General features: G+C 64.2%; 47 protein-coding genes and 1 tRNA gene (1 of these 48 running past the window's edge). 24 read left to right on the forward strand and 24 right to left on the reverse strand.

The window, feature by feature from the left end; all coding sequences use genetic code 11:
* The first annotated feature begins 218 nt into the window (after window positions 1-218).
* Window positions 219-971: a hypothetical protein gene (locus GA615_RS21020; RefSeq protein ID WP_152053298.1), complete on the forward strand. Its 753-nt coding sequence runs from the start codon at window positions 219-221 to the stop codon at window positions 969-971.
* A 267-nt stretch (window positions 972-1,238) separates the two neighbouring features.
* On the opposite strand, the gene GA615_RS21025 is transcribed toward GA615_RS21020, so the two are convergent.
* Together GA615_RS21025 and GA615_RS21030 are read right to left on the reverse strand one after the other, a co-directional pair.
* Window positions 1,239-1,571 carry a cupin domain-containing protein gene (locus tag GA615_RS21025; protein ID WP_152053299.1) on the reverse strand — a complete coding sequence of 111 codons (333 nt, stop codon included), beginning with the start codon at window positions 1,569-1,571 and terminating at the stop codon, window positions 1,239-1,241.
* A gap of 566 nt (window positions 1,572-2,137) precedes the next feature.
* A tRNA-Arg gene (locus tag GA615_RS21030) sits at window positions 2,138-2,211 on the reverse strand.
* Window positions 2,212-2,510: 299 nt separating this feature from the next.
* Here GA615_RS21030 and GA615_RS21035 point away from each other — a divergent pair.
* Window positions 2,511-5,222 carry a M14 metallopeptidase family protein gene (locus GA615_RS21035; RefSeq protein WP_161602467.1) on the forward strand — a complete coding sequence of 904 codons (2,712 nt, stop codon included), beginning with the start codon at window positions 2,511-2,513 and terminating at the stop codon, window positions 5,220-5,222.
* 49 nt (window positions 5,223-5,271) lie between these two features.
* On the opposite strand, the gene GA615_RS21040 is transcribed toward GA615_RS21035, so the two are convergent.
* The 5 genes from GA615_RS21040 to GA615_RS21060 form a co-directional block, all read right to left on the reverse strand.
* Complete coding sequence (locus GA615_RS21040; protein WP_152053301.1) at window positions 5,272-5,751, reverse strand: response regulator; 480 nt, start codon at window positions 5,749-5,751, stop codon at window positions 5,272-5,274.
* A gap of 282 nt (window positions 5,752-6,033) precedes the next feature.
* Complete coding sequence (locus tag GA615_RS21045) at window positions 6,034-6,384, reverse strand: response regulator (protein WP_161602468.1); 351 nt, start codon at window positions 6,382-6,384, stop codon at window positions 6,034-6,036.
* 358 nt (window positions 6,385-6,742) lie between these two features.
* Entirely contained in the window at window positions 6,743-8,704 is a 1,962-nt protein-coding gene (locus GA615_RS21050) for a mechanosensitive ion channel family protein (RefSeq protein ID WP_161602469.1), read from the reverse strand.
* Window positions 8,705-8,820: 116 nt separating this feature from the next.
* A complete protein-coding gene (locus GA615_RS21055; protein WP_152053304.1) occupies window positions 8,821-9,048 on the reverse strand; it encodes a hypothetical protein in 228 nt (75 codons plus the stop codon).
* 221 nt (window positions 9,049-9,269) lie between these two features.
* Window positions 9,270-10,247 (reverse strand): sialidase family protein, encoded by a 978-nt coding sequence (locus GA615_RS21060; protein WP_152053305.1) that lies wholly within the window; start codon window positions 10,245-10,247, stop codon window positions 9,270-9,272.
* Between the two features lie 332 nt (window positions 10,248-10,579).
* Here GA615_RS21060 and GA615_RS21065 point away from each other — a divergent pair, with 332 nt between their 5' ends.
* The 3 genes from GA615_RS21065 to GA615_RS21075 all read left to right on the forward strand — a co-directional run bounded on the left by GA615_RS21065 (window position 10,580) and on the right by GA615_RS21075 (window position 14,925).
* Entirely contained in the window at window positions 10,580-11,782 is a 1,203-nt protein-coding gene (locus GA615_RS21065; protein ID WP_235905593.1) for a glycosyltransferase, read from the forward strand.
* 81 nt (window positions 11,783-11,863) lie between these two features.
* Window positions 11,864-13,006 (forward strand): mechanosensitive ion channel family protein, encoded by a 1,143-nt coding sequence (locus GA615_RS21070; RefSeq protein WP_152053306.1) that lies wholly within the window; start codon window positions 11,864-11,866, stop codon window positions 13,004-13,006.
* A gap of 140 nt (window positions 13,007-13,146) precedes the next feature.
* On the forward strand, window positions 13,147-14,925 hold the full coding sequence (locus GA615_RS21075; protein ID WP_161602470.1) for a Na+/H+ antiporter NhaC family protein: 1,779 nt from the start codon (window positions 13,147-13,149) through the stop codon (window positions 14,923-14,925).
* Between the two features lie 2 nt (window positions 14,926-14,927).
* Here the strand turns inward: GA615_RS21075 and GA615_RS21080 are convergent, their stop codons facing one another.
* Together GA615_RS21080 and GA615_RS21085 are read right to left on the reverse strand one after the other, a co-directional pair.
* Window positions 14,928-15,452, reverse strand: coding sequence for a peptide chain release factor family protein (locus GA615_RS21080; protein WP_152053308.1), 525 nt, complete (start codon window positions 15,450-15,452; stop codon window positions 14,928-14,930).
* On the reverse strand, window positions 15,449-15,871 hold the full coding sequence (locus GA615_RS21085) for a secondary thiamine-phosphate synthase enzyme YjbQ (RefSeq protein WP_152053309.1): 423 nt from the start codon (window positions 15,869-15,871) through the stop codon (window positions 15,449-15,451). The genes GA615_RS21080 and GA615_RS21085 overlap by 4 nt, the downstream gene beginning before the upstream one ends.
* A 231-nt stretch (window positions 15,872-16,102) precedes the next feature.
* Between GA615_RS21085 and GA615_RS21090 the strand changes: the two genes are divergently transcribed.
* Both GA615_RS21090 and GA615_RS21095 read left to right on the forward strand, forming a co-directional pair.
* Window positions 16,103-19,345 (forward strand): PAS domain-containing protein, encoded by a 3,243-nt coding sequence (locus tag GA615_RS21090; RefSeq protein ID WP_152053310.1) that lies wholly within the window; start codon window positions 16,103-16,105, stop codon window positions 19,343-19,345.
* A 72-nt stretch (window positions 19,346-19,417) separates the two neighbouring features.
* Window positions 19,418-19,990: a hypothetical protein gene (locus GA615_RS21095; protein WP_152053311.1), complete on the forward strand. Its 573-nt coding sequence runs from the start codon at window positions 19,418-19,420 to the stop codon at window positions 19,988-19,990.
* Between the two features lie 26 nt (window positions 19,991-20,016).
* On the opposite strand, the gene GA615_RS21100 is transcribed toward GA615_RS21095, so the two are convergent.
* The 5 genes from GA615_RS21100 to GA615_RS21120 form a co-directional block, all read right to left on the reverse strand.
* Complete coding sequence (locus tag GA615_RS21100; protein ID WP_161602471.1) at window positions 20,017-21,111, reverse strand: SDR family oxidoreductase; 1,095 nt, start codon at window positions 21,109-21,111, stop codon at window positions 20,017-20,019.
* 86 nt (window positions 21,112-21,197) lie between these two features.
* Complete coding sequence (locus tag GA615_RS21105; RefSeq protein ID WP_152053313.1) at window positions 21,198-22,151, reverse strand: class I SAM-dependent methyltransferase; 954 nt, start codon at window positions 22,149-22,151, stop codon at window positions 21,198-21,200.
* Window positions 22,152-22,381: 230 nt separating this feature from the next.
* Window positions 22,382-22,930, reverse strand: coding sequence for a hypothetical protein (locus GA615_RS21110; protein ID WP_152053314.1), 549 nt, complete (start codon window positions 22,928-22,930; stop codon window positions 22,382-22,384).
* 46 nt (window positions 22,931-22,976) lie between these two features.
* A complete protein-coding gene (locus GA615_RS21115) occupies window positions 22,977-23,390 on the reverse strand; it encodes a hypothetical protein (RefSeq protein WP_152053315.1) in 414 nt (137 codons plus the stop codon).
* Window positions 23,391-23,515: 125 nt separating this feature from the next.
* On the reverse strand, window positions 23,516-25,999 hold the full coding sequence (locus GA615_RS21120) for a sodium-translocating pyrophosphatase (protein ID WP_201750269.1): 2,484 nt from the start codon (window positions 25,997-25,999) through the stop codon (window positions 23,516-23,518).
* A gap of 476 nt (window positions 26,000-26,475) precedes the next feature.
* On the opposite strand from GA615_RS21120, the gene GA615_RS21125 reads away from it, so the two are divergent.
* The gene (locus GA615_RS21125; protein WP_152053316.1) at window positions 26,476-27,402 is read left to right on the forward strand and encodes an alpha/beta hydrolase; all 927 of its coding nucleotides are present in this window, start codon (window positions 26,476-26,478) and stop codon (window positions 27,400-27,402) included.
* Between the two features lie 247 nt (window positions 27,403-27,649).
* On the opposite strand, the gene GA615_RS21130 is transcribed toward GA615_RS21125, so the two are convergent.
* On the reverse strand, window positions 27,650-31,159 hold the full coding sequence (locus GA615_RS21130; RefSeq protein WP_152053317.1) for a Calx-beta domain-containing protein: 3,510 nt from the start codon (window positions 31,157-31,159) through the stop codon (window positions 27,650-27,652).
* Window positions 31,160-32,361: 1,202 nt separating this feature from the next.
* Between GA615_RS21130 and GA615_RS21135 the strand changes: the two genes are divergently transcribed.
* Complete coding sequence (locus GA615_RS21135) at window positions 32,362-35,571, forward strand: DUF1553 domain-containing protein (protein ID WP_152053318.1); 3,210 nt, start codon at window positions 32,362-32,364, stop codon at window positions 35,569-35,571.
* 4 nt (window positions 35,572-35,575) lie between these two features.
* A complete protein-coding gene (locus tag GA615_RS21140; RefSeq protein ID WP_152053319.1) occupies window positions 35,576-37,042 on the forward strand; it encodes a DUF1501 domain-containing protein in 1,467 nt (488 codons plus the stop codon).
* 83 nt (window positions 37,043-37,125) lie between these two features.
* Here GA615_RS21140 and GA615_RS21145 read toward each other — a convergent pair whose 3' ends face one another.
* The gene (locus GA615_RS21145) at window positions 37,126-38,595 is read right to left on the reverse strand and encodes a hypothetical protein (RefSeq protein WP_152053320.1); all 1,470 of its coding nucleotides are present in this window, start codon (window positions 38,593-38,595) and stop codon (window positions 37,126-37,128) included.
* A 261-nt stretch (window positions 38,596-38,856) separates the two neighbouring features.
* Between GA615_RS21145 and GA615_RS21150 the strand changes: the two genes are divergently transcribed.
* Window positions 38,857-39,099 carry a hypothetical protein gene (locus GA615_RS21150; RefSeq protein ID WP_152053321.1) on the forward strand — a complete coding sequence of 81 codons (243 nt, stop codon included), beginning with the start codon at window positions 38,857-38,859 and terminating at the stop codon, window positions 39,097-39,099.
* Window positions 39,100-39,220: 121 nt separating this feature from the next.
* On the opposite strand, the gene GA615_RS21155 is transcribed toward GA615_RS21150, so the two are convergent.
* From GA615_RS21155 to rpmF, 3 genes are all read right to left on the reverse strand, one after another.
* A complete protein-coding gene (locus GA615_RS21155) occupies window positions 39,221-39,976 on the reverse strand; it encodes a hypothetical protein (protein ID WP_152053322.1) in 756 nt (251 codons plus the stop codon).
* A gap of 435 nt (window positions 39,977-40,411) precedes the next feature.
* Entirely contained in the window at window positions 40,412-40,732 is a 321-nt protein-coding gene (rpmB, locus tag GA615_RS21160) for a 50S ribosomal protein L28 (RefSeq protein WP_152053323.1), read from the reverse strand.
* Between the two features lie 47 nt (window positions 40,733-40,779).
* On the reverse strand, window positions 40,780-40,968 hold the full coding sequence (rpmF, locus tag GA615_RS21165) for a 50S ribosomal protein L32 (RefSeq protein WP_152053324.1): 189 nt from the start codon (window positions 40,966-40,968) through the stop codon (window positions 40,780-40,782).
* Window positions 40,969-41,242: 274 nt separating this feature from the next.
* Here rpmF and GA615_RS21170 point away from each other — a divergent pair, with 274 nt between their 5' ends.
* The 11 genes from GA615_RS21170 to GA615_RS21220 all read left to right on the forward strand — a co-directional run bounded on the left by GA615_RS21170 (window position 41,243) and on the right by GA615_RS21220 (window position 51,047).
* The gene (locus GA615_RS21170; RefSeq protein WP_161602472.1) at window positions 41,243-41,662 is read left to right on the forward strand and encodes a TadE/TadG family type IV pilus assembly protein; all 420 of its coding nucleotides are present in this window, start codon (window positions 41,243-41,245) and stop codon (window positions 41,660-41,662) included.
* A 31-nt stretch (window positions 41,663-41,693) separates the two neighbouring features.
* Complete coding sequence (locus GA615_RS21175; RefSeq protein ID WP_152053326.1) at window positions 41,694-42,881, forward strand: pilus assembly protein TadG-related protein; 1,188 nt, start codon at window positions 41,694-41,696, stop codon at window positions 42,879-42,881.
* 72 nt (window positions 42,882-42,953) lie between these two features.
* On the forward strand, window positions 42,954-43,607 hold the full coding sequence (locus GA615_RS21180; RefSeq protein WP_152053327.1) for a hypothetical protein: 654 nt from the start codon (window positions 42,954-42,956) through the stop codon (window positions 43,605-43,607).
* Window positions 43,608-43,871: 264 nt separating this feature from the next.
* Window positions 43,872-44,054: a Flp family type IVb pilin gene (locus tag GA615_RS21185; RefSeq protein WP_152053328.1), complete on the forward strand. Its 183-nt coding sequence runs from the start codon at window positions 43,872-43,874 to the stop codon at window positions 44,052-44,054.
* Window positions 44,055-44,241: 187 nt separating this feature from the next.
* On the forward strand, window positions 44,242-44,787 hold the full coding sequence (locus GA615_RS21190; protein WP_235905594.1) for an A24 family peptidase: 546 nt from the start codon (window positions 44,242-44,244) through the stop codon (window positions 44,785-44,787).
* Window positions 44,788-44,818: 31 nt separating this feature from the next.
* Window positions 44,819-45,802 (forward strand): Flp pilus assembly protein CpaB, encoded by a 984-nt coding sequence (gene cpaB / locus GA615_RS21195; RefSeq protein ID WP_152053329.1) that lies wholly within the window; start codon window positions 44,819-44,821, stop codon window positions 45,800-45,802.
* 61 nt (window positions 45,803-45,863) lie between these two features.
* Window positions 45,864-47,039 (forward strand): nucleotide-binding protein, encoded by a 1,176-nt coding sequence (locus tag GA615_RS21200; protein WP_152053330.1) that lies wholly within the window; start codon window positions 45,864-45,866, stop codon window positions 47,037-47,039.
* Window positions 47,040-47,112: 73 nt separating this feature from the next.
* Entirely contained in the window at window positions 47,113-48,603 is a 1,491-nt protein-coding gene (locus GA615_RS21205; RefSeq protein ID WP_201750270.1) for a CpaF family protein, read from the forward strand.
* A gap of 76 nt (window positions 48,604-48,679) precedes the next feature.
* On the forward strand, window positions 48,680-49,651 hold the full coding sequence (locus tag GA615_RS21210; protein WP_152053331.1) for a type II secretion system F family protein: 972 nt from the start codon (window positions 48,680-48,682) through the stop codon (window positions 49,649-49,651).
* A 41-nt stretch (window positions 49,652-49,692) separates the two neighbouring features.
* Window positions 49,693-50,655, forward strand: a complete 963-nt coding sequence (locus GA615_RS21215; protein ID WP_235905595.1) for a type II secretion system F family protein — start codon at window positions 49,693-49,695, stop codon at window positions 50,653-50,655.
* A 44-nt stretch (window positions 50,656-50,699) separates the two neighbouring features.
* Window positions 50,700-51,047 carry a hypothetical protein gene (locus GA615_RS21220; RefSeq protein ID WP_152053332.1) on the forward strand — a complete coding sequence of 116 codons (348 nt, stop codon included), beginning with the start codon at window positions 50,700-50,702 and terminating at the stop codon, window positions 51,045-51,047.
* Between the two features lie 25 nt (window positions 51,048-51,072).
* Here GA615_RS21220 and hemG read toward each other — a convergent pair whose 3' ends face one another.
* The 5 genes from hemG to GA615_RS21245 all read right to left on the reverse strand — a co-directional run bounded on the left by hemG (window position 51,073) and on the right by GA615_RS21245 (window position 56,596).
* Window positions 51,073-52,539 carry a protoporphyrinogen oxidase gene (gene hemG, locus GA615_RS21225; protein WP_235905596.1) on the reverse strand — a complete coding sequence of 489 codons (1,467 nt, stop codon included), beginning with the start codon at window positions 52,537-52,539 and terminating at the stop codon, window positions 51,073-51,075.
* Window positions 52,540-52,788: 249 nt separating this feature from the next.
* On the reverse strand, window positions 52,789-52,968 hold the full coding sequence (locus GA615_RS21230) for a hypothetical protein (RefSeq protein ID WP_152053333.1): 180 nt from the start codon (window positions 52,966-52,968) through the stop codon (window positions 52,789-52,791).
* A 58-nt stretch (window positions 52,969-53,026) separates the two neighbouring features.
* A complete protein-coding gene (locus GA615_RS21235; protein ID WP_152053334.1) occupies window positions 53,027-54,103 on the reverse strand; it encodes a DUF1559 domain-containing protein in 1,077 nt (358 codons plus the stop codon).
* Window positions 54,104-54,814: 711 nt separating this feature from the next.
* Window positions 54,815-55,849, reverse strand: coding sequence for a uroporphyrinogen decarboxylase (hemE, locus tag GA615_RS21240; RefSeq protein WP_152053335.1), 1,035 nt, complete (start codon window positions 55,847-55,849; stop codon window positions 54,815-54,817).
* Window positions 55,850-56,038: 189 nt separating this feature from the next.
* Window positions 56,039-56,596, reverse strand: a complete 558-nt coding sequence (locus GA615_RS21245; protein WP_152053336.1) for a DUF2617 family protein — start codon at window positions 56,594-56,596, stop codon at window positions 56,039-56,041.
* A 273-nt stretch (window positions 56,597-56,869) separates the two neighbouring features.
* On the opposite strand from GA615_RS21245, the gene GA615_RS21250 reads away from it, so the two are divergent.
* Entirely contained in the window at window positions 56,870-57,601 is a 732-nt protein-coding gene (locus GA615_RS21250) for a class I SAM-dependent methyltransferase (RefSeq protein WP_235905597.1), read from the forward strand.
* 48 nt (window positions 57,602-57,649) lie between these two features.
* Window positions 57,650-57,671, forward strand: partial view of a lipopolysaccharide biosynthesis protein gene (locus GA615_RS21255; protein WP_235905598.1) — the 5' portion only. 1,541 nt of this gene lie beyond the right edge of the window; the window shows 22 of its 1,563 coding nt (coding positions 1-22); it begins with the start codon at window positions 57,650-57,652; its stop codon lies beyond the right edge, outside the window.

Raw genomic sequence — 57,671 nt, forward strand, 5'->3', positions numbered from 1 at the left:
GTCGATCCCTCCTTGATTCTCGAAATCCAGCGAATTCGGCATCGTCGCCGCCGCGAGCAGTTCGCCCCCCTTGATCACGGGACCGGCCACCGACCTTTCGGGCGGGCATCATTCCCCTTGTGGGCAATCCCGCCATCGATTCCGCTTGCATGATGCCCGCCTGTGTGCTCGACCACGAACCCGGCCCGTCCCTGCGTTGTTCCCAGGAGATCGTTGCGATGCCCCGTTGGATGGATCACCCCCTTCGAGTCGCCAGCCTCGTCCTCGTCCCCTTCGTGATGTCAGCCCAGGCCGACGATCAGGAGGAACCACCTCGCTATCCCCCGACCTCGTGCTATGAGGTTCGGGACATCGAGGGCTGGACCGTGCTCGTCCACGAGGACTTCCTGGGCGACCATCCCGAACTGGCCGCCCGGACGCTGGAACTGCTCCGCGTCCAGCTTTATCAGATCATCCGTCGGGTGCCTGCCGAGGCTGTCGAGACGCTCCGGCTCATCCGCATCTGGGTCGAGGAGGACGAGCCGAACCACCCCTGCATGGCCTACCACCCCGACGCCCATTGGCTCCGCGAGCACGGCATGAACCCGGAGAAGGCCGGGTGCATCGAGGTGGCCAACGCCCGCAACTTCCTCGACTGGACGCTGGCCCAGCCCTGGATGGTGCTCCACGAACTGGCCCACGGCTACCACCACCGGTTCCTCGACGATGGCTTCGACAACGCCGCGATCAAGGGCGTCTTCGAGCGGGCCAGGCAGGAGGGGCGCTACGACTCGGTGCTCCACATCAACGGCAAGGACGAGCGGGCCTATGCCCTGGTCAACCCGATGGAATACTTCGCCGAGGCGACCGAGGCATTCTTCGGCACCAACGACTTCTACCCCTTCGTCCGGTCGGAATTGCAGCGGCACGATCCCGAAATGGATGAACTGCTCAGGAGCATTTGGATGGTGCCGGGACGCTCGACCCGATGAGGTGACCCGAGGGATCGGTCTTTGAAACGGATTCGGGCCGCGAGTCCTTCCCGGAGTCCGACCGCTTCCCGCCGCCTCGGCCGAGCCCTGATTCGTCGTCGAGCCGCACCGCGTCTTGAACGCCCTCACGGCCCGATTGCCCCCCGTCCTTGCATGATCTGCCTGGTTCGGCGGGCCGATGCCTCGTTGAGCGACCCCATTCCCTGCCCGTCGAGTAACCGGGTGCCCTCCCCGTCGGACTTGGAATCGAGGCATGCGGAGGGCAACTCAGCCCTTGCCCAGCACGATCGTCACCAGCAGCGAGGCGTCCTCGATCCCTCGCAGGGCGTGCGGCTCACCGGCCTCCAGGTGGAGCATCCGGCCCGCCTCCAGTTCCCGCTCCTCGCCCAGGGCTGAGAAGGCGACCCGGCCTTCGAGGCAATGGACGGTGATCGGGCCGGGGGCTCGGTGTTCCGCGATCGCCTTGCCCGCCGGGAGGACCAGCCGCAGCACCTCCAGGCGGTCGGCCTTGACCAGGGTCGTGGTCCGGGCGTCGGCCAGCGCCGAGCCCAGGGGCCGCACGTCGATCACCTCACCGGATTTCGCATGGTTCAGGGCCATCGGGAAGTCCTCCTCACGGCTTGGGTCGGGTCGGATAAATGTCGAGATGACGCCTCGGATTCGCGACCATTGAGCCGCTTCCCAGGATACCCGCCCAAAATCGGACACCAAAGTCCAATTTTCTGTCGAATCGATTCGCTCCTCCATGAAGGGAGACGCAAGGGGGCCGATCTTGGCCGCGAGAGAGGGCTCGATATCTTGGAGAAATGACCGACTCGGAGACGGAGCCAAGGCTCATCCCAATCAGGCAGATCACCTGTTTCTTGCCTAGGTCATTCCACGCTCGCTTCTGCTGAAGCGGGTTTGTCCCCTCGGTGCCGGGAAGTTGGTGCGGCTCCCGATATCCCAGACACGGCATTTTCAGTGAACATCCGCACAAAATCTGTTGAGTAATCTGTTGAGTAGACTCACTCATTCTGACTCCGGCTCACCCCGGCTCACGACCGGTGGTGAGTCGGAGATATCGCCGAAAGAGTCGGGATCGGTCTGACGCAAACCCTGATTTCCCAGGCAGATGGCAAAAAAGAAGCGAGCCGCCCCGAGAGGAAGCGGCTCGCTTCGATGAGTACACCCGACAGGATTCGAACCTGTAACCTTCGGTTCCGTAGACCGATGCTCTATCCAGTTGAGCTACGGGTGCGTGTGGTGTGTGGTGGCGATTGTGACATGATTCTAACGGCTGGGGTCGGGTTAGGGAAGTCTGTAGCAAGGGAGAAATTGAAGGAGGGGAGAAGTCGAGATCGGAAGGGAGGGGGAAGGCTGAAGGGGAGGACGCGCCAGGCGAGCGAAGGGCGCGGGGGGATCGGTGCGTCAGGTTGCTTGACGCGGTGGAGGTTCGGGCGGATAAGGGTGCGGAGCCAACGACGCGGTCTGATGGGGATCGCGGGGAAAGAACGGCCGCGGGGTCCAGTCAGGCAACCGGGAGTCTCTGGCGTGAGGATGTGGAACAGTTTCGGCCTCCCGAGCGTCATCGGGAGGGGGGTGATCGGGCTCTGCGTGGCGTGGGGCGGCGTCTCGGGAACGGCGGAGGGGCAGGATCGAAGCCGGCTCTTGCCGATGTCGGGCATCGAGGCCGACCCGGAAATCCCGACGCTCGAAGACGTGGTGGGGCATCCGTGGGGAGCGGAGATTTCCAGTCACTCCGACGCGATCCGATACCTGGAAGCGCTCGTCGAGGCGGCTCCCGATCGGGCAAAGCTGGAGCGTTATGGACAATCGTATGAAGGGCGTGATCTGGTGTCTCTCGTCATCACCTCGGCCGAGACGATGGAGCGGCTCGACGAGGCGAGGACGGAGAACCTGAAACTGGCCGACCCCCGGATGATCGCGCCCGACGAGATGGACGCCCTGATCGATCGAGCGCCGGCCGTCGTCTGGCTGGCCTATGCGGTGCATGGCGATGAAACCTCGTCGACCGACGCGGCCCTGCTCACCGCCTATACCTTGCTGGCCGATCAACGACCCGAGACGAAGCAATGGCTGGAGAATCTGATCGTCATCATCGACCCGCTCCAGAACCCGGATGGGCGGGAACGGTTCCTCGCCTCGTACCGAAGCGCTCGAGGCGTCTTCCCGCAGGCCTCGGCCGTCGCCAGCGAACGAATTCAACCGTGGCCGGGGGGGCGATTTAATCATTATCTCTTTGACATGAACCGAGATTGGTATCTTCATTCGCAAATCGAGACGAGGGCCAAGGTGGCGGCCTATCTCGACTGGCAACCCCAGGTGTATGTCGACGCTCATGAAATGGGAGCCGATTCGACCTACTACTTCGACCCCTCGTCCGACCCGCTCAACCCCCAGATTACCCCAAGGCAGGCCGACTGGGTCGCCCGGATCGGTCGGCGTCAGGCCGAGCTGTTTGATCGGTTCGGCTTCGCCTACACGACGCGGGAAATCTTCGACGCCTTCTATCCCGGCTATGGCTCAACCTGGCCGATGATGCACGGAGGGCTCGGGATTCTCTGGGAACAGGCAGGCGTTCGAGGCTTGCTCGTCGATCGAGACGACGAGACAACGCTACATTACCACGACGCCGTCCGCCATCATTACGTCAGCGGACTGGCGACGATCGAGGCGGCCTCGAACGGCCGGGCCGACCTTCTCAGGACCTTCACCGAAGGCCGGGCCGAGGCCATCGATCGCGGGCGATCGGGGGAAGCTCCCGAGGTCTTCCTGCTGCCCGGTGCCACGCCGAACCGGGCCGCCTCGCTCGCTCGCGTACTTCAGGCCAACGGCATCGAGGTCCATCGCCTGACCGAGCCGGTGGAGGTCGATCCGGGGGCAGGCGGCTTCCCCCAGCTCGCCCCGTCGGGAAGCTATTATGTTCCCGCGGCCCAGCCGGCGGGACGTCTCGCCGAGACCTTGCTGGCCGATCGACAGGAGATGGACGAGGACTTCATCGCCCGCCAGCTTGACCGAAAAGCCCATCGCCTCGGCGACGAGATTTACGACGTGACCGCCTGGTCCTTGCCCCTGACCTTCGGCATCGAAGCCCTCAGCGGTCGAACGGCTCAGGAACCGGTCGCCGAGCCGATCGACGCCGACGGAAGCCCCCCGGCCGGCACCGTTGAGGGACCGGATCGCCCAATCGTCGGCTATCTGGTCCCGACCGAAGATGAGACCGCGCTCGACGCCCTGTCCGAGTGGCTGCAACAGGGGTTTCGCGTTCATGCGGTCGATCAACCGTTCGTCATCGACGGTCAATCGTTCCACGCGGGGACGCTCCTGCTTCGGACGGCCGAGAATCCGGATCACCTGCACGACGCCGTCCGGCAAGCCGCCGAGCGCCACCACCTGACGATCACCGGCATCGACTCCAGCTTCGTCGACGAGGGGGCCGGTCTGGGAGGGCCGAATGTGACGTGGGTCAAGCCTCCTCAGGTCTTGCTCGCCGTCGATCGGCCGGTCAGCCCCTTCGTCGGCCATACCTGGTATCTGTTCGATCAGGTCTGGAAGTACCCGACCACGCGGGTCGCGGCCTCGTCGCTGGCCAATGCCATCGATCGGGACGACTTCAACGTCATCATCCTTCCCGATGGGAACTACGGCCCATCATCGGGCTTCGACGCCGACACCGCCGCTCGCTTGAAGCGATGGGTGACGGACGGCGGCACCTTGATTCTGGTCAACGGTGCGCTGCGGTGGGGCATCGAGGAGGAGATCGGCCTGGTCCCCACCCGTCGCCGGGAGGTCTCCGTCTCACCGATTCCCGGCGAAGGACTCGACCCGGTTGAACCTTCCGAACCATCGGTCACCGACGCCGATTCTGCCGGGGCGGAAGACGCACCGAAGGAGCCCCCCCGATCGGTTCCAGGGGCGATCTTGCGAGCGACCGTCTACGGCGATCACTGGGTGACGGTGGGCCTCCCCGAGTCGATTGACGTGCTGACCCAGACAAGTCTGATCGTCGATCCGCTCGATGCAACCGAAGGTCGGAATCTGGTGACGTTCGATCCCCAGGGCGAGCCGGTGAGCGGCTTTTGCTGGCCCGACACGCTCCAGGCCATCGTCCGATCGCCGCTGGTTCTCTCGCAATCCATCGGCCAGGGGCACATCATCGGGTTCACGGATGATCCAAACGCGCGGGTCCTTTCTCCGGTCACCCAGCGGTTGTTCCGCAACGCCGTGTTCTTCGGACCGGGTCATTGAGTTCGTCAATCAGTGGATCGCAGAACCCAATCAGAGGAGATGGGGCCGTTCACTCGCGTGACGACGGCCCGTCCTCCCTGGTGCCCGAATCACGCTCGGCGGTCGGAGACTTCGACCAGTCGATGCGGCGAATCAGTTCTTTCAGGGCCGCGAACTCGATCGGCTTGGCCAGAAGGTCCATGAACCCGGCATCAAGGCACTCCTGAAGATCGACCTCGGTACTGTAGCCCGAAACCGCAATGCCGGGAATCGACCTGAGCCGCCGTTTCAGTTCCAGACCGGAACCGTCGGGCAAGCTCAGGTCGCTGATCAACAAGTCAAACGGGCCAGACGTGGTCGCAATCTGCTCGGCACGGGCCATGCTCCCCGCCGTCGTCACGATATGCCCGGCCCGTGCCAGCAAGGTGGCGAGCACCCGGGCAATATCCGCATGATCTTCCACCAGCAAGATCCGAATTCCCTTGCCGGGCTCGTTTGAGGATTCAGGGCGAGACGATTCCACAGGCCCATTCGGGCTGGCCGGTTCCATTCAAGGCCCCTTCGCCGAGAGACCGGCATCATCCCACTCAGGTGTGGGTCACTGGCACACGATTCACAGACCAACGCTACGCGAATTGTCTTTCGCAATGAGTGGCCTGGCAAGCAGAAAGCGCGCCGGTCATCGCACCGATGGCCCAAAACGGACATCGTGTTGTGAAATCGCAACGGCCAGGGACCACGGACACGATCCCAACGATCGAGCCGCGCTCACAAGGGGAGCCCATCGCATTCTTCGCCGGCGATCGATCGCCGGCAACGGTGGCGTGCCCGGTCAGTTGACCTCGGCAAATCCTCCCTGCTGCCAGATGGCGGCCACATCGACCGGCTTCTGAAAGAGGGCTTCGGGGTGCAGGTCGATGAGCCGAGACAGGTCGTCCGATCCCGTCGTGACCGCCACTCGGGTCTTCAGCCCCAACTCCCGAATCTGCCTGAGGATCGCTTCGCCGCTGCCGTCGGGAAGTTCCAGATCCAGAATCAGATAGTCCGGCGCGGGCTCCAGATGCGCCAGCCCTTCGGCCAGTGTGGTGGCTGTCGAAACGTCCCAACCGCGTGTTGAGAAAATCGTTCTCCAGACCTCCAGCAGTGAGCGATCGTCTTCAACGATCAGAAGCTTCGGTTGCACAGGGCGCTCCTCGGCGTCATGCCGGTTTGGGCGTTCCATCTCAGGAAAAGGCGCGAGCGTCAGGACACCATTGCGACTCCGGCGCTCGATACACTCAATCATACACAGCAAGGCCCTTTTCGTCGAGTCGGAGCGGAAACGGCGAATTGTTTGATGCAACCTTCAGGCCGTTCTCAGGGGCTCTCCTGGTTATGGGCCCGAGCTCCCCTTCTGGAGCGGGACATTCCCTTCGATCAGACACCGCGGCCCCTCGCATCTCGCAGGGCGGCACCCGATCGCCAACCGAATCTCCTCGGAGATCGCTCCCAAAGGAATCCAGGGAGAGACACGTTCCCAGGCAGGAATCTCCGAAGAACGATCAGCCGTCCTTGGCCTCACCGTCGTTGCCGGGATCACCGCCCATGCGGTTCTGCTCGGCGGCCTGGGCTTCTCGTGTCCGGGCCTTTTTTCGAGACTTCCTCGAATCACGGCTGCCGCGCCCCTCGGATCGTGAGGGACGGCCCTTGCCCTTGGATCGCCCGGTTGAAGACTGGTCTTCCAAAAGCTGCGCTTGATCTTCACCCACCATTGCGATCCGGGTGCGCGGCAGATACGCCCCATCGTCAAGGTCTCGAAGGAAGGCAATGAGCTGCTCTCGGACCTGGCAATGAAGGTTCCAGGCGACCGACGGGTCTCTGGCCGAGCAGAGGGCCCGCAACTCGACGGTTTCCTCGGTGCAGTTGGTCACCTGAAGGATCGGGGGGACTTCTTCATCCCAGTCGTCGGATTGTCGAAGGATGCGTTCCAGCTCGTCTCGAACAGCGGCGAAATTGACACGATAGTCGGCATAAAGATACACCGGCTTCATCATGTTCTCGCCCCCCTTGGTCCAGTTCTCGACCGCGTTGTCCATCAACTGCGAGGTCGGCACGACCAGGCGTCGCATATCCCAGGTGCGAATCACCACATACGTCACGGCAATTTCTTCAATCCACCCCCATTCGCCATTGAAAATCACCGCATCGCCAACCCGAACCGGCTGGGTCAGCGCCAGTTGAACCCCGGCAAAGAGATTCCCGAGCGGTCGCTGCGCCGCCAGGCCCAAGACCAGAGCCGCAATCCCGGCCGAGGCCAGCAGGCTGTACCCCATCGCCTGGAACCACTCGAACTGCCAGAACGCCACCCCAAGGCCCACCAGCAACACCGCCACCGTGAAAAAATGCTTGGCAACCTTGATCCGGGTCAGCATTTCATGGGCGTTGCCGGCGTGATCTTCCCCTTCATACCGGTCGCTCAATCGGGCGGATGCAAAGTCGATCATTCGAGAGAGCAGCCAGGTGGTTGTCAGAACGATCAGGACGAACATCAACGGCTCGACCATCGCCATGACCGGCCCCGCCAGCCGAAGCAGCTGAGATGCCAGCAACTTGAAGACCACCAGGCCGACCACGACCGCAATCGGCCCATGAACCGAATCGGCCAGCGCCAGACTCAGGTCGATGACGCGCCCAGACTGTCGAGCACGTTGCGCACGGAGCAACCGCTCGACCACGCGTTGCACCACCAGACCCGTCACCAGGCTGATGAGCCCGAAGACCACCATGCCGATCCACTGCCAGAGCGCAATCCCCCAGAACTTGGTTTGCGTCAGCGACTCCGGGAGCCGTTGCTCCAGCTCGCTCGGACCGAAGGCCCGATAAAGCGCCGGAATCGCACTGACCGTCCTCCGAGAAAAGACCCAGACCGGCTGCGCGTCCGGAACCTTCACCCGCTCCAGATACACATCCACATCACGATGATCGAGCGAGATGGTTCCCAGATGATAGAACGTCTTGGGACGATTCGAGTCGTTCCCCTGCGCTTTCTCCAGGTTGTACCCGAATCGCTGGCCGTCGGGACGATCGGGAACGTCATCCCAGTCGATCCAGAGCTTTTGCTCCAGCACCTCGTGAAGCATCCGAGCGAGTTTCGGCCCGTCTTCGGACTGATCGAGCCAGGGCAGATCGTTCAGGTTCATCGAATACGCGGCGCGGCGGTAATCATCCGCCTCGCAGGCATCGACAAAGTTGGCGAGCGAGGCCTGCGGCGTCTCCCGATCCACCACCGGCTTGATCGGCGGCAGCCCCGTATTCAGCACAGGGCGATGCACATAGGCATCGCTCTGCATATCCATCGCGTTCTGACCGTTGCCGCTCTTACCCTCACCAGACGATTCCTCGGCCGAAGCAGACGAAGACGACTCCCCGCCGACCATCGCCCCGAGCGGACCTCCTGACTGAGCATTCGCACTGTGAAGGCCGCAGAGCCAGAGGCCCAGCAGCAGGGCCCCTGCTCTCACCATCCCTTGCCTCACCATCAAGACTCTGTTCGGCAAACCGCCGCCGACCTCCATTCCCTCAGTTCTCTTCCGTGCAATCCGATCCCATCCACCCCGGTCCACTTCCATCGCGGAAGCGCTCAGGTCCGGACCTTCGTGGGCAACTGCTCGACAACCTTCAAGCCGTACAGACCGAGCCGAGCCGCCGAGATCGCCACCGACTCCGTCAGCAACACCGCCTCCTGTCCGGCCGACCCACGCACCTCCAGCATGTCCGGAAGCCCGATCACCCGCCCTCGATGCACAACCACATCGTCCGGCGTCTCGATGATCGTCGCGGCCCCCCGATCAAAAATTCGAATGATCATGGCACCCTCCCTCCCTCCTGCGTCCGTGATGACGGCCGCCGACCCTGTCGGTACGGCAACAATTCCTGATCAGGCGATGCAGATCGCGTGCCATGATCATCGAAGAACGCACGCATTGCGCCCATCCCCAAGACCACCACGCTCCGAAACCATGATGAAATCAACGCTTACACCATTTCCTCGAAGCGTGACCGTCTTCCGAGCCGGGGGATCAGAATGGATCACCCAAGGGTCACCCGCGCCAGATAGATCGAGGTTCGCCCCTCGTGCGACGAGTAGTAGCTGATCCAGAGCTGGCCCTCGTGCCAGACCAAACCGGCATAACTCGTGTCGCCCCCCGAGGGCAATTCGAGCAATTCGGTCAGACTGCCCGATTCCGCATCAAGCTCGCAAACCGAGGTGCGCGCGCCGCCGTCGTAAAGACGAACCACCGCAATCAGGCGATCGTCGGGCAATCGGATGAAGTCTGGCCCTCCCACGCGAACGCCGAGATCGGTCCAGCTCCACTCGGTGAACGGCGCGGTCGATCGGCCCAGCTGGGCCGACGGCTCCGCCCCGTCTCGACGGAGTAGGCAGAGCGCCTCGCCACTGGGAAGAAATCGCAAGGTGGCTTCGCTCGGCTCTCCTCCTTCGAACAGGGTCTCCACCAGCGGCTCAAACTGATCGGCCGCGCCATCGACCCCTCGGTACAGTCGAGCCACCCGCGAGGTCCGCTCCGCTCCGGTCGAATACCCGACGCTGTACGGAACGCCCTCGTGCCAGGTCACCCGCCAGAGCCAGAAGCCTCGATCGCCGATCGGGTGCGGGCCGTCCCAGGTTTCGCCGTCGTCGGAAAACCAGGCCATCGTTTGATGGCGCGGCTTGTCACCCGGATTGTTATGCGCAGCGGCTCCGGTGAGCATCAGGCGACCATCAGGCGTCAGGCAAAGCTTCGGATCACGCAGGTCGGCCGTGTCGGAGGTGACCAGGGCGATCGATTTCCACTGCTCGCCGTCCTCCGAGGCAATGACGCGAAGCGCACCATCGGGAGAGACGTGCCCCTGCCCTTCTCGAAAGGTGCAGAGCCAACGATCCTTGAAGCGGATCAGGTCGGTGAAGGCGTTGTGTTCCCCTTCGTTCCAGATGCGGCGGACCTCAACCAGCTCGGCCTGATCGGCCGGCAAGGCGAGCGTGATCGTGAGCGAAAGTAGCAACGTCATGGGATCTGGATCCTCTGTTCTTTGAAACAAAAGGCCCGCATCATCGCGCCTGGCAACCCACTGGCCCGGACCGATCCGGGGTGGTGTCCCCAGCCAGCGACACAAGCCTCGAACGACGGTTCGGAACCGATCGTTGTATCAGACACATGCGTCCAATGCCCCCTCCCCCCTCCGGTTGATTGGGCAAGACAGGCCGTCGGCCGTGTTCGAGCCGCCCGCCCGCTCGACTCCCGGCATCGACCCGATCCGGGCGAGCCGAGGGCGCGTCGGCTACACTGAATTTCGACGAATCTCGATGGTGAGATCCCGACACCCCATCTCCGAGTCCGATCGTGCTGCAAACGCCCCTTGCCCGTCGCCTGGACGAGTCCCCGAACCTCCCCTGGCCCGATCGGCCGGTGCCGGTGGCGCTGGTCATTACCGAGCTGGACATCGGCGGAGCGGAACGGGCCCTGGTGGCGCTGGCGACCGGGCTCGATCGACGCCGATGGTCCCCTTTCGTGATCGCTCTGGGGCCGGAAGGGCCGCTCGCCCCGGCGATTCGATCGGCCGAGATTCCGGTGACCTGTCTCGACGTAAACCCCCGACGCCCGATCGCCGCCGTCGTCCGGCTTACCCGAGCCCTGCGGGCCGTCCAACCGCTCCTCGTCCAAAGCTTCCTCTTTCACGCCAACGTCGCCAGCCGCCTGGCCGCTCCGATGGCCGGTGCTCCCTGGGTCCTCGGCGGCCTCCGAGTGGCCGAACATCGCCAGTCGTGGCATGTGACGCTCGATCGACTCACCGCGCCGCTGGGCACCGGGTCGGTCTGCGTCTCGGAAGGGGTTCGCCGCTTCAGCATCAGCGTCGGCAAACTCAACCCCGACCGCCTGGTCGTCATCCCGAACGGGATCGACCCCGGCCCGATCGACGACGCAACTCCTGCCGATCGCTCGACCCTCGGGGTGTCCGACCACGCCTTGCTCGCGCTGTTCGTCGGACGCCTCGATGCGCAAAAAGACGTGCCGACGTTGCTCAATGCCGCCGATCGAGTCGTCCGGCAATGCCCCGACTGGCACCTGGCGATCGTCGGCGATGGCCCCGATCGTGCCGCGTTGATCGGGTCGGACGTGGCCGCTCGCCTTCCCGGCGATCGCATACACTGGCTCGGCCACCGATCCGACGTGCCGGGCCTGCTCAAAGCGGCCGATCTACTCGTCCTCCCCTCGCGTTGGGAGGGGATGCCCAACGTCGTCCTTGAGGCCATGACCGCCCGAAAGGCCGTCGTCGCCACGAAGGTCGAGGGGACCGAAGACCTCGTCCTTGCCGGAGAAACCGGCTGGCTCGTCCCTCCCGGAGATGCCGAGGCGCTCGCCTTAGCCCTGGTCGAGGCGGCCTCAGATCGGCCTCGCTTGCAGCGGTTCGGCCAGGCGGGTCGTGATCGGATCGAGCAGCACTTCACCATCGATCGGGTGATCCGAGCCTACGAGACCCTCTGGGCCTCGGTCCTCGGCCTGAAGCATTCGGAAGCGGACACGGGGTCGTGTGCGATCGATTGATCGACGAGCCGCGTCGTTGCGAGGGGTCCGTGATCGTGCTACCTTCGCTCCGAACCGATCCGGAGCAATCAGGAGTCGATCATGATGACACAAACCTGGGAACAAATGCGTATCGTCCTGAACGATCGAACCCTGCTTGGCATTTCGTTGGGATCGTGGGCGGTCTTTCTGGGCTTGCTCGTCGGGCTCGCCCTGCTCTTTCGCATTCTGATGGCCGTGGCAAAGGTCCGATCGCGTCGGCTGGCCGATCGCTCCGAGCTGCCCCTGCACGACTATCTCTGCCAGATTCTCGACCATACCTGGCCCATCAGCATCGTGGCCCTGGCGGCGTACCTCGCGCAAACATTGGTGGATTTCCGGGGGTCTATCGATCCCACCGCGGTCGCCGTGGGAGACACCATTCGCGCCCTCTCGTTGATCGTCCTGTTTCTGCAAGCCGGGCGCTGGGGGATGGGCCTGATTGACGAGGGGCTGACGCACGGCTTCCGGTTCGCCAACTTCAGCGAATCAGCGGCGAGGACCGCGCACGGAGTCGTCCGATTCTTCGCATTGGCCGGTCTCTGGGGAATCATCCTCATCCTGATCCTCGGCAGTTTCGGGGTCGAGATCACGCCGCTCCTGGCCGGTCTGGGGGTCGGCGGTATCGCCGTGGCGTTTGCCTTGCAACAAATCCTCGGAGACATTTTCTGCTCCGTGGCCATCGTGCTCGACAAGCCGTTCGAGGTCGGCGACTTTATCATCACAGGCGATCATATGGGTGTCGTCGAATTCATCGGCGTCAAGACGACCCGCGTCCGGAGCCTCGGCGGGGAACAGATTGTCTTCCCGAATTCCGACCTCATCGGCAGCCGAGTGCGCAACTACAAACGCATGGCCGAACGCCGGGTCACCTTCGGTTTCGGCGTGCGATACGACACTCCGGCCGACATCCTTCAACGCATTCCCGAGGAAGTCCGGGAAACGATCGAGAGCCTCGATCAGGTCCGATTCGATCGCGCCCACTTCGCCAAGTTCGGCGACAGCTCACTCGATTTTGAGGTCGTCTACTACGTCCTCAGCCCCGACTACAACCAGTACATGGATCTTCAGCAATCCATCAATCTCTCTCTGATGCGCCGGATGGAATCGCTCGGCGTTGAGTTCGCCTTCCCCTCTCGGTCTCTCTACGTCGAGCAAAGCGCCGGCCGCTCCCAGGTGAGTGGGTTCACCGGAACCTCCTCCTGAAATCAAACGCTTCCCGAGCCACCTCATCGCCCCGTTTCGAGGCCCTTCGGACCCCATTGCCACCCATGCCTACCTCGTCCGAACTCACCGAACCTCGCCCGATGCAACCTCGCCGACGACCGCGGCTGAGGTCCGTTGTGGTGAGTCTGAGCGTGCTGGTCCTCGGCGCAGTCCCGGTTCCAGAGGCCCACGCAAGGCAAGAGGCCACTGAAGCCATCGAGCGTCGGCTCGATCGCTTCTACGGTCGCCTTGATGACAATGCGGATGGCGTGTTGAATCGCCAGGAAGACGAGGTTCCCGACCAGGTCTGGACCCGGATCGAGGCCGGTGGGGTCGATGTCGGCGATGGCACGGTCGATCGCGTCGGGTTCGGCGAAGCTCTGGTCGATCACGTCCGATGGTTCGGCATCGCATCGCTTGTGCCGGCGGTCGTCGCCCTGGGCCTGGCCTTCTGGACGCGAGATGTCTTGCTCTCGCTCTTTGCCGGAATCGTGAGCGGCTCCGTGGTAAAGTTCTTCCAGGCAAGATTCGCGGTGGGACTCTGGGTTCCGAAAGAGCTGGACTTCATCAGCGATTTCTTCCTCAAGGCGCTCGGCACCGAATCATATGCCACGATTTTACTTGTGTACCTCTGGTTCCTTGGCGGAATTCTCGGCGTCTGGGGACGAACCGGAGCGGCAAAGCATTTTGCGGAGGTCGTGGGGGCGAAAGTCGTTCGCGGCCCGAACACCGCGCGGTTCTTTGCCTGGATCGTCGGCATGGTCTTCCACCAGGGGGGGACCGTCAGCACGGTGCTTGCCGGATCAACCATCCGGCCGGTGAGCGACCGAAACCGGGTGAGTCATGAAGAACTGTCGTATCTGGTCGACTCGACTGCCTCTCCCGCGGCGACGGTGCTTCCGTTCAATGCCTGGCCGCTCTATGTCGGTGGCCTGATTGCCGGCGCCACAACCGCCGCCATCGGCAACTTCGTCCTGGTGCCGAATTCAAGGGTCGGCAGCGACTGGTTCTTCTGGTCGGTCCCGTTCAACTTCTACGGCATTCTTGCCGTCTTCTCGACCCTCCTGTTCAGCTTCGGCCTGCTCCCCTGGTACGGCTCGAAAATGCGACGGGCCATCGAACGATCGCGCAGCACCGGCGAGCTTGACGCCCCCGAGGCCCGTCCTCTGGTCGACCTTGAGGCGATGGAAGGCAGCCCCGAGGAAGGCTACCCGGTCAGCCTCATCGACTTCCTCGTACCGCTCGGAATCCTCCTGTTCCTGGCGATCGTCCCGCTCGCGGTGCTGAAAACGAACATGATCAATCACGCATTCTTCTTCAGCACGGCCTCGGCCATCCTCATCGCCGTCCTCAAGGGCATGCCTGTGAAAACGGCCATGAACGGCTTCCTCGACGGTTGCCGGAACATGACGGTCGGGGCCATCATCCTCGGCCTGGCGGTCACGCTCGGCCAGGTGTCGAAGGACCTGGACACGGCCGGCTTTGTCGTTTCCATCTTCGGAAGCTGGCTCCCGGCCGCCCTCTTGCCGGCAATGTTGATGCTCAGTTGCATGATCATCGCCTTCTCAATCGGTTCCTCATGGGGCACGTATGCGGTGATCTTCCCGATCACCGTTCCCCTGGCCCTGACCCTTGCCGCCACCCGCCTGGGGATCGACCCGATGACCCTCGGCCAGGTCGCCGCGGCCGGAGGAGCCGACTGGGCTTCCATTCAGTTCTTCGTGCAGGTCTGCTTCGGCGCGGTGATTGGAGGAGCCGTCTTTGGCGATCAGTGCTCCCCCATCTCCGACACCACGGTGCTTTCCAGCATGTTCACGGGTTGCGACCTGATGGACCACGTCACCACTCAGGCGCCGCTTGCCCTGGCCGTGGCGGGCGTTGGGGCCTTGCTCTCAACGGCCCTGGTCCTGATCTTCTGAGCTCACTTGAGCGGCCGGAGCCCCACCGCCACGCGCTGGTAGTTCACCCGCTTCATGGCCCTCGGCTCCAGCTTCAGCAGCTTGACCAGTTGCGAGGCCGAACAGCCAAGGGCCTCGGCCGCGGCCTTCACGTCGGCATCAGAGGCGGAAATGGCATCGATCGCCTCGGCCAGCAGGGCGGGGAAGTCGTCGTGCGACGGACTGACCTCGATTCGACCTCCCTTCAAACGCGAGCGCCACAAGGCGCTCGGCCCGGCCTCCGAGTCGACCGGGCGGCGCACCTCCAGCGCCAGGAGAACCCGCAACCTCATCAGCGCGACCGCCCGATTCTCCCCCTGCGATCGCCGCTCGTTGGCCTCAGCCGAGAGGCCGGTCGGCCGGTGGGTCAAGATCGCCGCCGTCTCCACCTTGTTGCGGTTCTGCCCCCCTGGTCCCGATCGCCGAGCAAATTTCACCTCGCAGTCGGCCAGGAGCCGATCCAGCGGCTCGGCCGAGGGGTGGGGGCCCTGGTCTGATGGCGTGTTCATTCGCCAATCACCTTGATCAAGACCCGCTTCGGTCGATTCCCGTCAAATTCGCCGTAAAAGATCTGTTCCCAGGGCCCGAAGTCGAGCTTCCCCCTGGTAATCGCCACCACCACTTCCCGCCCCATGACCTGACGCTTCAGGTGAGCATCGGCATTGTCCTCCCCTGTTCGATTGTGTCGATACCGCTGCGGAGACGCATCAAACGGCGCCAGCCCTTCGAGCCACTGCTTGTAATCGGAATGCAACCCCGATTCATCATCATTGATAAACACCGATGCCGTAATATGCATGGCATTCACCAGCACAAGCCCTTCCTGCACGCCGCTCGATCGAACCGCCTCCTCCACCCGAGACGTGATGTTCAGAAAATCCATCCGGGCCGGAACGGTGAACGTCAGGTATTCGGTATGCGACTTCATCCCACGGACCTCCGATTGCGTCCTCACTTCGTCACGGGAACGTCCCGAGCATTGTCCCGTCTGCACGTCTGCCGAACCCCTCGGAATCCCACCCCCAGACTCGTCGAGAGGGGGAGATTCTGTCATCGACATTGAGTAAGATAGCAACCTGTCCAGCGCAATCCGCCTCGGAGTTGCCCCCAAGAGGATTTCGTGGAGACGCCTTCATCTCTGCCGTCGAGTCTCCCGGTCATGCATCGTCACCCTCGACCTGTCATTGTTGATTACGTGTTCGCAATGGCCGCGGTCGGTCTGTCGATCGGCCTCCGCGTTCTCCTCGACCCGTCACTCGGGACTCGGCAGCCGTATGTGACCTTCTATCCCGCCATTTTGTTCGCGGCGCTGTACCTCGGCACCTTGCCTGCGATTCTGGCGATCGCCGTGTCTCTGGTCGCCGGCGCAGCCCTGTTCGTGGTTCCCGAGTTAGAACCGCTGGTCCCAGGGGCGGCCGATGTCACGGCAATCACCACGTTTCTGCTGACCAGCCTGGTCATCGTCTGGCTCTGCGAATCGTACCATCGAGCCCAGCGGCGCAACGAGTCGGAATCGCGCGAACGCCTCCGAGCCGAAGCCTCCGAACGCCAACAGCGAGAACGGCTTGAGGCCATTCTTTCGAGCCTCGGCGAGGGGGTCATCGTCGCCGGCGAGGATGGCCTGGTCGTGAAGCTGAACCCCATCGCCGAGCACCTCACCGGCTGGACCGCCTCCGAGGCCATCGGGCAGCCTCTGGAAACCGTCTTCCACACCCGAGACCCACGGACCACCAAGACCGCCGAGCTTCCGGTGGCCGAGATCCTGCGCGGCGGCATCGTCCACCGCACCGGAGAGCCCGCCCTGCTCCACCGTCGAGACGGTTCGGAACTCCCCATCGAGGCCACTTCGGCGGCGATTCAAGACGACGGCCAGGGCCAGGGCGGCCTGGTCGTCGTGCTCCGCGACGTTTCCGAACGCCTCCGCATCGAAAACGCCGAACGCGCCGACCGCGAACGCCTGCGGCTCGCCATGGAGGCCGGACGCCTCGGCACCTGGGACTGGGACATCCGCGCCGGAACCGTCAAATCGGCCGAGAATCACCTCGCCAGCTTCGGAGTTCCCTCCGGACGCTTTCAGGGCACCTTCGACAGTTTCCGATCACTGGTCCACCCCGAGGATCTGCCCAGGCTGGATCAATGCCTTCGCCAGGCGCTCAACCAGGGCAATTCGTACGAGTCGGAGTTCCGGCTGCAACGCCCCGACGGCTCGATCGTCTGGCTCTCCGATCGCGGCGTCGTGATCCGCGATCACGAGAACGTCCCCATCCGTATGATCGGCGTCTGCGCAGACATCACCGCCCGCAAGCAAGATGAGGCCGCGCTGCGCGCCTCCGAACGCCATTTCCGCCTGCTCGCCGATGCGGTGCCCCAGATCGTCTGGACCGCCGATCCCGACGGTGACCTCCTTTCCCTGAACCGTCGCTGGTACGACTATGTGGGAATGGCCCCCGACGATCCCGGTGTCCTCGATCGCTGGCGAGAGGCCATCCACCCCGACGACCTCCCGGGCATTTTCGAGCGATGGCACCAGTCTTACCAGTCCGGCGAGGTGTTCGAGGGGGAATATCGCATCCGAGACCGCTTCGGGAACTACCGCTGGCACCTCGGGCGTGGCGTCCCGGTCCGAGATGCTCACGGAACCATCAAGCGATGGATCGGTTCGGGGACCGACATTGACGACCGCAAACGCGCCGAACGCACGCTCCATCTCCTGGCCGACGCCGGGATCCTCCTCTCAAACCCGACCGATCTGGAAGGCACCCTCAGGCGAGTCCCTCGGCTGGTCATTCCCGGCCTGGCCGATTCCTGCGTCGTCTACCTGACCGAGCCCGACGGAACCATCCGGCGAGCGGCAATCGCCCACCACGACCCCGGCATCGAGCAGGTGATGGTCGATGTCCTCGGCTCCTCCCGCATCGACCCCAACGGCTCGTCTCCGGTCGCCGAGGTGCTTCGAACCGGAGTGCCCGACCTGCGGGCCGAGATCGACTCGGAAACGCTCGCCAGCCTGATCCCCGACCCCGACCGTCGGGAACGCTTTCGCCCCGCCTGGCCGGTCTCTCATCTGATCGTCCCCATGATGGTCGCCGGGAAAACCATCGGCGCCTTCGGGCTGGCCATGACCAGCACCGATCGCCGCTTCTCGTCCGACGACCTTCCCGTGGTCGAGGATCTCGCCCGCCGCGCCGCCATCGCCCTTGAAAACGCCCGGCTCTACCTCGAACTCCGAGAAACCGACCGGCGCAAGACCGAGTTCCTGGCCGTGCTCGCCCACGAGCTGCGCAACCCCCTGGCCCCGATCCGCACCGCCCTCGAACTGCTTAAACTTCCCGAATCCGCTCGAAAGCAAGACCCCGAAGCCGCCGACCGCGAAGCCATGCGAGCGATGGCCAGCAGTCAGGTCGCGCACATGGCCCGTCTCATCGAAGACCTGATGGACGTCACCCGAATCAGCCGGGGCACCATCGAGCTGCGTCGGGAATCGATCGACCTCGTCTCGGTCGCCCGTCGCGTCGTCTCGGCCGTGGGAACCCAGGTGGCCGAGATTGGCCAGGCCCTCTCGGTCGATTTTCCGTCCGAACCGATCTGGATTCAGGCCGATCCTGCCCGGATCGAGCAGATTCTCTGGAACATCCTGACCAACGCCTCCAAATACTCCGATGCTGGAGGTCGCATCACGCTGACGATTGCCCCAGACGACGATGAGACGATGATCCAGGTCAAGGACACCGGCATCGGCATCGCCCCGGAGGCCCTGGCTCAGATCTTCGAGCTGTTCGTCCAGGCCGATCAGGGGCCGGGCCGACATCGAGGGGGCCTCGGAATCGGTCTGAGCCTCGTTCGAATGCTCGTCGAGCTGCACGGTGGAACCATCCGGGCTCACAGCAACGGCCTGGGTCAGGGAAGCGAGTTCGTGGTCCGCTTGCCGAGAATCACCACCCCCGAATTGCTCCCCGCCGCGGCCGATCACCCTTCCTTCGACGATCGGATCGCTCGGCCCACCCTGGAGACTCCCCTTCGGCTCCTGATCGTCGACGACAACCGCGATGCGGCCATCACGATGGGCACGCTTCTGGGCAAGCTCGCCGGGCACGACGTTCGGCTCGCCCACAACGGCCCTCAGGCGCTCCAGGCCGCCGAAGCCTTCAAGCCCGAGGTGGTCTTGCTCGACATCGGCCTGCCTGGCATGGATGGCTACGAGGTCGCCCGAAGGCTCCGCGCCTCCGCGTCCAGCGCCAACGCCCTGCTGATTGCCCTGACCGGCTGGGGGCAGAAGGAAGATCATCGCCGATCGCAAGCCGCCGGCTTCGATCACCACCTGGTCAAGCCGGTGGACTCGGAGGTGATCGAGGAGCTGATCGCCGCGTCGCGACTGGCAACCCGATCCGGCCCGAATCCTTGATCTTTCCCTTGCAATCGCGCCGATAAGGACAACTGGACGATCCGACAAGGTTTCCAAAGGAGCAAGGTCCGGATGAATCGGTTCCCGATCCCCCCGCTGCTCCTGCTTGGACTTGGCGGTTGTCTGTCTCCCCTGACCGACCGGCTCGATCAGGTCAACGCGCAGCTCTCGGTGACCAACCAGTACCTCGCTTCGGTCGATCAACGGATCGGCGGGCTGAACGACCGGCTCGATGAGGTTCGAAGCAACCTCGGCGACCTGAATACGACGCTCGGGGAAACCCGAGACGAGGTTGCCTCGGTCCACGACGGGGTCGCCACGCTCGAAACGAAACTCCATCAGACCAACGCGACGATCGCCGAGCTTGGCATCGAGCTGACCGAGGTCAACCGCGACATCACCACTGTGGCCGATCGACTCTCCCAGACCAACGGACAGCTTGAGACGGCCAACGATCGCCTCAACCTGGCCAATGCCCAGCTTCAAACCACCAACGGCACCCTCGGCAGCGTCGATGGTCGGCTGGTCGAAACCAACGAGAAGCTCGACGGCATCAGCAGCCCGATCGGGTCGATCAACCGTCGGGTGGAGACGATCGTTGAGACCCTCGGCCAGGTTCCGGGCCTGAGCCCCCGGAACCGCTGAGCCGAGCCGCCTTTAATCCGATCCCCTCAGGCGATCAGATACTTCCGATCCACCGCGTACTGCAAGATCCGCTTGAGGAACTCGTAATCGGTTTCCGGGAACGCGATTCCCGAGCCGTCGAGCGCGGCCCGAGCGTTCGACGTGTCAAAGGTCAACTGACAGCGCAGATAGCCCAGGTAAGGCTCGATAAATCGCCGCACCTTGTTCACAACAAACGAGTGCGTGCCCCGGTCGAACTCTTCCGGATCGACCAGCGTCACCGGGGGCATTTTCGGGAATTCGATGTCCTTGACGCGCAGCAAGGTGCCGATCGACGGCGGCCGCTCGGAGGTCAGGTGGTACGTCTTGCCCACCGAGTCCGGCCGCGAGGCAATTGCCCGAACTGCTCGTGTCACGAAGTCGATCGGCACGATGTTGAACGTCTCGTCGGCCCGAGCGGGCAAGACGTTCAAAATCCCATGAACATACAGCTTGAAGAACGGATAAATGACATTGAACTCGGTCACTTCCCCCGTGGCCGAATCGCCAACGACGATGCTCGGCCGGAAGATCGTCACCGGCAGGCCGGCATCCATCGCACTGCGAACCAGCCGCTCTCCCTCGTACTTGCTCGCCTCATAATGGTTCGCATGCGCCGGCTCGGGAGCCATCTCGTCTTCGAGCGACCGATAGGGGCGAAGGCTCCCCGGCACGTAGGCGGTACTGAAGTGGAAGTGGCGTTCGAGCCGGCCGTTTTCAAGCAGGTCCCAGGCCAGCCGCAGCGCCTCGGTCGTGCCGCCGATGTTGATGCGGTCGCACTGGTCCTTGCTGCCGTTCAGCTCGGTCAGGGCCGCGATGTGGAAGAACTCGACCACCTCGCGGCGCAACCGGTCGCGGTCGGCCGGATCGAGGCCAAGCCCCGGCTGGGTCACGTCTCCCTCGACCGCCCTGACCCGAGAACCGACCAGGGCATCGAGCCCGAGCGGGGCCAGGAGCTTGCGGGCTCGATCCTGCGTCGAGAGCCGCCCTTTGCGGCGGATCAGCAGATAGAGCGTCCGGTCCGTGGTGTCAAGTAACTCGTGAATCAGGCGGCGACCCAGCGCGCCGGTCGCTCCGGTGATAAAAAGGGGCCGGTCACTCATCTGTTGGCTCAATTCCTCGATCTCGGGACACCGTTGAAGCTCGACCCTGGCAGTCATCGTTGAATCGAATCGAGGCGATCGCCTCGTCAGGCGCCGGCGGACACACCGCCAGAGGCTTCGGGCTTGCGAAGCACGAATCTCCAATACACCCATTCCCCCGAGGCGAACGACTGGAACGACTCGGTCCCCGCCATCCCGGCGAAGCATCGGAACATCGGGCGAAAGACCCGGGGTACCTCTCGGTGAATCAGCGTGCTCTTGCGATCGTTATCCAGTTCCAGGGCCCGGAGCACGTTTCGGGTGATCTCCTGCTCCTCAACGATCTCGAAGCCGGCCGAGCGGAACGACTCGAAGACCGAGCCGATCACCTCGCGGTGCCTCATGTCGGCAAAGAGCAAGTGCCCACCGGGCCGAAGCACCCGATACGCTTCCTGAACAAACCGATCCATGTGCGGATAGCAATGCGACGACTCGACGTTCAAGATCACGTCAAACGACTCATCGGGCCAGGGCATCTGCTCGGCATCTCCCGAAGCAAAACTCAGGCCATCCTCGTGATAGGTTCGTCGGCAGAACTTCACGGCCCGATCGGCGTAGTCCATGCCGGTCATCGAGCCCGGATTCAGATACCGGCACACGAACGAGGCGCCTCCTCCTCGTCCCGAACCGACCTCCAGCACCGACTTCCCGCGCAAATCAATCGCGCTGGCAACCTTGTGATAAAGCTGGATGAAGTAGCGGTACTTGCCGTCTTCCGGCTCCAGGGCAACCGTCGGTTCATCCCCGTCGAGGGTTGCGTAACCGTAGTTCATGAACATCAGGTGAACCCGACGGTCCATGAAGCTCAGAAACTCGTACCAGCTGCGGGTCAGGCGTTTTCGGAGCGTGGTGCCGCCGCCGGTCGAACGCTGAAAGGGCAGCATTCCAAACCATCGGAGCACCAGCGGATAAAACCCGCTCGTCCCCCCGGAATTGGCCCCCTCGAACGCGGCCGCCATGCCGATCCCTGTTCCAGCCCGATCATTATCCGGAGTGTGCATGAGTCCTCGCCGCTGACCAAGACCATCGGATCGCTACCCATCCCTGTCTCTTGCCGCCCCGAATCGAATCGGGGTCAAGCCCCGGCGAACGATGATCGCGGTTCGGCAAGGTCGCTACTCCCGATTCCTGGGCCGCGCGACGTTCGGGAAACGTGTGGCTTTGCAAGTGGAGCGACCATTGTAGGCAGCCGACGCCTGAATGCCTAGCACCCGCGGGTCCTCCCCCGCGATCATACCGGGTCGTCCTCGGGCGGATTCCCCTGTTCCGACCCGCTCAAAGACGCCGCCAGCAGGCAACCGGCCCCCTCGATGGCCAGCAACGGCCAGCACAGGCCGGCCAGCACTTCCAGACGCTCGCCGACGCCGGGAGCCCCCGGCGCGATCAATTCCAGCAGCATCCCGAGCCCCAGCAGCCCGATCAGCACGGAACCGACCAGACAAAACCCCGCGAGGGCCGCCCAACGGCCCACCGTCCCCCACCCCACGATCGCCAGCGTCGGCGGCATCGCCAGGGGCACCAGACCGTAGCCGATCAGCACTGGCATGGGCAGCCGAGCCGCGGCAATCCAGGCGACCAACAAATCGGGCCGGAATGCCTCGACGGCCCACCGAGGCATCGCGTCGGCCTGCTCGACCGAGAGGTTCGCAAACACGGCCGACAGCGGCACCAGGACCAGCGGAATCAGCACCACCGCCCCCGCCGCCACCACCGCTCCTCGTCGCGATGCCCCAGGCAATCGAACCCTGCCCCCCTCGGAAATCGACGCTCGACGACTCATCGGATCGGTCTCCTCGGTGAACGTTCGATGTCGTGGCCCCTGGTCGTCATCCGATCCTGTCCGGCCTGCCACCGCCCGCGCCGGGCTCGACCTCAATCCCCCTCGTGGCCCGGTACGCCACCAGAAACAAAACCCCGAGGACCAGATCCACCAACCCCGGACCGAGCACCGATCCCCCAACCCGGCCCTGCACAAACAAGACCACCGCGGCCCCTCCGAAGGCCGCTTTCTCCAGGACCCCTACGAGCATCAACGGCCGATACCGGATCGGATCGCTCGCAATCACCAGGAAGACCACCTGCCAGGCCGCCGCAAGCCCCACGAATCCATAAAAATATTCCGGATGCGTGATCTCCGGCGGATACTGCCGATTGATCCACCCTTCGAGCGCATACTGCGGCACAATCGCCAGCAGACCGATCAGACCGGCCACCAGAAACAGCCAACGAGCCAACCGCATCCTCGCTCCATCATTTGATGTGTCGTCGTGGTGGGGACACACGCACTCGCCCGGCACTCCGGCGAAGAACCTGGCCCTACTGGGAGCCTTCGCCGAAGAGCCGGGCTGTGCCAGGCAAATCAACGTCAGTTGATTCCGAGGTAATCACCGATCAGCGGGGCGTACTTCACAATCACCCCCGCAAAGACCACAGCCACCATGCTCATCAGCTTGATGAGAATGTTCAGGCTCGGTCCCGAGGTGTCCTTGAACGGGTCGCCGACCGTGTCGCCGACGACGGCCGCCTTGTGCGGGTCCGACCCCTTGCCGCCCATCGCTCCGGCCTCGATGTACTTCTTGGCGTTATCCCAGGCACCTCCCGAGTTGGCCATGAAAATGGCCATCGCAAAGCCCGCGGTCAACGCTCCGGCCAGCAGGCCCATCAGGCCGCTCACGTCGAGGACCATCCCCACGACCAGGGGAGCCGAGACGGCCAGGATCGCCGGAACGATCATCTCGCGCTGGGCACCTCGGGTGGCGATGGTCACGCACTCGGCGTAGTCGGCCTTGGCGTTCGGATCGGTCAAGAGGTTCAGCTCGCGGAACTGGCGGCGGACCTCCTCGACCATCCGACCGGCGGCCCGTCCCACGGCCTTCATCGTCAGGCCGCAGAAGACAAAGACCATCAAGACCCCCGCGAAGACCCCGACCAGCAGCTTCGGGTTCATCAGGTTGACGCCGTAATACTCCATGAAATTGGAGAGGGTGGCCGTCCGAACCCGAACCAGGTTGATGATCGGCGTGGCCGCTGCGATCTCGGGCTTGTAGTGTTCGACGATCTGGGTATCGCTGGCCTGCACCAGAACACCGTCGGCCTCGACAAACGGAGCCCCGCCGCTGGACTCGAAATAGGTCGGATAGAAACCGGTCTCCGGATCGACCGACTCGGACAGCTCAACGTACTTTCCGCTGCCGATCGGGTAGATCCGGCCCTGCTCCAGCTCTCCTTGATGCTCCTCGACGTACGAGAGCCCTTCCCGCTGGATGCCGATGCGAACCTCCTCCACAAAGGCCGCCAGCAAGGCCAGGGCCGTCAACGCGGCCGAGCCGATGGCAAACCCCTTGCCCGTCGCGGCCGTCGTGTTGCCGAGCGAGTCGAGTGCATCGGTTCGCTGACGGACCTCCGGCGGCTGGTGGGTCATCTCGGCGTTGCCGCCCGCGTTGTCGGCGATCGGACCGTAGGCGTCGGTCGCCAGGGTCACTCCCAGGGTCGAGAGCATCCCGACCGCCGCGAAGCCCACCCCGTACAGGCCCAGCGTCGCGTTGGTCGCCCCCCCGGCGATGAAGTACGCCAGGATCGTTCCCAGCCCGACAATGGCGATCGACGCCCAGGTGCTGAGCATCCCCTGCGCCATCCCGGCAATGATCGTCGTCGCCGGTCCGGTCACGCTCTGGTCGGCGATCCACTTCGTCGGCGTGAAGTCGGCCGACGTGTAGTACTCCGTGAAGTAACCGATCAAGATTCCGACAATCAAACCGACCGTAATCGCCAGGAAGACCCCAAGCCAGATGTCGGGCGGCAGGACCAACCAGCAGACCAGCAAGGCCGCCACCACAATGAACGCGCTGGAGCCGTAAATCCCGCGCCGCAACGCCCACAGGAGGCTCAGCTGGCTGGCCCCTTCCTCCGTCTTGACCAGGAAGACGCCGAGGATTGACAGCAGAATGCCGATGCCTGCCAGGATCATCGGCGCCGCCACCAGCTGGGCCTGCGCGTAGATCATCTCCTCAGAGCTCAACGCCTCTCCGCTGGCGGCCCGAAGCCCCAGGGCCGCGGCCGCGCCCAGGGCGGCGGTGGCGAGAATCGAACCGCAATAGCTTTCGTACAGGTCAGCCCCCATGCCCGCCACGTCGCCGACATTGTCACCGACGTTGTCGGCAATCACCGCCGGGTTCCGCGGGTCGTCCTCGGGAATCCCCGCCTCGACCTTGCCGACGAGGTCGGCCCCCACGTCGGCCGCCTTTGTGAAGATCCCGCCGCCGACGCGGGCAAACAGGGCCTGAGTCGAGGCTCCCATGCCGAAGGTCAGCATCACCACGGTGATCTGCTCCAACGACATGTGGAAGCCGTCGATCGTTCGGGGCAAGAGCCAGGCCAGGAGCCAGAACCAGGCGCTGATGTCGAGCAATCCCAGCCCGACGACCACCAGGCCCATCACCGCCCCGGCCCGGAAGGCGACCTGCAAGCCTCGGTTGAGCGATTCCTTGGCCCCTTGCGTCGTCCGGTTCGAGGCCAACGTGGCGGTATTCATGCCGATGAACCCGCTCAGGCCGCTGAAGAACCCACCGGTCAGAAACGCAAACGGCACCAGGTTATGTTGCTGCTTCAAGACGAACGACTGCAAAGCCAGCAAGATCACCAGGAACACAAACGCCAGCCCCACCACCAGATACTGCCGCTTCAGGTAGGCGTAGGCCCCCTCCCGAACATATCCGGCAATTTCCTGCATTCGCTCGTCGCCGGGAGACGCCGCGAGCAACTGGCGATAGAAGCCGAAGGCGGACACCAGGGCGGCAATCGCCCCGATCGGAGCCACCCACCACCAGATCGGAATCGGAATCTCGGACATCGTGTTCTGATGCTCCCTGGGTCGCTCGAAACCGGAGGACAATGGCCGGCCGATCGCCGCTCGTCGCCGTTCCCACCCCGGCCGCTCGGGTGGCAACCACACGCCCGCCGAACCCTCGCCGTTGGCCGTCGGAACGGGCCGCTCGGCCCTGGTCTGGGCTGGGAAGGGCTTCAAGGTAATCACTCGTTGTCAAGCTGCCAACGGCGCTATCTCCAGAAACTTCAGACAATCCCGTCCGAGACGAGCCACCGGCGAGCCTGCGGTTTTCCCCGTCCCTCCAGATTGCTACCCTTGGGACTTCGGAAGCCGATCCGCCGGCAACCCCTGGACCCGAGCAACAGATTCCGCGAGCGAGCAGCGCTCCTCCCTTGCCCTCTGCCCCACGAACGGCCGGGAGCCGCAGGCCGGGCAACGGGGGCTGTGTCCGGCTCGCAAAGGCGTTGCCTTCTGGCCCTGCCCCCCCTCGGAGGTGCTCAATGCCGCTCGACCCGTACGCTCAGGCCCTGCTCGATCTGCAGCAAATGACCGGCTTTCGCGGCTTCGACACCCTGCCCGTGGCCGAAGCCCGCGCCATGATGACCGCCCGCATGGCCGACGTCCCCCGCGAACCGGTCCCCCGCGTCGAGAACCTCTCCACCGATACCGGAATCCCGATTCGGCTCTACTGGCCCCACGCCGAACCAGACAGCTCCTCCCTCCGACCGGCCCTCGTCTTCTCCCACGGCGGCGGCTGGATTTTGGGCGATTGCGACATGGTTGACGGCACCTGCCGAAGCCTGGCGAACGCTTCCGAATGCGTCGTTGCCTCGGTCGATTACCGCCTCGCCCCCGAACATCGCTTCCCCACCGCGGCCGAAGACGCCTACCACGCCTTCCGGTGGGTCCGCGCCCAGGCCGATCGACTCGGCATTGATCCGCATCGCGTCGCCGTCGGCGGCGACAGCGCGGGGGGGAACCTGGCGATCGTCTCCTGCCTGATGGCCCGGGATCGCGGCGAGCCGGCCCCCGCCTTCCAGCTCTTGATCTACCCCGTCGCCGACTCGGCCTGCAACACCCCCTCCTACTCCGAGTGCGCCACCGGCTTCGGCCTCACCCGAAACGCCATGCAGTATTACTGGCAGCAGTACCTCGCCGACCCCGCCGACGGTACCCACCCCTACGCCTCTCCTCTCCGTGCCGACCTGACCGGACTACCCCCTGCCTTCGTCCTGACGGCCGAGTACGACCCCCTCCGCGACGAAGGCGAAGCCCTTGCCCAGCGCCTGACCGAGGCCGGCGTTGCGACCCGCCACCGCCGCTTCGACGGCCAGATTCACGGCTTCTTCCACCTCGGCCACATCATGCCCCAGGGGAAAGATGCCGTCGCCGAGGCCGCCCAGGCCCTCCGCCAGGCCCTCGCCTGACCGCCCCCTCCCCCTTCGCATCACATCGCGCAAGGGACTGAGACGCGAACCATCCACCTCCTCGCTCAAAGGGCATTCAGGAACAACGGCCCAGGTTTGGGGTGGCCCCGGTTGCTCGCCAACCGGGGTCGCGCAGCGACGAGCGGTCTCGGTGCGGCCTCTCGCAACCTCTTGCGGCTGCGCCGCCCTGGTTGTTCGCCAACCGGGGCCCTCGACTGAAGCACGGAGATTGTACCTGGATGCCCGCTTAACCCAACCGGCCTCCCCGGAACATCCAGGCCGGGCGCTGGAAGGGGGGCCAGGGGCGAGGCACAGGGGTCGGCCTCGGGCTTCGGAAGACGGTCGAGAAGGTCCCGCCGGGGCGACCGTCGCCGTCACCGTCGAGCAAGACGCCGTTCTCGTCTGCCACGCCGACCCCCGCGCCCGGAATTCCCGTCACCTGATTGATCAGGATTTGCACCGGCGTTCCCGGCCGCACCGGCTTGAGGGTCCGCAGGGTGACGGTTCGGGTCGCCGGGTCGTACACCGGAGGCCCAAGCGGCACCAACAGGTCTTCCCTCGTGCCAATCCGGCGGTTATGCCCCGGCACTTGCACGCTGTAGCCGTAGTTGCGCAGATCCTCGGCCCTCGGGCCGTTCATGTCGCGGTCGAAACCGATCGCAATCGTCAGGAACCCTCGCCGATCCGATTGCGGCACCACGCTCGCAACCCTCGGCACCTCCAGGTTCGTGATCGTCAAGACCGCCGATGAGGGCACTCCCAGGCTCGCTCCTCCCATCGGGTCATCCAGGAAGAGCCCCAGCATTGGCGACCCTTGCGACCCCGGATTGAACAGAATCGGCACCGTGAAGGTCTGCACCAGTTGCCCCGGCCCGAACGTCAACGTCCCCGAAACCGGCAGATAATCGACCCCCGGCACCGCCGTTCCGGCCCTCGTGTCGTACTCGATCGACACCGAGCCTCCCCCGGCGCTCCGGACAACCGTAATCGTGGCCTCGCCCGTTTCCTCCGAAACCACGAAGGTCGGGCTGGCGAAGGCAATCGTCCCCGGCTGGTCGTTGTCGACGATGCGCAAGATGGCCGTCGAGGGGTCGCCCAGGTCCGCCGCCCCAGCCGGGCTCGACAGCACCAGCCCCACCGTCTCGACCGCCTCGGCCAGGTCGTCGTCGAGGATCGGCACCGTGAAGGTCTGCTGATTCACGCCGATGTCAAAGGTCAAGGTTCCCGAAACGGGCGAGTAGTCCACGCCCGGCACGGCCGACCCTCCCATCGTCGCGTACGCAACGGTCGCCTGACCTCCGCTCCCTCCGGTCCGGGTGACGGCGATCACCGCCTCGCCGCTCGACTCGTCCACCTCGTACACCGCCATCGCAAACTGAACGGTCCCGAGCAACTCGGCCACGCCGGCCGAGAACTCCGAGGTGTTCCCCGCCGCGTCGGTCGCCGTGGCCGTCACGAACTCGCCCGGCAAGACCGCTCCCGGCACGTCGGCCGAGTAAACCGCCACCCCCGCGCCGTTCGTCGTCACCACCGTCTCGCCCAGATATCGCTTCCCCTCGCCGTTGCCCGACGGGTCCAGCGTTTCGTTGGCGAAGAACTGGATCACGAACGCCGTGTTCGGAACGCTCGTCAACGACCCTTCGATGTTGGCGAAATCGGTCGAGGTCCGCACCCGATCAATCACCGGAGCCGGCCGCAACAGGTTCGGACCCGTCGCCAGCATCAACGGCTCGACCAGATTGATCCCCAGTCCGGCGTTGTCGAAGATGCTGTTCGTCAGGATGCGGTTCTCGATGCTCGGCCCTTCCACCCGCACCCCGTCGCGTCGGCTAAACGCGATCACGTTCCCCGCCTCAACCGTCGTTCCGCCGATCAGGTTGTTCGAGGCCCCGTCCCGAATCCGAACGCCGTCCACCTCGTTGCTCAGTGCGAGCGTCCCCGAGAGGTCGGTGCCGATCAGGTTCCCCTGCACCACCGTGTTCACGGTCCCGGCGCCGACCAGATCCACCCCCCAGTGGTTCGACGAGATCAGGTTCCTCGCCTCGGTCGTTGTGCCGCCGATCGTGTTCCCCGGCGCGTTCTCGATCAACACCCCCTGCAGCGAGTTGTTCAGCTCCAGAAGGCCCGTCGGATCGGTCCCGATGAAGCTTCCCGCCACCAGGTTCCCGGTCGCCGTCGGCCCCAGAATGGCCACGCCCACATTATTCCCAGAAATGATCTGCGAGCCGTCCCCATCGCCGATCACCCGCGTATCCGGGGCTCCGTCGATCCGAACCCCCTCCTTCGCGTTCCCGAGGTCCCCCTGACCCGATCCGCTGCTGCCGATCCGGTTATTGGCGATCACCGTGTTCCGGGTCGTCGCCCCCACCACCGCAACGCCACGCAGGTTCGCCGAGATCACATTGCCTTCGCCAATCGTGTTCCCCGATGCCGACAGCTCGACCCGAACCCCTTCCCTCGCGTTGCCGAGCGCCGCGTTGCCATCGGAGGTCGTGCCGATGAAGTTCCCCGCCACCAGGTTCCCGAACGCCATCGGCCCCGACAGGCGCACCCCGGCTCCGCCGTTCGCCGCAATCGTGTTCCGGCGGCCGTCTTCATTCGCGCCGATCCGGTTCGACGGCGCATTGTCGACGAACACGCCGTCTCCCGCGTTCCCCGGATTCCCGGCACCGAACCGATACCCGCCACCGGGAGCCGCGCCAATGTAATTCCCCTCGATCCGGTTCCGCGTCGCCCCCGGACCATCCAGCCAGACCCCGTGGCTCCCATTGGCCGAGATCACATTGCCCGACCCCGGCTCCGGCCCGCCAATCGCATTGCTGGAGGCCAGTTGATCGTCCGACGACTCAATCAGAATGCCTTCCAGGTCGTTCCCCGCCTGCACGTACACCCCGTTTCGGGTCGGCCCGATCACCCCGATCTGGTTTCCGAAAACCTGGTTCCCCTCGGCCCCCGGCTGAATCCAGATCCCCCGGCCCCCGGCCAGCGTGATCGTATTATTTTCCTGCGCATTGAAGCCGCCGATCGTCGTGTTCGTCCCCGCGACGACGATCGCGTCTCCCGAGATCCCGGCCCCCTGGAAGCTCACATCCCCCGGAGCCGGCAAGGGGTCTCCCGTCTGGAGATCGACCCGAAAGAGGAAATGCCCCCCGATGCTGTTGCCTTGAATCCGGTTGCCGACGTGCGAGCGATCCGGCACCCGGACCCCGATGTCGAACCCGTCAATAATCAAACCGCGCAGATTGCTGTTCTTCGTGGCAAGCTCGAAGCCAACCACCTCGGGATAAACGTTCCGGTCAATCCCGCTGCCGTCCACGATCACCCGAAGCGCGGCGTTGTTCCCGTTCAAGGCCGCCACCGAGTTCGGCTCAGACTGAATGGTGGTCGGCTCGTCGATGTCGTCCGGGTAAAAGAAGGCAACCGGCACATCGGCCTGAGAAAGCCCGTCGATCGTCACCGGATCGGTCAGCACTGGCAAGGGTGATTCCAGCTCGATCCGCCAGGTCTGCGTGCCCAGGTCAAACCCCGGCACCGGCACATTCAGCCCCGGAGCCGTCGAGGTCGGAATGGCGAACTCGATATGATCCGCCCCCGGGTTCGCGTTGGCGGCCTGCATTGCCGCCCGAAGCGAGCCGGCCCCCGCGTCTTCCGTGTTGATGACGAAGAAGGTCGCCAGCAAGCACCGAGGTTCGACCCGTTCCACCCCGGCTCGGAAGCGACGCCGACGCCCCCTTCCGACGACAGCGTGCCCAGTCATGCCGCCCCTCCGTCCCTTTGGTCGGTCGATCCACCCCACGCTCGAACGCCGCTCGACACGCGGAACTGACCTCTCAGCTTCCCAAATCCCCTTGGAAGTCAGTTTAACCCCGCGAACTGCCCGTGGATGATCCTCGCCTTTTCTGCCCCGCGCACTCGCGCCGATTCTACCGAAATCTCCTAATCCAACGCCTTTCCCCCCGGCCTCCTTTTCGTTCCAAATCACCCCGCTCCCCGTCCCCGCGATTCTGGTTCCAGAACGATGGCGACCTCCTGAACCGGCCTTCTTTGTGTCGCACGCGTCCCCGCTTCGACAACGCCCTCCCAGGGGCCGTTGCCATCGTTGGGGTCTCTCATTTTTCTGGATCAGGTGACTGAATTTCCTCAATTCCCCGATGATAAAGCATGGCGGTTCGCTTCCCCGACGCTTGAATCCCTCTGGCGACCGTCTCACCCTTCCTTCGCGCGGCTCTCTTTTTTTTCTTTGGCAACCTGGCTGTTCCCCACCCAAACCACTCCCGAGGCGAGCCTGACTCGCCGGCCTGACTCGCCGAGTTGGGGCGTTTGCTCGCCTCCCGATCCCTTCGTGACGAGCGAGCCGAAGGAGCCCGAGCCGCAATCGCCACGAGGGCCATTCCGTTCATGTCGCGAGACTCCGGCGCGAAACAAAGCCAATTCCGCGCCGTCCGTTTCTCGAAACGAACGGCACCACGCGACGTAAATCAATGACGGATATCCCTTTTCGACCTATCCCCCAGGCGCACCCAGGAGCGCACCGGAGGGCGCACCCGAACCTCCGGCCCTTCGATTCGATCCCTGGCACCCCATCTCCCGCCCGCTCGCGATTCGACGCCGATCCTTCGTGACGAAACGAACCCATTCCCCCCGGTCGCGGCGACGAAACGAACGGCGATTTGCGTCACAAGTCCTTATCAGAAAGGAAACTTCGCAAAACCTCTCAGGCGCACCCAGGGGCGCACCGACGGGCGCACCCGACGCCGTTCGGCTTCCTTCGGGTCGGCTCCTCCGGTCGAAACGCATCCCTGAGCGTTCGCGCCGTCCCGGAAAAGAAGTCCTCGAAACCCAGGCGTCATCACCTTATGATGAGAAAGGAATTCCACCCCTTTGCTTGAGCACTGCGTCTCGCACTCGGTCGTGCTCGGGATCGTGGATCCCCAATCGCCAGCCCCCGGTGATGATCGCATGAGCTTCCCACCGCTTCGACTCGGCTCCGTCGGCCTGGTTCCCCTGATCGGCCTGCTCCTCGGCCTCGGTGGTCCTACCCCATCCGCGATGGCCGAGGCCCCGGACGCCCCGGATCGGGTCGATTTCGGCCGCCAGATCCGGCCGATCCTCTCCGACCGTTGCTTCCATTGCCACGGTCCCGACGAGGCCGACCGTAAAGGGGGGCTCCGGCTCGACACCCAGGAGGGAGCCCTGGCCAAAACCCCTTCGGGAGCCCATGCCGTCGTTCCCGGCGACCTCGACGCGAGCGAACTGATCTGGCGGATCACCTCCGACGACGACCTCGACCGCATGCCCCCGCCCGACTCGGGCCGCACCCTCTCCGACGCCGAGATCGACCTGCTCCGCCGCTGGGTCGAGCAAGGGGCCGATTGGGAGCAGCACTGGTCGTTCAATCCGATCAGCGCGGTTCCCATTCCGGAGGTCAGCGACCCCTCCTGGCCGTCCAACCCGATCGACCGCTTCGTCCTCGCCCGCCTCGACGCCGAAGGGCTTGCGCCCGCCCCCGAGGCCGACCGCGATCGTCTGATCCGCCGTCTCTCGCTCGACCTGACCGGCCTGCCCCCCTCGGTCGCCGAGATCGACGCCTTCCTCGCTGACGACCGACCCGACGCCTACGAACGCCTGGTCGATCGCCTGCTCGACTCCCCCCGCTTCGGCGAGCACCAGGCCGTCGGCTGGCTCGACCTGGCCCGCTATGCCGACACCTACGGCTATCAGGCCGACGTTGAGCGGGCCGTCTGGCCCTGGCGCGACTGGGTCATCCGATCCTTCAACACGAACATGCCCTTCGATCAGTTCCTCACCTGGCAGATCGCAGGCGACCTGATCCCCCCCGACGAGCTTGACCCCGACGACGGCTACGACCCGATCCTCGCCACCGCCTTCAACCGCCTCCACCGGATGACCAACGAAGGCGGCAGCATCGAGGAAGAATTCCGTGCCGAGTACGTCGCCGACCGCACCGACACCCTCGGCACCGCCATCCTCGGCCTGACCATCGGCTGTGCCCGCTGTCACGATCACAAATATGATCCGATCAGCCAGCGCAACTATTACGAACTCTCCAGCTTCTTCGACAACATCGACGAATCCGGCCTCTACTCCCACTTCACCAACGCCACCCCCACCCCGACCCTGCTGTTGACCCAGGGCGACCAGGATCAACAGATCGAATCCTTTGAATCCCAGATCCAGGAGGCCGAGGCCGCCCTCGCCCACCTGGCCGACCAGCGCCGCGAGGCGTTCGACGCCTGGCTCGACCAGTCCGACCACGAGCCGACGGTCACCGGCCTGATCGGCGACTTCCCGCTCGACGAGATTGCCAGCGACAGCCAGACGACCCCGAACCTGGCCAACCCCGACGCCCCCGGTCGCCTCGTCGATGCCCCCCAGCCGATCGACGGCCAGGTCGGCGGCGGCCTCCTGCTCAGCGGCGAAAATAGCCTTGTGCTGCCGATGGGCAACTTCACCCGAGACGACCCCTTCACCGTCGCTCTCTGGGCCAGGACTCCCGACACCAAGGACCGTGCCGTCCTGTTCCACCGCTCCCGAGCCTGGACCGACGCCGGGAGCCGAGGCTATCAGCTCCTGATCGAGGACGGACGCCTCAGCGCCTCACTCGTCCACTTCTGGCCCGGCAACGCCATCGGCATCCAGGCCATCGACCCCATGCCCCCCGAGACCTGGGTCCACCTCGCCGTAACCTACGACGGATCAAGCCGAGCCGATGGGATCACCCTTTACGTCAACGGCCGACCCGCCCCCGTCGAGGTCGTCCGCGATCACCTGGTCAAGGACATCACCGGCGGCGGCGGCGACGAGCTGACCTTCGGCCAGCGCTTCCGCGACCGCGGCTTCATCGGCGGCATGATCGACGAGGTCAAGATCGCTGACCGCCGCCTCACCCCGCTCGAAGTCGCCCACCTGCACGACGGAACCTCACTTGCCGATGCGTTCACCTCTCCCGAGGGCGAGCGCCGCGACCTGCTGTTCGCCTACTACCTGGAGAACCACGACCCCGAGTACCGAGCCCGCCTGGCCGCCCTCCGCGACCTGCGCCGCCAGCGATCGAGCCTGGTCGAGTCGATCCCCGAGCTGATGGTCATGCGAGAGATGCCCGAGCCTCGCCAGACCTTCCTGCTCGCCCGTGGGGCCTACGACGCCCCCCGCGATCTGGTCGAGTCGAACACCCCCGAGTCCCTCTCCCCCTTCCCGAGCAATCAGCCCCGCAACCGGCTCGGCCTCGCCCGGTGGCTGACCGACCCCGAGCACCCGCTCACCGCTCGCGTCGCCGTCAACCGCCACTGGAAGGACCTGTTCGGCCGAGGGCTCGTCGCCACCCCCGAGGACTTTGGCAGCCAGGGAGCCGCCCCCACCCACCCCGAACTGCTCGACTGGCTTGCCCGGACCTTCATCGACTCCGGCTGGAACGTGAAACAGTTGATCCGAACCATCGTCACCTCCTCCACCTACCGGCAAGATTCGACCGTCGATCCGGAGGTCCGGGCCCGCGACCCCGAGAACCTCTTGCTCGCCCGAGGCCCCGCCCAGCGCCTTCGCGGCGAGACGATCCGCGACGCCGCCCTGGCCGCCAGCGGGCTGCTGGTCGAGCGCATCGGTGGAAGACCGGTCAAACCGTATCAGCCCGCCGGTATCTGGGAGGAGAACTCCGGCCAGACCTACATCCGAGACGAAGGCCCCGGCAGCCATCGCCGCAGCCTCTACACCTTCTGGAAGCGAACCGCGCCGCCGCCGTCGATGATCACCCTCGACGCCTCCGCCCGAGAGGTCTGCACCGTCCTGCGGCCGACGACCATGACCCCGATGCAGGCCCTCTTGCTCCTGAACGACCCTCAGTATGTCGAAGCCGCCCGTGCCCTCGCCGTGCGGTCCATCCGCGAGGGAGGCGAGACGCTCGACGCCCGGATCACCTTCGCCTTCCGATCCGCCATCGGTCGCCCCCCAACCCCCGAGGAATCCGAGATTCTGGCCGAGCTGTACCACGAACAGATCGACGAGTTCAGGGATGATCGCTCCCGCGCCGAGGCCTTTCTCGCCATCGGCGACGAGCCACCCGACCCGGACCTCGATCAGGTCGAGCAGGCCGCCTTTGCCGTCCTCGTGCAAGTGATCTTGAACCACGACGAATGTCACATGAAACGGTGAGCCGATGCGATTCGAACCCACTCCCCCCGATCATCTCGGCCTGCAACTCAACCGCCGCCACTTCTTCGCGAAGACGGGGCTCGGCATCGGCACCGCGGCGCTGGCTCATCTGCTTGGCGGCGAGGGGCGTTTCGCATCGGCCGCAACCGATACGAACGACTCCGGTCTGCCCGGCCTGCCGCACTTCGCACCCAAGGCGAAGCGGATCATCTCTCTGTTCATGAGCGGCGGCCCGTCGCAACTGGAGACGTTCGACTACAAGCCGACCCTCAACGACCGCAACGGCGAGGACCTGCCCGAGTCCGTCCGAGGCGGCCAGCGCCTGACCGGCATGTCGGCCAACCAGGCGACCTTGCCGCTGGCCGGTTCGCTGTTCAAGTTCGCCCAGCACGGCGAGTCGGGCGCGTGGGTCAGCGAGCTGTTGCCGTACACGGCCAAGATCGCGGATGAGCTGTGCATCGTCAAGTCGATGTATACCGAGGCGATCAACCACGACCCGGCGATCACCTTCCTCCAGACCGGGGCTCAGATTGCCGGACGGCCGTCGATCGGCTCATGGCTTAGCTACGGGCTCGGGTCGGACAACGAGGACTTGCCGGCCTTCTGCGTACTAATCACCAAGGGCAAAGGGGGTCAGCCGCTCTATTCTCGGCTCTGGGGAAACGGGTTCTTGCCATCGGCTCATCAAGGCATCTTGTTTCGAGCGGGGGCCGAGCCGGTCCTGTACCTTCAGAATCCCGAAGGCGTGACCGACGCCGGCCGCCGCAAGATGCTCGATCGGCTCAGGGAACTGCACCAGATCGAGCATGAGGAAACGCTCGACCCGGTGCTCGACGCTCGGATCGCCCAGTATGAGATGGCGTACCGGATGCAGGCATCGGTGCCCGAAGTCGCCGATGTCTCCGACGAGCCCGAGTCCACCTTCGAGCTCTATGGAGAGGACGCCCGCACCCCCGGCACGTTTGCCTCCAACTGCCTCCTCGCCCGCCGCCTGGCCGAGCGAGGCGTGCGCTGCATCCAGCTCTTTCACCAGGACTGGGACCACCACGGCGGCCTTCCCGGCGGCATGCGACGCGAATGCGGTCAGACCGACCAGGCGAGCGCCGCCCTGGTGATCGACCTGAAGCGGCGAGGGTTGCTCGACGAGACCCTCGTGGTCTGGGGCGGCGAGTTCGGCCGCACCAATTACAGCCAGGGCAAGCTGACCGCCACCGACTACGGCCGCGACCATCACCCCCGCTGCTTCTCGATCTGGATGGCCGGCGGCGGCATCAAGCCCGGCCTCTCCTACGGTTCCACCGATGAATTCGGCTACAACATCGCCGAGAACCCCGTCCATGTGCACGACCTGCACGCGACGATCCTGCACCTGCTCGGAATCGATCACGAGCGGCTCACCTTTAAATATCAAGGGCGCTACTTCCGCCTGACCGACGTGCACGGCCGGGTGCTTCAAGACCTGATCGCATGAAAGCCTGAAGAGGGGCTCTGATTCATCCCTCGGCCCGCGAAGGTCGGGGGATGAACCAGGCCATCGTGACGCTCCCCGTTGCATCAGGGAGCGGGGTACTGAGGAATCAGGGCATTGAGGTTACCCAGCGGGATCACGCGGGTGTAGGTGATGGTGGTACCGAAGTCGAGGCCCGTGCCGAACCCGGCGGCGGCCCCCAGGGTGACAAGCTCTCGGGGACCGATCGGAGTCCGCGAGGCGGTAATCTCTCCGGAGATGACCGAGCCAAGGTAGGTTCCTTCCTCGATCCGCAGGCCGTTCAGCTCGGTGATCGCCTGGGCGTTACTGAGCTGGACGCGGAGATCACCGCCGACGGTGTCGGTGGAGAAGCCGGCGGGAGCGTCTTGCATCGGGCCTCGGGCCGAGAGGACCAGGCCATAGTCGCCATTGGCCGCGATGATGATGCCGGAGTCGATCCGGCCGGGAAAGTTCAGACCGAACAGTTGCAGGCCGGTCTGACTCGGGGCGACGTTCACCAGGTCGCGGACGGCTCCCGAGGTGATCTGGATGGTGTTCCCCAGCCGAGCGCCGCCGAGCATGTTCGCGGGGGTCGCGGGCGGAACGACCGGCGTGAAGGCTCCCGAGGCGGAAAGCTGCTGCACGTCGAAGAGGAAGGATTCCAACTCGTCGGTAATCCGCTGGGATTGCTCGGGAGAGGTGTCGAAGGCGTTGCGCTCGACGGCCACGCGGAGCAATCGGAGGTAGTTGGCCTGCGTTCCAGGGGGAATCAGGCGAGGATCGCCGAGCGATCGGGCCAGCCGAAGGCCGCGGACCACCGGCGGCGTGTTCAGGCCCCGAAAGGGTCGGCCGGTGCGGAGAGCCTCGGTCATAAGAGGGCCGGTCTGGCGGTAGACCGAGGAGAGTGCGCCGGTGCCGATCGTCTCGGAAGGGGGCAGAACCCCTTCACCGGGGATCTGATCGACGGGCACGGCGACCTGGTAGAACCCTTCGCCGAGGAATTGCAGATTGCCGATCGGAACCGTCACCGTGAAGGCCGCTCGGCCCTCGGCGGGAGGAATCTGGATCGTGGCCTCGGTCGGTCCGAGGAACAGGAGGTTCGATTCCGGCACGAGGAACTGGACCGGTTCTTGCTCCTCTGGCGGGGCTTCCGGCGCGGCCGAGAAGCCGACCAGGGCCTGCGCCGCAGGTGAGTTGAGCAAGGTATAGGTATCGACCGAGCCCAACATGGCGTTCACGAACGGCTGGGCGAGCACGGCCTGATGCAGCATGGAACGGCCCGCCACGCCCCGAGCCGCCGCCTGGGCTCGGATCGGTTCCATGGCATCGGGGCCGAGCAGTTGCACCAGGTACTGGTTGACCGCCGGTGAGGCGTCGACGCGCACCGGAGCCTGCTGAATGCGGGGCCGGATCGCTCCGGGAGCAATGAACGGCCCGAGCTTTCCGCCGACGGGCGTCACTCCCGAGAGAAGCAACCGGCCGTCGAGCGCCTCGAAGCTCGGCTGTCTCCTGCGGCGAGGACCGCGGTCTGGCCGAGAACCCTGCGCTCTTCGCATTGTGGTCGCCTCCATGCCCAATCGATCAGGAACGCGTGGTCCAGTCTCCTGGGAGTGGTTATCGGACGAGCGTCGCGTCGGCCTTGACCCTCCAGACGCTTAAAACCGTCGCAATCGGCACAGGAGATGAAGATCCGGGGCGGCCCGTCGAATCTCTTTCTGAGAACAATTCCCCAGAACGAACCGTAGTAGTAGGACAGAACGGCACGGCCGTTCACCATGAGGTCTCATCATCGTGACTGGCACGTCAGGGAGGTCAAGATGGTTAAGAAGCTCAACGAAACAGCCCTCTGGCAGCGGAACCTGGCCTCCTTGATCCGATCGGGTCTGTTTGATCGGGCCGAGGTGGTCGAATCTCGAGGCTTGCATGTGGTGGTCGGGATTTACGGAGATGGAACCCCATCGGCTCCGCTGGCCAAATATGCCGACCGGCGACGGGCGGAAGATGCCCTGGAACTGGTCGAACGGCTGAATGATCACGCCGTTCCGGCAGAAGCGAACTGACGGCATCCGCGGTCGCACGGCCATGCGTGATCGCTTGATTCGGGGGCGGAAGACGGAGCCGAGGCTCTCGTCTCCCGCCCCCGAAGTTCTGCGCAGAAAAGGATTTGCAACCGATCGCCGATTACGGAGCAGGTCGCCGACCCGGGGGGGAGGAGCGGCGGCGGAGCCCTCCGATCGCCTCTCGGCAGAAGGCGAGCAGGTTGGTTTCGATCAATTCGCGTTCCAGGAGTTCGAAGGGAGGATTCTCGGGAAGGGTGGCGATCACCTCCTCAAGGAGCATCCGGGAGAACTGCGCATGGGCCCGGCGCAAGAGTCGCTGCGTGCCGGCAGTGGAGATGGGACGATCGAGGGCCAGGGCGATGCGATCGGCCAGTTCGGGAGTGGAGAGCCCCGGTGCCTCAGATCGCTGGCGAAAGGCGAGGAAGAAGGGCTGACCGGATTCTTCCTCAAGGAGCTTAAGCCGTTGCCAGGTGCGTTCGAGCAGGACGGTTCTCCAGATTGTGTCGAAGCGAGCCTCCTCGATTGAGACGTCGAGCGGGGCCAGGGGAACGGGGCAGCGATCCGACTGCTGAAGCTCGGCGAGCCATTGGATCAAGGCGCTCCGAAAGACAAGCCGGGAACGCTTGTGCTGGGAAACGATGGTGTGCTGAGCCTCCCGCTGTAGACCGGGCACGAACCGCTGGTAGAGGACGTCGGCCTCGTCTCGATCGACGATGAGCCGAATCAGGTAGCGGTGGACGGCGGGGAGATCGAACGGGGGAGCCTCTTGCTCGATGCCGGGATCGTCCGTCGAACGAGGGCGGTCGCTTGAACCCGGAACCTCGTCGTCAGGCGGTCGCCGGCCTGAACGGTTGCTCCTGAGCAACTCCTCGTCCATGGTTGAAGCGCCTCGCTCGCTCGTCCGACTCGGCGGGGGGGAAGTCTTCCGAGCGCGGCGAGGTTACAGCAAACCCAGCCGAAGGTCGGAAGCTGACGGCCGAAAACGAAGCCCCGGATCGTCGGAAACCGAGCGCCGGGGAGAGCGCTGACCGTTGTTTGATTGAACCCGAATCGGAGGGCTCGGTGAAGAGGGCACCGCCGATCGCTGGAGCAGGATCGGGAGCACGATTGGGGAGGGAAAGACGGCAGACGATCGAGGATCGGCTGATTCTTCGAGCGGATTGGCGGGATTTAGGAAGGATTGAGCCTGGTCATTGCAACGGGATGCAACAACTCAGGACATCTTGGGGGAAGAGCGTCCCGATCCACGGGGAGGCCGTGAAGAGGGGGCTCTCCCCGAGATTGGGCAAACAAATCATTGGGGGCTCAGAACTCAGAGCGGGAAGAGATTACCGAGCTTTTCCCGGGCCTGACGGCTTCCCTTGGAGGCCTTGATCAGGGGGAAGGTCTGCATCTTTCCGTCGACTTCGAGCGTCAGCTTCCCTTCGCGGATGACCGAGGTGGCCACGCGAACGCGGCGGGTGGTGCCGTTGGGAAGCCAGACCTTGATCGTCTGGAGATTGGGCTTGAACTTCCGTCGGCTGATGCCGGTGATCTTGGTGCCGACACCGCCGAGGTACTTGGCTTTGCCGCGTGTGGTGACGTGGTTGCCGAATGAGGTCTTCTTGCCGCTAACTTCGCACTGCCGTCCCATCGGACTGACTCCTGATCATGGCCAGCACAGAGGCGATCTGGCCCGGCTCACTCCTCGTCACCGATCTTCAATACCTGTCGACCGCGATAGGTCCCGCAATCCGGGCAGACCGTATGGCGAGGCTTCAGGGTGCCGCACTGTTCGCAGCTGATCAGAATGACGTTGAACTGAAGGGCGTCATGGCTACGCCGCATTCCCTTCTTGGACTTCGATGTACGCCGCTTCGGTACGGCCACGGCACACGCTCCGGCGAACTGCCTGGGTCAAAGTGTGGTTTGGGAAAAGGGTGAATTGTATCGAGGGACCGGTGGTGCTGACAAGGCGAACTGAAATGATGCCAGAAGGAAACAGCGCCTTGCCCGCCATTTTGCAAGCGGCGGAAAGGGTGAACTAGGGTTCTCAAGGAAGGTTTGCAGTCCTGGAGATCCGGGGCTGTGGAGGCATCGGCGCGTGCATTCCAGGCGTGGGGAGGGCATGGCGTTCGATGAGAGACGAAGGAGGTCCCCTGAAATGCGCGTCTCGTGTTCGCGCCGTTACAAGCGATCCGGGGCGGCCGCGGTGGAGATGGCGATCATCTTACCGCTGTTTCTCGCGTTGATTCTGGGCACGATCGAAGCGTCTCGCCTGGGAATGGTGTCGCAACTCTTGCATGTGGCGGCGCGTGAAGGCTGCCGGACGGCGGTGTTGCCGGGTCAGAGCGAGGCGGCCGTGCAGGCCCGGATCAATGCGGCCCTGGCCGGCACGGGGATTACGCCTTCGGTGCAGATCAGCAGTCCGAACGGATCGTGGCTCAACGTGGAGGCACCGGCACCGATCACCGTTCGGCTGAGCGTGCCGTTCAAGGACGTGAGCTGGCTGGGAGATCCGTTCGCGTTCGAGGAAACGACGGTCGTGGCCTCGGCAACCATGTGTAGTGAAAAGAACCCGTGACGCGACGGCCCCGTCGCAGGAGGATCCGTTCATGAGACGACACGCCGATGCGGCCGAAGGGCGCCGCGGGGCGACCCTGGTGCTCTCGGCTGTAATGATGACCGCGATCCTCGGCTTCGTGGCGTTGGCCGTCGATACGACGGTGCTGGCCGTGGCGCGGCACCAACTGGGCATCTCGGCCGATGCCGGAGCACTGGCCGGGGCCTCGGCCCTGGCCGACGAGCGACGGCTGAACCCGAACATGTCGCTGACGACGATCTTCACCTCGGCTCAGAGTCGAGCGCAGCAGTTCGTCGAACAGAATGAGGTCCTCGGTCAGCCGCCGGTGATCGTAAGCAACCCGTTCAACGCCCCGAACGGGGATGTGGTGCTGGGATACATTGCCGATCCGATGAACCCGGCCAGCCCGTTTCTCAGTGACGCGTCGCTGGCGGCGAACTTCAACTCGGTTCAGGTGCGCGCGGCCCGATCGGAGGAGCGGGGAGGCATTGTTCCGGCCTTCTTCGCACGGGCGATCGGGATTGACGGGGCGTCCGTCCGGGTGCGCGGCACGGCCACTGCGATGAACTACAGCATTGCCGGGTTCAGTTCCGAATCGAGCCAGAACGCCGACCTTTTGCCGATCGTTTTGGACCAGGAGGCTTACGAGCGGATGATCAGCCCGACCTCAAGCAACGGCGACAAGTACCGCTACGACACGGACACGGGTCAGGTTGCCTCCGGAACGGACGGGATTCCGGAATCGGTCCTGTACCCGGTCAAGTCCGGCTCTCCCGGCAACTGGGGAACCGTCAACATCGGGACCACCAACAACAGTACCAGCACGCTGGGAGCGCAGATCCGATACGGGGTCACTCCGCAGCAACTGTCGAGGTATCCGGGAGGGAAGCTCACACTCAGCCAGTCCGACAGCGACGGCCCTTACGTGATGCTCGAAGGTGATCCCGGCATCAGCGCGGGGATTAAAGACGACCTGACAGCGATCATCGGCAAGCCGCGGACGATTCCCATCTATTCGGAGAATTCCGGCAACGGCAACAACGCCCAGTACAAGGTGGTTGATTTTGCGGCGGTCCGGGTGTTGTCCGTGAATTTCAAGGGGAACCCGAAGTACGTAATCGTGCAGCCGGCGCTCACGCGTGATCCGACCGCAATCCCCGGCGAGGTCCAGACGAACTGGACGGCGGGCGGATTGATCCGGCTGAACCTGTCGCGTTAACCGAAGCTCCGCGCGGCCCGTGCTGCGCGCGACGACCGTTCCATTTTTTTTGCAACAACGGGAGCAGAACGCATGAACCGACCACGGATCGTCCAGGCGGTCGGGCCGCTGCTGGCCGTCGCGTGGATTGCCACGGCCGGGGCGTGGACCGCCATGGCGCAGAGTACACCACCGCCCTTCGATCGCGTCGAGGAAGACTGGGAGCTGGTCATCATTGCCCCAGACTCGGTTGCCGAAGGGCCCCAGATCACCACGTCAATGAGCCCGCTTGACAGCCAGGCGGGGCAGTTCATTGCGTTTAACCTGAACTATCGAAGCCAGCCATCCTTTCGGTCGGGAGGGTTGGAGGTCATCGCGTACAACGCCGATGTCGCGCAGGCCACATCGACCCAGCACACGGCGAAGTTGTCGACGACCAATGAGACGATTACCTGGACGCAGTCGTTGGGACTCGTCGGCGGGGTAATGTCGTACCAGATCATCGGGGGCAAATCGACCAGTTGGGGCCAGTTCGGCCAGGGCTCGGGGGCGAACCTGGGGGTCTCGGTGACGTCGGCGCTGTCGTCGATGTCAGGCTATCACCCCGAGACGTCGGTCGAGTTCTCCGGAGTGGGCTGGCAGGCCAACCGGGTCGCGTCGATGCGGCTGCTTCAGGTGCGTTATTACGACGGGAACACGCTCGTTGCGATCGACGAGACAGTTCGGGACGTGAACCTCATGAAATGACGGGGCCTGAGTCCTGGGCTGCGTCGTTTCCTCGCAACATTTTCCGAAGGCAGGGCCACCTCGCTTCAAAATCTGACCTAAGGTTCTGATAGCCCCGCGGACAAGACGCCACGGGACATGATCAGACGAAGACGCCAGCATCAGTCGATTGAAGGGTGTCGCGGCCCGATCGTCGATCAGGAGCGACGCAAGATTCGGACGAACGGAACCGGAGCCAGTCTCGAGCACGATCGAGCAAAAGGCCCCCAGAGTCAGGAACCACCCATGAGCACGCTCATCAAACGAGTTCGCGGTTTCATCAAGAGTGAAGACGGCCCGACGGCGGTCGAATATGCCGTAATGGTCGCCCTGATCGCCGTGGCGATTATCGTCAGTGTTCGAGCCCTGGGCACGAGCCTGAACACAACCTTCGGCAACGTTGACACGGCCATCCAGGGCGTCAATTGATGCCAAGGCGGTCTGGCCGCCACTTGTGACGCAGACTGAGGGGCCTCCGGCGATGCGGCTCAAAAAGCCGGTTGCCGAGAGGCCCTTCGGTCATTCATGTCCTAGGCTTCTTTCACACGAGAACGCCTGCATGACGGTTCGAGGGGGTCGGGCCAACAGGCGGTTGCACGAGGGAGGATTGCGAACGATGCCATACACCTTGCCGATGGGAGCCGCCTGGCTGGTCTCGGCCCTGATGGTGGAAGCGGCGATCATCGACGGTCGCCAGCTCCGGGTGCCGAACTGGCTGACGTTTCACCTGGCCGCCGGTGGCCTGGCCTACTGGGGCTGGACGGCAGGTTGGGGAGGGCTGGGCTGGTCGGTGGCCGGAATGGTCGTTGGCTTCGTCCCCTTGATGATCGTCTGTGCCATCGGCGGCATGGGGGCGGGCGACGTGAAGATGTTTGCAGGATTTGGTGCCTGGGTCGGACCGCTGATGGCGGCCGAGGCGCTGGCGGTCTCGGCGATCGTGGGAGGGATCATCGCCCTGGGGATGATCGCCTGGAGCGGTCAGTGGCGGCGCCACTGGACGATGGGCAAGCGAATCGCGGAAGAGATCGTCACGGTGAAACATCCCGACAAACTTGCCGAGCGGGCGGCCGAGCGAAAGCCGACGATGCGGCTCTTGCCTTATGGCATTCCGCTGGCCATTGGTTCGATCGGCTACATGGCATTCCACGGTCTTTTGATGTGAGCGAGTCGCCCCAAACGGGCAGAGGAGCACCATGATGAACGGCAGGGCACCCGTGCTGCTCGGACTCGCCGCGCTATGCGGTCTGGCGGCCATGTGGGGCGTCCGATCACTGCTGAACCGCGAACCCTCGACCGAAATTCCGAAGACTCTGGTTCTGGTTGCGAACCGCGAAATTCGGGTCGAGGAGACGCTAACGCCAGAGATGATCGAGCCCAAGGAAATCCCGACGGCGATGGTTCCCAGCGGCGCCTTGACCGACATGAAGCAGGCGGTCGATCGCTGGGCGATGATCCGGATGCTTCCAGGTGATGTGATTCTCGACGGCAAGCTCGCCCAGAAAGGGACGCCGACGGGGATGATCGCGCGGATCACCCCGGGCATGAGAGCCTTTGCGGTACCGGTGGACGAACAGACGGGGGTTTCGGGCTTCATCCTGCCGGATTACCGCGTCGATGTGCTGCAGCCGAGGGCCGATATGCCGGGTCGGGCCAAGGTTGTGCTGGAGAACATCCGCGTGCTGGCCTCGGGGACCGTCTTCGAAAGCCCCGAGGACCGCTCGATCGAGGCCCGAACGGTGACGCTGGAAGTCACGCCGGATCAAGTGCAAACCCTGGCCAGTGCGATGCAAGAGGGCCCTCTGACGCTGTCGCTTCGGGGCCTCAATGATACCACGATCACAGCGGTCGAACCGGAACCGGAACCAGAGCCCGAACCGGAACCCCTGCCGGAACCGGAAGCTCAACCGGTGCCAGTGCCGGTGCCGAATCTCCCACCGGAGCCGCCGCCGGTCATGACCGAGATGGTCGAACCTGCTCCGGCGAACGAGGCTCCGCGTCGGCTGATGATTTTCGCCGGCCTTCGAGCCCCTCGCATGCACCTGGTAGGCCCGAAGCCGGAACCGACCCCGGAACCACCCCCGCAGGCGGCAGAGACTCTGGAAGCCCGCCGCCCGTTCCGCCTCGATGGCCTGATGCCCGCTATCGACGCCAACGCCATTCCTTCCCCTCCCGGGTGACGCTGCTCCCGCAATCGGGACGCCAGCAGACCCGCCCGACGCCGAGACACCGGTCGAGCTCATGGACACTGCGCGACGACTACTCCTGGTCGACCCGAACCCCGCCTCGCAAGCGGCGGTGAAGGCCGCGTTGACAAATCTGGGAACCGTCCAGATTGTGGACACGTGCTCGGATTACAACGCGACCCTGCGCCAGATCGAGGCGTCGTCTTGCGAGTTGGTGGTGATCGTTCTGGACGCCGATCCGGAACGAGCCCTCGTCACGATCCGAGAGATCAAGGACCGCGCCGCTCGGGTCGCGGTCTTGCCAGCCAGCCAGTTGCGTGACGGCGAGACGATTCTGCGGACCTTGCGAGCCGGGGCCTCGGAATTCCTGCCGTTGCCGGTCGAGGCCGAGGAGGCCCGCACGGCGATCGCTCGCCTCTTGCCCGATGCCACGTTGCCACCCGAAGGTCGGGGGACGATGGTGACGGTGATCGGCTCGGCCGGAGGGGTCGGATGCACGACGCTGGCGGTCAACCTGGCCGTGGCCCTGACCAAGGCCCCCGGGGCGAGCGTGGCGCTGGTGGACCTCGACCTGCTGCTCGGCTGTGTCGATACGCTGCTCGACGTCATGCCCGAACTGACGATTTCCGATGTGGTCTCGGACATTGACCGGTATGACAAATCGCTGTTGCATCGAGCGCTGACCCAGCATGAATCAGGTGTTTACGTGTTGCCTGCGCCGGCGGCGATGGAAGATGCCGTGAAGGTGGATCTTGAAGGGCTACGACGGTTGATGGACCTGTTGCTCAGCGCCTTTCGCTACGTGGTGGTTGATGCGAGCAAGGGATTCCAGGAAACCGACTTCGTCGCCCTGGAGCGTTCCGAGGCGGTGCTGCTCGTCACGCAGCTCGATGTGTGCGGGCTGCGAAACGGGGCGCGCCTGATGCAGATTTTCCGGGAGATCGATGGGTTGGCCGATCGGGTGCGCGTGGTGGTCAATCGGGTGGGGTCGGACATTACGACGATCGGCTTAAAGAAGGCCGAGGAAACTCTCGGGGCTCCCATCGGCTGGCAGATTCCGAACGTCTCGGAGATCGTCGGGGCTGCCCGAACCAAGGGAGTTCCGCTGGAAACCGAGGCTCCAAAGCATCGAGTCACACGGTCCATCACCGAGATTGCCCGGAGCTTTGCGCCGATTGGTGGTGAGAAGGCAAAACCGTTCATGGGCAAGATTGCGGCGATGTTTACCTGATTCGCGGATGATCTTTGGTCCCCCCACTCCCGTGCGAACCGGCTGAGTCGGGGACCTTCGGAGGTTCCCGACGATGCTTCACGGATTTGGACGCAGCCCGCTCGGTCAGAGAACCCTCGGGGCAACCCCCGCGCAGGCCAAATCGCCCACCAGCGAACCGCCCGAGGGGTCTGAACCCAACGCCCCCGTGGCGACGATCCCTCCCACCCCGACCGTGGCACCACCTCCGAAGCCACCAAAGCCTCCCAAGCCCAAGGACCAGGAACCGGCCAAGGCCGACCCGGCCGTGGCGGCGTTCGAGGCGATCAAGCGACGGATTCATAGCAAGCTGGTCGATCGGCTCGACTTCAATCGGGTCAACGAGCTGGACCCGAGGACGGTTCGAGCCGAGGTTCGCTCGGTGATCGAGCACCTGCTCGACGAAGACGACCCGATGCTCAATCGGAACGAGCGCCAGCGGCTCGTCGATGAGATTCTGGACGAAACCTTCGGCCTCGGGCCCCTGGAAGCGTTGCTGAAGGAGGAAGGGATCGGGGACATCATGATCAATGGTCCCCGGTACGTGTTTATTGAAAAAGGGGGGCGGATCGAGCGATCGTGCGTGGGATTCCGCGATGATGATCACCTGTTGCAGATCATCGACCGCATTGTCTCTCGCGTGGGTCGGCGGATCGATGAAAGTTCGCCAATGGTCGATGCGCGATTGCCGGACGGCTCTCGTGTCAACGCGATCATCCCCCCGCTGGCCCTCGACGGGCCGGTATTGACGATCCGAATGTTCGGTTCGAAACCCTTGACGCAGGATGACTTGTTACGGTTCAAGGCATTCACGCCCGAGATGCTGATCTTGATGGAAGCGGCCATGAGGGCGCGCTTGAATATCATCATCTCCGGCGGTACGGGTTCGGGCAAAACGACGTTACTGAACACGCTTTCGAGTTTCATCCAGAACGACCACCGGATTATCACAATCGAGGACGCGGCCGAGCTTCGCCTGCAGCAGGAGCATGTGGTGCGGCTCGAAACCCGACCGCCGAACGTTGAAGGGCGAGGGGCCGTCACGGCGACCGACCTGGTCAAGAACGCCCTGCGAATGCGGCCCGACCGGATCATCATCGGCGAATGTCGAGGGGCCGAGACCCTCGACATGATTCAGGCCATGAACACCGGCCACGAAGGCTCGATGACCACCGTGCACGCCAACAACCCGCGCGATGCCATGAGCCGGTTGGAGACGATGATCAGCATGGCCGGCCTGGAGCTTCCCATCCGGGCGCTTCGCTCTCAGTTCGCCTCGGCCGTGGACCTGATTATCCAGGCAAACCGTTTGCAAGGCGGCCCGAGAAAGGTGACGAGCATCACCGAGGTCGTCGGCATGGAGGGGGACACGATTATCATGCAAGAGATTTTCAAATTCGAACAGGTTGGTGTTGACTCCGGCGGCCGGGCCCACGGGCGGTTCACCTCGACCGGCATTCGACCGTCGTTCATGGATCGCCTGGAATCATCTGGCTGCGTGCTGCCGACGGATCTGTTCCGCCAACGTGACCTGATGGCGGATTAAGGGGTGGAATCGGTTGGGGGAGCGAGTCGGAGATCGCGGCGATCGGTCGGTTGCACCAAGAGAGGAGCCCTGAGCGATGGACGGGACGACCTTTGTCATGATTGCCGCCGGAGTGGCCATTGCGCTGCTCGTGGCGGGGGTGGCAATGGTAGTGACGAAGTCGGAATCGACCCTGGCCGAGGAACGGCTTCGGAACCTCACCAGCGGCAAGCGTCCGAACGTCAATAAGCAGCTCGCGGCCGATTCGCTGCTGCGGGCGCCGCCGATCGACGCACGCAACCTGGCCCTGCTTGAGCAATACCTGCCGAGTGGGGAATCGCTGAAGCGGCTGTACGAACAGGCCGACCTGACCCTGCCATTCAAGACGTTTCTGGCCATCGCCGGAGGGTTAACGGTCCTGGGAGGAACGGTCGCGGCGGTGGTGGGTTCTCTGTGGCTGGCTCCGGTGGGGGCGGCGATGGGAGCGGGAGTCTCACTCCTGTTTCTTCAGCAACGCAAGCGAAAACGCATTGCCTTGTTCATGGCAGGGCTTCCCGAAGCGGTCGAGTTGATGGGCCGGGCCTTGCGGGCAGGGCATGGCCTGGCGTCGGGAATGCAGCTGGTCTCGCACGAAATGAAGGGGCCGGTTTCTCAGGAGTTCGGCCGGGTGTTCGAGGAGCAGAACCTTGGCGTGCCGGTGGATGAGGCCCTGCGAGGCATGTCGGAGCGGGTGCCGACGATGGACGTGCGCTTCCTGGTGACGGCCATCATCATCCAGCGGGCGACGGGGGGTGATCTGGCGGAGATTCTGGACAAGATCGGTCGGTTGATCCGCCAACGCTTTGAACTGGTTGGCCATGTCAAGGCGCTGACGGCCGAGGGTCGCCTCTCGGGGCTGGTCTTGCTGGCGCTGCCTCCCGGATTACTGGCGTTTATTGCCATGAGCAATCCTTCGTATGTTGCCCCGCTGTTTCAGACAACGCTGGGAGCGAAGTTGCTGGCGGTGACGGTGGTTCTCCAGCTGATGGGAGCCGTCGCTATCAAGAAGATTATTTCGATCAAGGTCTGATCGGTGCATCCTCCGATCAAAACCCGCGGAGAGTTCCGGCCGTGCCGACGCTCGAAACACTGCTGACCCCGGAAACGATCATCCCCATCGCCACCTTCCTGGCGTTCATGCTCGGGGGCTGGGGAGTGTTATCGCTGGTGGCGACCCGACCGACCCGCGCAGAGGACCGCTTGAAGCGGATGCTCGATCGTCCGCAAATGGAGATCGAGCGGGCTCGGGCCGCTCGAGAGCGCCAGCGGATTCAGGATCGAGTGGCCGAGGCGGCGAGGAAGCTGTCCGGCCCGATGCAACCGAAAGACGAGGCCGAGCTGGGCAAGCTGCGGGTCTCGCTGTTGAATGCCGGCATCCGGCATCCACAGGCGGTGCAGATTTTCCTCGGGATGAAGGTGCTGGGGCTCTTGCTGGGGATCGCGGTGGCGATTCCGCCGGTCTGGTCGCACTTCGGGTTCACCCAGAACGGCATGCTGGCCGTCATGGCGGCCGGGGGCCTGGGATTTTACATTCCGGGTGTGATTGTCGGTCACTGGAGGCGGAAGCAACAGCAGGCGATCTTCCTGAGCTTGCCCGACGCCCTGGACCTGATGGTTGTGTGTGTCGAGGCCGGGCTCGGGTTCGATGCCGCCATGCGTCGCGTCACGAGCGAACTGGCCGAATCGTGCCCGGAGGTTTGCAATGAACTGAACATTGTGAACTTCCAGATTCAGATGGGCCGTCCTCGTCGGGAAGCCCTGCGCGACCTGGGAATCCGGACCGGGGTGGAAGATGTAAGAGCCCTGGCCGCCGTGATCATTCAGGCCGAGAAGTTCGGGTCGCCCATCGGATCGGCCTTGCGGGTGCAGTCGGACGCAATGCGGACCCGACGGCGACAACTGGCCGAGGAAAAGGCCGCGCAAACAGCCGTGAAAATCATGCTGCCGCTGATTTTGTTCATCTTCCCCGGCGTGTTTGTGGTCCTGGTTGGCCCGGCAGCAATCAACATCAAGGATACGTTGCTCGGAATGTAATCCATCGAGAACGGCGGCGCCGGTCTTCGATCGGGAGCGAAGCCATGAAAAAATATCACCACAGACCGATGGATCATCACTCCGGGCCGCCTCAACCGGCGCGGGGATGGCGGATGCTGTTGCTCATCGGGCTGGTGTCGTTACCGCTGCTTCTGGACGGGGCGAAGATCAGCTATGCCCAGTGGCAAACCATGTTCGGCCCGAAGCCGATGGTCAGCACGCCGACCTTCGACCTGATGGGTGAGTATTTCCATCGCACAACCCAGGACTTCCTTTGGATGACCCGGCAGCCGTTTCGGAGAGTGCCCTGGCGCGTCGAGTGGGCCGTGAGCGGGCTCGCGCTGAGCCTGATCGCCGGCGCCTTGATTTTGCGACACAACCGGGCCCGGTGAAGGGATCGCCCCCGGCCGAAGGCCGTCAGGCGACGGCTCGGCCCCGGGCGTTGGTCAGCAAGCGAAGGACGGCTTCGGCTGCCTCCTGGCCAATCCGGGCACAGTCGGGAACGCCGACCCCGGAATAGGCATTGCCGGTGAGGATGAGGCCGGGGTGCGCCTCGGCACGCGAGCGGATGGACGCGACCCGATCGAGGTGACCGAGGGTGTATTGAGGCATCGCTCGGGAATGCCGGGCGACCCGGGAGAGGATCGGGGGTCCGGAAGCGCCGAGCAGTTGTTCCACCTCTCGAACCGCAATGGCGGTGAGTTCCTCGTCGTTGCGTTCGAACAGGTGGGCCTGCAAGGCACCGCCGATGAAGACGCGGAGCAACACCGTGCCTTCGGGAGCGCGGCTGGGAAACTTGACGCTGGTGAACGAGACGGCCAGGATCTCTCGCCCTTCGACGCTGGGCACGACGACGCCGAACCCGTCGAGCGGGTGGGTCACGCGGTCTCGGGGATACGCCAGCTGGACGATCGCCGAGGAGGCGTAGGGGATCGATCGGAGATCGAGGGCCAGATCCTTGTCTTCACCATCGACGAGCCGGGCGGCGGCGTGAGCCTCGACGGCGAGGATCACGGCATCGGCCTCCAGGGAAGGGCCGTCGAGCAGTTCGACCCGCCAGGTTCCCTCGGGCTGCTGGCGAGCAACCCGACGGGCGGCCGTACCGAGGCGGAGCGTTCCGGGAGGGAGGGACGCGGCCAGGGCCTTCGGCAGGGTGTCCATGCCGGAGGCGAGGGTCTGGAACAGGCTGTAGCGCGCCCCGGAGCCTCCCCCCTGCCCTTCGAGCCGGGCGGCTCTCCCCTGGCGAAGCGCGGCGCGGATCAGGCTGCCGTGCTCGCGTTCCATCTGGGGGAACTGTGGCAGGGTCGCGTGGAGGCTCAGATCGTTCGGATCGGCCGTATAGATCCCCCCGACCAGGGGCTGAACAAGGCGGTCGAGCGCCTCGCGGCCGAGGCGGCGGCGGACGAAGCTGGCGAGGCTTTCATCGGCCTCGTCGCGGCGGGCGGGCAGGACAAGGTCGCAGAGCATCCGGAGCTTCCCTCGCCAGGAGAGGATCGGCGAGGTGATGAGCGGCCAGAGCCGCTGAGGGGCCATCAGGACGAAGCCTTCGGGGACTGGCACCAATCGGCCGTTGCGGACGACGAACGAGCGGCGATAGCGGTCGTCGGTGCCGATGAGCTGATCACCGAGGCCGAGCGACCGGCAAAGCTCGATGGCGTGCGGCTTATTGGTAATGAACGAGTCGGCTCCACCTTCGAGGGTGAAGCCATCGACGCGGTCGGTCCAGATGGCGCCGCCGATCCGGTCCTGAGCTTCGAGGACGACCAGTTCGATGGGTGATCGGAGCGTCGCGGATCGTTCGGCCAGACGGTACGCCGCCGTCAGGCCGCTCAAGCCTGCGCCGATGATCACAACCCGATGGGACCGAGCAGAGACGTCCGACACGGAAGACAGATCCCCCGACACAATCACGATTTTGGCGGAATTTGATGGCCCAACGATTCCAGTGTACGGGCCGATTCCCGTTCGAACAAGGGTCACGGACACGTCGAACGGGCGATCTCGGGCGGTGGAAACGAGGAGGCGGAGGAATCACGCAGAAAGGGCTCCGGTCCCTGAGGTGGGGGACCGGAGCCCTCTGAGAAACCGTCGGTCATCAAGACCGGCTGCGGCATGAATGTCGGAGCCCGAAGGTCACTCGACGACGGCGGGGGGAGCCGCCATGGCCCCCGTGCCTTCCTCCTCCGAACCGGAGTAGACGGCGCCGGAACCGGGATCGTCTGCGGCGACCGGAGGATTGGCGTCGCCACCGCATCCGGCAACGACGAGACCAAGAAGCGAAAGCGCGAACAGTCGAGCGACGAACGAGGTCATGATGCGTCTTCTTCCAGAGTCAAGAGAAACGAAACGGAGCCGAAACACGCGGGGCGGATCAGAGCTGGTCGGCACTGACCACTTCGCCAAGCCTGCGAGTGCTCAAGGCACGGTAAGTGGCCATGTCGATCGATTCCTTGAGGAAACGAACCGATCCGTCGCCAAAGAGGAAGTTGGCCCCGCCGGGGTGATTGCTGCGGAAGCCGAACTGCCCCATCTCGGTGCAGCCGAACGGAGCGGGCGTGTTGGCCCAGCTGGTCGGTCGGCTGGCGATGGGACCGGCACTGGTCAGGCAGCTCGTCGGAGTGTTGTAGGGAGCCGGTCCGGCACCGGTGAGGGCCTTGGCGTTGATGCGAGGCACCGTGTAGGCAACGGCGGTGATGCGGACATCGCCCGGCCAGGCGGTGGCGCCCCAGGGGGGACCGTTCCAGGCACCGCCGGACGCACCGAAGTTGAAGTGCGATCCGCCCGGCTCGTTCCTGAAGCGGGAGGTCTCTCCGATGAAGATGGTGTTGCTCAGGCCATCACGAATGTCGGCGAACTTGTAGGCGAAATTGCGGCCGAAGGGACCTTCGGATTCGATCGCGTTGCAGCGATCGGCGTTGGTCGTTCCTCCCCAAGAATACCAGGTCGATTCCGTCATGCCAGCCACGGCAGCGTAGGAGGTCTGGTAGGTGGTGAACCAACTGGCGCTGACGTCCTCGTGTTCGTCGTCGCTCGGGCAGACATACGACGACACTCGGGAGAGGGTCGCGGTTTCGTTCTTAAACCAGGTGGCGGCCACCTCGAAGTTGTACGCGGAGGTCTGGGCCCCTTGCTCCATGTACGGGAGAATGAAGGTCATCCAGCTCACCCAGATGTTCTCAGCACAGGGATTGCCAGGGTTCATGGCCTGGCCGTAGCCGGTCGGCGCGTTGCGAAAGTCGCCGATCGGCAGGCTGCCGGTGGCCGACTCGTAATTATGCAGGGCAATGCCAAGCTGCTTCATATTGTTTGTGCACTGGGCGCGACGAGCGGCCTCCCGAGCACTCTGAACAGCGGGCAGCAAGAGGGCAATGAGCACCCCGATGATGGCGATGACGACCAGCAGTTCGATCAGGGTAAACCCACGCGTCCGAGACGGTCGGGTGGTCATGGAATCGGGCTCCATTGGAGGGGGGAGGATGATCGGTGGGGTTCAGGGGATGCTCGGAGAGGACGACTCAAGGAAGCCACGGCAACCGGCGAGACCGACGAACATCGTTGTGGACATTCTCCGATCCCGGATCAAGGTCCGGCTGTCACAAGTGTGCCGTCCATTTGAGAAACGTCATGCTCCAAACCATCCGGAGCATCGCATCGTGATCAGATCATCCCACAGTCTGCCGGGCGGGACTCTCAGAGGAATCATCCGCGCATCGAGCGCCGATCACCACCGAGAAATGGCGACTGCAAGGAAGAGGAATGACGAGAGGCGTTGTTGAGAATGTGTCGAGCAATCGCTCACGAAAAGGCACCGATCTTGGTACCAAGTCGTCAGGGTTCATCGATGTCGACTGTTGAGACTCTTACGCCGAAATCGTTCATTCAGGTTAGTCAATCGTAGGGGGTAACGACAAGTACCCGATTCATTTGATCTTCATTTTCGACGAAATTCCTTTAACAGATTGCCCTGATCTGTCGAATTTCCGAAGAATTTCGCATCGAATGTCACCTGGTTTGAGGCTTGCGGACGTGTCTTGAGCAATGCGGACACTTACACGACATCGCTCAAATGGTGACACGACTTGAACCACCAATTGTCTCCAGCACGCATGAAACCGCGAACTAATCTCGGTCGAGCCAGACATGATGGCGTGAACTGGGCTCAACGACCTTCGTGAACGATCTCGACCAGGGCCCGGACGTGATCGACCGGGGTGCTCGGCAGGATGCCGTGGCCAAGGTTGAAAATGTGGCCGGGACGGCCGGCAGCCTGGTCGAGGATGCGGCGGGCCTGACGGCGGATCTCGTCGATCGGCGCGAGCAGGACGACCGGATCGAGATTGCCCTGGATGGCGACCTCGGGACCGAGGCGGTTCCAGGCCTCGTCGAGTTCTACCCGCCAGTCGAGGCCGATGACCGAGCCGCCGGCATCACGCTGAGCTTCGAGGAGGGTGGCGGTGCCGGTGCCGAAGTGGATGGTCGGCACGTCGGCGGGCAGGGCGTCGAACAATCGCCGCATGTGCGGTTGAACGAAGCGTTTGTAGTCGAACGGCGAGAGGTTGCCGACCCAGCTATCAAACAATTGCAAAACCTGGGCACCGGCCTCGGCCTGAGCACGGAGGTAAAGGGCGGTAGCGTCGGTGAGCTGGCGCATGAGGACATCCCAGGCACCGGGGTCGCGGTACATGAAGGCCTTGGCGCGGTCGTAGTGCCGTGAGCCTCCGCCCTCGATCGCGTAGCAGGCCAGGGTGAACGGGGCTCCAGCGAAACCGATCAAGGGGATCGAAGGCGGCAGGGCGGCCCGGATCTGGGAGACGGCCTGCATGACATATCCAAGCGGTTCGGCACTGGTCATCGGCCGAAGGCGGTCGACGTCGCTCGACTCGGTGATCGGGTTGTGAATGACCGGGCCTTCCCCCTTGGCGAATTCGAGGTCGAGGCCAATCGGTTCGAGAATGAGCAGGATGTCCGCAAAGAGGATTGCGGCATCGACCCCGAGACGCTCGGCGGCGGTCACGGTGACCTCGGTGGCCAGGTCCGGTGTCTTGCAGAGTTCGAGGAACGAGACGCGCGAGCGCAGTTCGCGGTAATCGGCCATGTAGCGACCGGCCTGACGCATGAGCCAGATCGGGGTGACGTCGGTCGCTTCTCGGCGGCAGGCTTTGAGGAAGCGGGGGGCTTCGGGCGAATCCGGCATCGAACGGCGTCCCTGTCGGTCAGAGGGTGCAAGAACAAGCGTGCCGGAGACTCGTCTCGGGCCGCCGGTGCCTGCATATTTTGCGCGCGACCACGCGAATCTGTCCAGGAAACGGCCCGTCAAGGGGACCAGGCACTCCGCCCTAATGGAGAACCGGCCCGCACTGCGAGGGCGTCGGCCGCCGGTCGATCACTGCGGCTCGGCGTCGAGCAACTCGAACAGGGACTGTGTGCGGACGATGGAGTGGTCGTCTGGGAAGGTGTGGAAGGTCTGGACGGAGAGGCCGTTGGGGCGGGCGTCGATCCGGATGAAGCTGACCGGGGAGGGGGCCAGCCGATTCCGGGGGGAGAAGCGGTGAAACAGGCCCTTGCCGGCGTCGAGCGAAAGCTCGTCGCACAGGTGGCGGAAGACCTCGCCGTCGAGCCGTTCGGCGTCGAAGCAGGTTTGATACTCGACCGTGACTCCCTGGCGGAGTGTGGCCGAGCGTTCGACGCGCACCGGCTCGCGCAGCAAGAGGCCACGATCGGGCAGCGGAGTCTCAGGCCCGCAAAGGACTTCCGTCAAGCGGCTTGAGCCGGCGGACCAGACGATCGCGTGACCACCCTCGATGAGCCGCAAGTCTGCATCCCAGGCCGAATGGCTCACCCGGCGATGACGGCGCACGGTGAACCAGTCCGGGTGGATCGGACGGGCGAAGACCTGGAAGGTGATGTCGATAAGCTTCGATCGGCCGTAACTGACGCCCATCCCGACGTCTCCACGTGTTCGGACATCGTCCCTGATCGCAGCCCGTCGCTGGGCACTGCATCCATTATAGTTCCACCGAAAACCGAGACCAACCGCGACAGCGAGCGAATGATTTGTTGCATCTGGGCAACGGTTCGCCTCGGCTTGACCGCTGGGGGCCATCGCCATAGACTCGCCGCGCGATGGGAAACTTCCCCCTTGATCGCCGTTGCAATCGGCCCGAGATGCAGGTCGACCGACCGGCCCGGTCCTCGATTGACCCGGAGGCCCGAGGTGAACCGAACGGAACTCGAACCACCACCGCTGCTGCCGTTGAGAGCCGTCGATGCCTGGAAGCGTCGGGGGGCTCGGTACGTCTGGCACAAGGCCCTGCGCCGGGGACTTCGGCGCTGGCCGTCGTGCAAGAGACGGATACTCTACCGTAATCCTCGTTTGTATTGGACCCTTCGTGGCGGCGATGATTATTTCCGGGAACAAGAGGGGCAGCCGGCTCGTTCCGAACGCGCCGAATGGCTGGCCGACCGGATCGAGAGCTATCGGCCAACCTCGGTTCTCGAAATCGGCTGCGGCTACGGGAAGCAGTTGCGGGCAATCCGACAACGCTTGCCGGAAGTGCCCCTGCTCGGGATCGACTTCAGCCCGACGCAACTGGACTACGCAAAGGGGTTTCTCGACGGCATCGACAGGGTTTCCTTCATGCTCGGCGACGGCCAGCGGGTCCCCTTGCCGGACAATTCGGTTGATTTGGTGATGACCTCGGCGGTGATCTTGCACAATGCGCCGGAGATTGCCGACCAGATTCGTCGCGAGGCGATCCGGGTCGCCCGGCGATGGGTCGTTCATAACGAAGATACGGACGTGACCTACAACCGCTTCGGTTACGATTCGGCCGCCTGGTATCGGGCGTCGGGGATTCGGCTGGCCGAGGTCTGCTCGATTCCGGTCGGATCGCGCGACGAGGTGGCCCGGTCGCAATTCTGCGTGGCGGAGTTGGGCCAATCGTGATCGGGCGTGGTGAATTGACTTCCTTGACATGACAAGCGGTGGCCCCTCGTGACCGCGATTCACGCAGATG

This window comes from Tautonia marina (genome assembly GCF_009177065.1).
GTDB classification, from domain to species: Bacteria; Planctomycetota; Planctomycetia; order Isosphaerales; family Isosphaeraceae; genus Tautonia; species Tautonia marina.

Bases quoted from the DNA above. Each gene is read 5' to 3' on its own strand.
- GA615_RS21125 (WP_152053316.1), top strand. From the start codon at position 26,476: ATGCCGCTCGACCCGTACGCTCAGGCCCTGCTCGATCTGCAGCAAATG.
- GA615_RS21050 (WP_161602469.1), bottom strand. From the start codon at position 8,704: ATGGTGAGAGCAGGGGCCCTGCTGCTGGGCCTCTGGCTCTGCGGCCTT.
- GA615_RS21090 (WP_152053310.1), top strand. From the start codon at position 16,103: ATGCATCGTCACCCTCGACCTGTCATTGTTGATTACGTGTTCGCAATG.
- GA615_RS21140 (WP_152053319.1), top strand. From the start codon at position 35,576: ATGCGATTCGAACCCACTCCCCCCGATCATCTCGGCCTGCAACTCAAC.
- GA615_RS21040 (WP_152053301.1), bottom strand. From the start codon at position 5,751: ATGGAACCGGCCAGCCCGAATGGGCCTGTGGAATCGTCTCGCCCTGAA.
- cpaB (WP_152053329.1), top strand. From the start codon at position 44,819: ATGATGAACGGCAGGGCACCCGTGCTGCTCGGACTCGCCGCGCTATGC.
- GA615_RS21170 (WP_161602472.1), top strand. From the start codon at position 41,243: ATGCGCGTCTCGTGTTCGCGCCGTTACAAGCGATCCGGGGCGGCCGCG.
- GA615_RS21135 (WP_152053318.1), top strand. From the start codon at position 32,362: ATGAGCTTCCCACCGCTTCGACTCGGCTCCGTCGGCCTGGTTCCCCTG.
- GA615_RS21025 (WP_152053299.1), bottom strand. From the start codon at position 1,571: ATGGCCCTGAACCATGCGAAATCCGGTGAGGTGATCGACGTGCGGCCC.
- GA615_RS21115 (WP_152053315.1), bottom strand. From the start codon at position 23,390: ATGCGGTTGGCTCGTTGGCTGTTTCTGGTGGCCGGTCTGATCGGTCTG.
- GA615_RS21100 (WP_161602471.1), bottom strand. From the start codon at position 21,111: ATGAGTGACCGGCCCCTTTTTATCACCGGAGCGACCGGCGCGCTGGGT.
- GA615_RS21085 (WP_152053309.1), bottom strand. From the start codon at position 15,871: ATGAAGTCGCATACCGAATACCTGACGTTCACCGTTCCGGCCCGGATG.
- GA615_RS21245 (WP_152053336.1), bottom strand. From the start codon at position 56,596: ATGGGCGTCAGTTACGGCCGATCGAAGCTTATCGACATCACCTTCCAG.
- GA615_RS21180 (WP_152053327.1), top strand. From the start codon at position 42,954: ATGAACCGACCACGGATCGTCCAGGCGGTCGGGCCGCTGCTGGCCGTC.
- GA615_RS21110 (WP_152053314.1), bottom strand. From the start codon at position 22,930: ATGAGTCGTCGAGCGTCGATTTCCGAGGGGGGCAGGGTTCGATTGCCT.
- GA615_RS21200 (WP_152053330.1), top strand. From the start codon at position 45,864: ATGGACACTGCGCGACGACTACTCCTGGTCGACCCGAACCCCGCCTCG.
- GA615_RS21220 (WP_152053332.1), top strand. From the start codon at position 50,700: ATGAAAAAATATCACCACAGACCGATGGATCATCACTCCGGGCCGCCT.
- hemE (WP_152053335.1), bottom strand. From the start codon at position 55,849: ATGCCGGATTCGCCCGAAGCCCCCCGCTTCCTCAAAGCCTGCCGCCGA.
- GA615_RS21190 (WP_235905594.1), top strand. From the start codon at position 44,242: ATGCCATACACCTTGCCGATGGGAGCCGCCTGGCTGGTCTCGGCCCTG.
- GA615_RS21020 (WP_152053298.1), top strand. From the start codon at position 219: ATGCCCCGTTGGATGGATCACCCCCTTCGAGTCGCCAGCCTCGTCCTC.
- GA615_RS21035 (WP_161602467.1), top strand. From the start codon at position 2,511: ATGTGGAACAGTTTCGGCCTCCCGAGCGTCATCGGGAGGGGGGTGATC.
- GA615_RS21175 (WP_152053326.1), top strand. From the start codon at position 41,694: ATGAGACGACACGCCGATGCGGCCGAAGGGCGCCGCGGGGCGACCCTG.
- GA615_RS21235 (WP_152053334.1), bottom strand. From the start codon at position 54,103: ATGACCACCCGACCGTCTCGGACGCGTGGGTTTACCCTGATCGAACTG.
- GA615_RS21095 (WP_152053311.1), top strand. From the start codon at position 19,418: ATGAATCGGTTCCCGATCCCCCCGCTGCTCCTGCTTGGACTTGGCGGT.
- GA615_RS21155 (WP_152053322.1), bottom strand. From the start codon at position 39,976: ATGGACGAGGAGTTGCTCAGGAGCAACCGTTCAGGCCGGCGACCGCCT.
- GA615_RS21150 (WP_152053321.1), top strand. From the start codon at position 38,857: ATGGTTAAGAAGCTCAACGAAACAGCCCTCTGGCAGCGGAACCTGGCC.
- GA615_RS21080 (WP_152053308.1), bottom strand. From the start codon at position 15,452: ATGAACACGCCATCAGACCAGGGCCCCCACCCCTCGGCCGAGCCGCTG.
- GA615_RS21145 (WP_152053320.1), bottom strand. From the start codon at position 38,595: ATGCGAAGAGCGCAGGGTTCTCGGCCAGACCGCGGTCCTCGCCGCAGG.
- GA615_RS21230 (WP_152053333.1), bottom strand. From the start codon at position 52,968: ATGACCTCGTTCGTCGCTCGACTGTTCGCGCTTTCGCTTCTTGGTCTC.
- GA615_RS21060 (WP_152053305.1), bottom strand. From the start codon at position 10,247: ATGACGTTGCTACTTTCGCTCACGATCACGCTCGCCTTGCCGGCCGAT.
- GA615_RS21105 (WP_152053313.1), bottom strand. From the start codon at position 22,151: ATGCACACTCCGGATAATGATCGGGCTGGAACAGGGATCGGCATGGCG.
- GA615_RS21055 (WP_152053304.1), bottom strand. From the start codon at position 9,048: ATGATCATTCGAATTTTTGATCGGGGGGCCGCGACGATCATCGAGACG.
- GA615_RS21210 (WP_152053331.1), top strand. From the start codon at position 48,680: ATGGACGGGACGACCTTTGTCATGATTGCCGCCGGAGTGGCCATTGCG.
- GA615_RS21120 (WP_201750269.1), bottom strand. From the start codon at position 25,999: ATGTCCGAGATTCCGATTCCGATCTGGTGGTGGGTGGCTCCGATCGGG.
- GA615_RS21185 (WP_152053328.1), top strand. From the start codon at position 43,872: ATGAGCACGCTCATCAAACGAGTTCGCGGTTTCATCAAGAGTGAAGAC.
- GA615_RS21070 (WP_152053306.1), top strand. From the start codon at position 11,864: ATGATGACACAAACCTGGGAACAAATGCGTATCGTCCTGAACGATCGA.
- GA615_RS21130 (WP_152053317.1), bottom strand. From the start codon at position 31,159: ATGACTGGGCACGCTGTCGTCGGAAGGGGGCGTCGGCGTCGCTTCCGA.
- GA615_RS21205 (WP_201750270.1), top strand. From the start codon at position 47,113: ATGCTTCACGGATTTGGACGCAGCCCGCTCGGTCAGAGAACCCTCGGG.
- rpmB (WP_152053323.1), bottom strand. From the start codon at position 40,732: ATGGGACGGCAGTGCGAAGTTAGCGGCAAGAAGACCTCATTCGGCAAC.